The organism is Novosphingobium aeonii (assembly GCF_052279045.1).
In the GTDB taxonomy this organism is placed as follows: domain Bacteria; phylum Pseudomonadota; class Alphaproteobacteria; order Sphingomonadales; family Sphingomonadaceae; genus Novosphingobium.
Genome location: NZ_CP176833.1, coordinates 1399052 through 1456722 on the forward strand (window position 1 = coordinate 1399052; position 57671 = coordinate 1456722).

42 protein-coding genes (1 of these 42 cut by a window edge) are annotated in these 57671 nt (G+C 64.6%); 17 read left to right on the forward strand and 25 right to left on the reverse strand.

All coding sequences use genetic code 11. The annotated features are described in order from the left end of the window. Positions 1-376: 376 nt before the first annotated feature. Entirely contained in the window at positions 377-1381 is a 1005-nt protein-coding gene (locus ACLIMP_RS21475) for a FecR family protein (RefSeq protein WP_443478301.1), read from the reverse strand. After that, a complete protein-coding gene (locus tag ACLIMP_RS21480; RefSeq protein WP_185999908.1) occupies positions 1362-1970 on the reverse strand; it encodes an RNA polymerase sigma factor in 609 nt (202 codons plus the stop codon). The genes ACLIMP_RS21475 and ACLIMP_RS21480 overlap by 20 nt, the downstream gene beginning before the upstream one ends. Before the next feature lie 245 nt (positions 1971-2215). Between ACLIMP_RS21480 and ACLIMP_RS21485 the strand changes: the two genes are divergently transcribed. From ACLIMP_RS21485 to ACLIMP_RS21505, 5 genes are all read left to right on the forward strand, one after another. Further along, positions 2216-2740 (forward strand): RNA polymerase sigma factor, encoded by a 525-nt coding sequence (locus ACLIMP_RS21485; RefSeq protein ID WP_231635673.1) that lies wholly within the window; start codon positions 2216-2218, stop codon positions 2738-2740. Then, positions 2734-3744 carry a FecR family protein gene (locus ACLIMP_RS21490; RefSeq protein WP_443478302.1) on the forward strand — a complete coding sequence of 337 codons (1011 nt, stop codon included), beginning with the start codon at positions 2734-2736 and terminating at the stop codon, positions 3742-3744. The genes ACLIMP_RS21485 and ACLIMP_RS21490 overlap by 7 nt, the downstream gene beginning before the upstream one ends. Positions 3745-3836: 92 nt before the next feature. Beyond that, positions 3837-6878, forward strand: coding sequence for a TonB-dependent receptor (locus ACLIMP_RS21495; protein ID WP_185999910.1), 3042 nt, complete (start codon positions 3837-3839; stop codon positions 6876-6878). An 85-nt stretch (positions 6879-6963) separates the two neighbouring features. After that, positions 6964-7923: an alpha/beta hydrolase gene (locus ACLIMP_RS21500; protein WP_185999911.1), complete on the forward strand. Its 960-nt coding sequence runs from the start codon at positions 6964-6966 to the stop codon at positions 7921-7923. Further along, positions 7920-9032, forward strand: a complete 1113-nt coding sequence (locus ACLIMP_RS21505) for a pectinesterase family protein (protein WP_185999912.1) — start codon at positions 7920-7922, stop codon at positions 9030-9032. The genes ACLIMP_RS21500 and ACLIMP_RS21505 overlap by 4 nt, the downstream gene beginning before the upstream one ends. A 22-nt stretch (positions 9033-9054) precedes the next feature. Here the strand turns inward: ACLIMP_RS21505 and ACLIMP_RS21510 are convergent, their stop codons facing one another. The 7 genes from ACLIMP_RS21510 to ACLIMP_RS21540 all read right to left on the reverse strand — a co-directional run bounded on the left by ACLIMP_RS21510 (position 9055) and on the right by ACLIMP_RS21540 (position 18294). Continuing rightward, a complete protein-coding gene (locus tag ACLIMP_RS21510) occupies positions 9055-10380 on the reverse strand; it encodes an MFS transporter (RefSeq protein WP_185999913.1) in 1326 nt (441 codons plus the stop codon). Between the two features lie 83 nt (positions 10381-10463). Next, entirely contained in the window at positions 10464-11258 is a 795-nt protein-coding gene (locus ACLIMP_RS21515) for a hypothetical protein (RefSeq protein ID WP_185999914.1), read from the reverse strand. A gap of 25 nt (positions 11259-11283) precedes the next feature. Beyond that, positions 11284-12534 (reverse strand): Ca2+-dependent phosphoinositide-specific phospholipase C, encoded by a 1251-nt coding sequence (locus ACLIMP_RS21520; RefSeq protein WP_185999915.1) that lies wholly within the window; start codon positions 12532-12534, stop codon positions 11284-11286. 25 nt (positions 12535-12559) lie between these two features. Beyond that, a complete protein-coding gene (locus ACLIMP_RS21525) occupies positions 12560-14845 on the reverse strand; it encodes a TonB-dependent receptor (RefSeq protein ID WP_132469191.1) in 2286 nt (761 codons plus the stop codon). A gap of 87 nt (positions 14846-14932) precedes the next feature. Continuing rightward, on the reverse strand, positions 14933-16120 hold the full coding sequence (locus tag ACLIMP_RS21530; RefSeq protein ID WP_443478303.1) for a TetR family transcriptional regulator: 1188 nt from the start codon (positions 16118-16120) through the stop codon (positions 14933-14935). A gap of 72 nt (positions 16121-16192) precedes the next feature. Then, complete coding sequence (locus tag ACLIMP_RS21535; RefSeq protein ID WP_186000165.1) at positions 16193-17863, reverse strand: cation acetate symporter; 1671 nt, start codon at positions 17861-17863, stop codon at positions 16193-16195. A gap of 50 nt (positions 17864-17913) precedes the next feature. After that, positions 17914-18294 carry a DUF485 domain-containing protein gene (locus ACLIMP_RS21540; RefSeq protein ID WP_443478304.1) on the reverse strand — a complete coding sequence of 127 codons (381 nt, stop codon included), beginning with the start codon at positions 18292-18294 and terminating at the stop codon, positions 17914-17916. A 120-nt stretch (positions 18295-18414) separates the two neighbouring features. Here ACLIMP_RS21540 and ACLIMP_RS21545 point away from each other — a divergent pair, with 120 nt between their 5' ends. Beyond that, positions 18415-19536 (forward strand): zinc-binding dehydrogenase, encoded by a 1122-nt coding sequence (locus tag ACLIMP_RS21545; protein WP_185999918.1) that lies wholly within the window; start codon positions 18415-18417, stop codon positions 19534-19536. Positions 19537-19919: 383 nt separating this feature from the next. Here ACLIMP_RS21545 and ACLIMP_RS21550 read toward each other — a convergent pair whose 3' ends face one another. After that, on the reverse strand, positions 19920-21785 hold the full coding sequence (locus tag ACLIMP_RS21550) for a methyl-accepting chemotaxis protein (protein ID WP_292636580.1): 1866 nt from the start codon (positions 21783-21785) through the stop codon (positions 19920-19922). Between the two features lie 391 nt (positions 21786-22176). Here ACLIMP_RS21550 and ACLIMP_RS21555 point away from each other — a divergent pair, with 391 nt between their 5' ends. The 3 genes from ACLIMP_RS21555 to rpoD all read left to right on the forward strand — a co-directional run bounded on the left by ACLIMP_RS21555 (position 22177) and on the right by rpoD (position 25749). Further along, entirely contained in the window at positions 22177-22569 is a 393-nt protein-coding gene (locus ACLIMP_RS21555) for a hypothetical protein (protein ID WP_185999919.1), read from the forward strand. 158 nt (positions 22570-22727) lie between these two features. Further along, a complete protein-coding gene (locus ACLIMP_RS21560; RefSeq protein ID WP_054435959.1) occupies positions 22728-23420 on the forward strand; it encodes a cold-shock protein in 693 nt (230 codons plus the stop codon). A 307-nt stretch (positions 23421-23727) separates the two neighbouring features. Continuing rightward, a complete protein-coding gene (gene rpoD, locus ACLIMP_RS21565) occupies positions 23728-25749 on the forward strand; it encodes an RNA polymerase sigma factor RpoD (protein ID WP_132469189.1) in 2022 nt (673 codons plus the stop codon). Positions 25750-25896: 147 nt separating this feature from the next. Here rpoD and ACLIMP_RS21570 read toward each other — a convergent pair whose 3' ends face one another. The 3 genes from ACLIMP_RS21570 to ACLIMP_RS21580 all read right to left on the reverse strand — a co-directional run bounded on the left by ACLIMP_RS21570 (position 25897) and on the right by ACLIMP_RS21580 (position 30339). Then, complete coding sequence (locus ACLIMP_RS21570; protein ID WP_443478305.1) at positions 25897-27789, reverse strand: tannase/feruloyl esterase family alpha/beta hydrolase; 1893 nt, start codon at positions 27787-27789, stop codon at positions 25897-25899. A 302-nt stretch (positions 27790-28091) separates the two neighbouring features. Beyond that, positions 28092-29453 carry a glycoside hydrolase family 1 protein gene (locus tag ACLIMP_RS21575; protein WP_221937322.1) on the reverse strand — a complete coding sequence of 454 codons (1362 nt, stop codon included), beginning with the start codon at positions 29451-29453 and terminating at the stop codon, positions 28092-28094. 130 nt (positions 29454-29583) lie between these two features. Next, positions 29584-30339, reverse strand: a complete 756-nt coding sequence (locus ACLIMP_RS21580; RefSeq protein WP_185999921.1) for a FadR/GntR family transcriptional regulator — start codon at positions 30337-30339, stop codon at positions 29584-29586. Positions 30340-30431: 92 nt separating this feature from the next. On the opposite strand from ACLIMP_RS21580, the gene manD reads away from it, so the two are divergent. After that, complete coding sequence (gene manD / locus ACLIMP_RS21585; RefSeq protein WP_185999922.1) at positions 30432-31640, forward strand: D-mannonate dehydratase ManD; 1209 nt, start codon at positions 30432-30434, stop codon at positions 31638-31640. A 33-nt stretch (positions 31641-31673) separates the two neighbouring features. On the opposite strand, the gene ACLIMP_RS21590 is transcribed toward manD, so the two are convergent. Both ACLIMP_RS21590 and ACLIMP_RS21595 read right to left on the reverse strand, forming a co-directional pair. Next, positions 31674-34352, reverse strand: a complete 2679-nt coding sequence (locus ACLIMP_RS21590; RefSeq protein WP_324699773.1) for a glycoside hydrolase family 2 TIM barrel-domain containing protein — start codon at positions 34350-34352, stop codon at positions 31674-31676. A gap of 153 nt (positions 34353-34505) precedes the next feature. After that, the gene (locus ACLIMP_RS21595) at positions 34506-35258 is read right to left on the reverse strand and encodes a GntR family transcriptional regulator (protein ID WP_324699774.1); all 753 of its coding nucleotides are present in this window, start codon (positions 35256-35258) and stop codon (positions 34506-34508) included. An 81-nt stretch (positions 35259-35339) separates the two neighbouring features. On the opposite strand from ACLIMP_RS21595, the gene ACLIMP_RS21600 reads away from it, so the two are divergent. Continuing rightward, entirely contained in the window at positions 35340-36086 is a 747-nt protein-coding gene (locus ACLIMP_RS21600; protein ID WP_185999923.1) for an SDR family NAD(P)-dependent oxidoreductase, read from the forward strand. Between the two features lie 77 nt (positions 36087-36163). Here the strand turns inward: ACLIMP_RS21600 and ACLIMP_RS21605 are convergent, their stop codons facing one another. Beyond that, positions 36164-36481: a hypothetical protein gene (locus tag ACLIMP_RS21605; RefSeq protein ID WP_324699775.1), complete on the reverse strand. Its 318-nt coding sequence runs from the start codon at positions 36479-36481 to the stop codon at positions 36164-36166. Positions 36482-36799: 318 nt separating this feature from the next. Next, on the reverse strand, positions 36800-37594 hold the full coding sequence (locus ACLIMP_RS21610) for a sugar phosphate isomerase/epimerase family protein (protein WP_185999924.1): 795 nt from the start codon (positions 37592-37594) through the stop codon (positions 36800-36802). A gap of 394 nt (positions 37595-37988) precedes the next feature. Between ACLIMP_RS21610 and ACLIMP_RS21615 the strand changes: the two genes are divergently transcribed. From ACLIMP_RS21615 to ACLIMP_RS21625, 3 genes are all read left to right on the forward strand, one after another. After that, on the forward strand, positions 37989-38861 hold the full coding sequence (locus tag ACLIMP_RS21615) for an SDR family NAD(P)-dependent oxidoreductase (RefSeq protein ID WP_186000171.1): 873 nt from the start codon (positions 37989-37991) through the stop codon (positions 38859-38861). Positions 38862-39253: 392 nt separating this feature from the next. Next, the gene (locus ACLIMP_RS21620; RefSeq protein ID WP_324699776.1) at positions 39254-40540 is read left to right on the forward strand and encodes a cytochrome P450; all 1287 of its coding nucleotides are present in this window, start codon (positions 39254-39256) and stop codon (positions 40538-40540) included. A 28-nt stretch (positions 40541-40568) separates the two neighbouring features. Then, positions 40569-41312, forward strand: coding sequence for an SDR family oxidoreductase (locus tag ACLIMP_RS21625; RefSeq protein ID WP_185999925.1), 744 nt, complete (start codon positions 40569-40571; stop codon positions 41310-41312). A gap of 45 nt (positions 41313-41357) precedes the next feature. On the opposite strand, the gene ACLIMP_RS21630 is transcribed toward ACLIMP_RS21625, so the two are convergent. The 5 genes from ACLIMP_RS21630 to ACLIMP_RS21650 form a co-directional block, all read right to left on the reverse strand. Continuing rightward, on the reverse strand, positions 41358-42248 hold the full coding sequence (locus tag ACLIMP_RS21630; protein ID WP_185999926.1) for a DUF1838 family protein: 891 nt from the start codon (positions 42246-42248) through the stop codon (positions 41358-41360). A gap of 109 nt (positions 42249-42357) precedes the next feature. Beyond that, entirely contained in the window at positions 42358-43608 is a 1251-nt protein-coding gene (locus ACLIMP_RS21635; RefSeq protein WP_443478306.1) for a TolC family outer membrane protein, read from the reverse strand. 4 nt (positions 43609-43612) lie between these two features. Beyond that, the gene (locus ACLIMP_RS21640; RefSeq protein WP_185999928.1) at positions 43613-46033 is read right to left on the reverse strand and encodes an ABC transporter permease; all 2421 of its coding nucleotides are present in this window, start codon (positions 46031-46033) and stop codon (positions 43613-43615) included. A 10-nt stretch (positions 46034-46043) separates the two neighbouring features. Beyond that, positions 46044-46721 (reverse strand): ABC transporter ATP-binding protein, encoded by a 678-nt coding sequence (locus ACLIMP_RS21645; protein WP_185999929.1) that lies wholly within the window; start codon positions 46719-46721, stop codon positions 46044-46046. A gap of 15 nt (positions 46722-46736) precedes the next feature. Beyond that, positions 46737-48038, reverse strand: a complete 1302-nt coding sequence (locus tag ACLIMP_RS21650; RefSeq protein ID WP_324699778.1) for an efflux RND transporter periplasmic adaptor subunit — start codon at positions 48036-48038, stop codon at positions 46737-46739. A gap of 108 nt (positions 48039-48146) precedes the next feature. On the opposite strand from ACLIMP_RS21650, the gene ACLIMP_RS21655 reads away from it, so the two are divergent. The 3 genes from ACLIMP_RS21655 to ACLIMP_RS21665 all read left to right on the forward strand — a co-directional run bounded on the left by ACLIMP_RS21655 (position 48147) and on the right by ACLIMP_RS21665 (position 53363). Further along, entirely contained in the window at positions 48147-49361 is a 1215-nt protein-coding gene (locus tag ACLIMP_RS21655; protein ID WP_185999930.1) for a sigma-54-dependent transcriptional regulator, read from the forward strand. Continuing rightward, the gene (locus tag ACLIMP_RS21660; protein WP_185999931.1) at positions 49351-50481 is read left to right on the forward strand and encodes a sensor histidine kinase; all 1131 of its coding nucleotides are present in this window, start codon (positions 49351-49353) and stop codon (positions 50479-50481) included. The genes ACLIMP_RS21655 and ACLIMP_RS21660 overlap by 11 nt, the downstream gene beginning before the upstream one ends. 194 nt (positions 50482-50675) lie before the next feature. Beyond that, positions 50676-53363, forward strand: coding sequence for a TonB-dependent receptor domain-containing protein (locus tag ACLIMP_RS21665; RefSeq protein ID WP_185999932.1), 2688 nt, complete (start codon positions 50676-50678; stop codon positions 53361-53363). A 75-nt stretch (positions 53364-53438) separates the two neighbouring features. Here ACLIMP_RS21665 and ACLIMP_RS21670 read toward each other — a convergent pair whose 3' ends face one another. The 3 genes from ACLIMP_RS21670 to ACLIMP_RS21680 all read right to left on the reverse strand — a co-directional run. Further along, positions 53439-54035 (reverse strand): FMN-binding negative transcriptional regulator, encoded by a 597-nt coding sequence (locus ACLIMP_RS21670; protein ID WP_185999933.1) that lies wholly within the window; start codon positions 54033-54035, stop codon positions 53439-53441. Positions 54036-54191: 156 nt separating this feature from the next. Next, entirely contained in the window at positions 54192-57485 is a 3294-nt protein-coding gene (locus ACLIMP_RS21675) for an amidohydrolase family protein (protein ID WP_324699780.1), read from the reverse strand. A 117-nt stretch (positions 57486-57602) separates the two neighbouring features. Next, on the reverse strand, positions 57603-57671 hold the 3' end of the coding sequence (locus ACLIMP_RS21680; RefSeq protein WP_443478307.1) for an Lrp/AsnC family transcriptional regulator. The gene runs 366 nt beyond the window's last position; only the last 69 of its 435 coding nucleotides appear in the window; the start codon falls outside the window, past its right edge; its stop codon occupies positions 57603-57605.

Here is a 57671-nt window from a genome sequence, read left to right on the forward strand (position 1 = left end):
CCCCTTCATTCACCCGGCAATCGCTATTGCGACGCATATTCACAAATGAAGACGAAGGCGGCGCGCGATAGGAAACCTCGAACGTTCAAAAAAATTCGCGGCCTGCAGGATTAGGTCGTAAACTCATAAACGGCACCATCGAGGTTTGAGGCAAAATGGCTCAGCGCAAGAAGGTAAGGCGATGGAATATGTCGATATTTCAAGCCTTCCCGACGCAGCGATGGGCCATTTTGGTCAAATCCCGAAGGGACGTCCAAATGGCTTCCATCTCGGGCCGAAGCTGCCTTGGACGGGCAACCAGCCCGCCCGGCGGCACCTTCGGCCCGAGCTGTTCGCCATTTGGGCGCCTCGATGGTGCCGTTTATGAGTTTACGACCTAGTCGTGCAGGATGGTCACCATCCCGCCGATGCGGGTGCTGCGGATGCCCAGCGACCGGCCAATCGCATCGATCGAACGATCGGGATCGTCGAGCCGGAACACCCCGTTGACCCGCCGCTGCGAAAGGCCGTCCCCCAGCACGAGGATGTAGCCGCTGCGATAGCGGCCAATCTCGCGCACGACATCTGCTAGCGGGCGGTTCACCACGCGGATCACGCCGCGAGTCCAGCCGTCGGTATCGTGGACCGACTGGCCCGCGAGGGGCGAGATCCGGTCCCGGCCATATCCCGCCTCCTCGCCCTCGCGGACGAGACGCGAGACGGCGTTCAGGTCGATGCGCACGCTGTGCTCTGTCACGGCCACGCGGGTCTCATCGCCGTCCAGCCTGACGAGGAAGCGCGTACCCAGCGCCGTGACGGTACCCCGGCCTGCTTCGACCACGAAGGGGCGCGCCGGATCCGGCGCCACCGTGAAGGCCGCCTCGCCGCGAAGCAGACGGATGTGGCGGCCATCGGCGAAGTCCACGGCGACGGCACTGTCGGTATTGAGCAGGGCAATCGAACCATCGGGCAGCGCAAAGCTGCGCCGCTCCCCGGTGTTCGTGATGGCATCGGCACGCAGGCGCAGTGCAATGTCCGCCGATTGCGTGGCGATCAGCAGCAGGACGCTGGCGGCAACGAGCCCCCGCGCCCATCCCGATGCCTTGTGCACCGGCGCGGAAACGCCGTGCTGCGTCCCGGCCGGGCGCCAGCGTGCGAAGCGCCTGCTCCACGGCGCCGTGCCGCGCACCGGGGCCGGCGGCATCGTCGTTTCGTCGATCGCCCGCCATGTCCGCTCCACGGCGGCGAAGGCGCGGGCATGGCGCGGGTCCTCGGCCAGCCACTGCGCCAGACGCGCCTCGTCGGCTGCGGACATGACACCCGCGACATGGTCACCGAAAAGGCGGGCGGCTTCCTGCCGCATTTCCGGCGTGATCGTCGTTTCAGGCACGTTCGTCATCATCCGGTTCCAGAGCATCCTGCCCGCGGCGCATCCCTACACCGTCCGACGTCTGCGGCAGCACTTCCGAAACCCGCCCCTTCCAGTTTTCATCGTCCAGCCGCTCGCAGCAATGGGCCATGCCCTGCGCGATGTAGCGCCCGACCATCTGGCGGCTGATCCCCAGCCTTGCCGCAATGTCCGTGATCGACACACCGTCTATCCGGTTCATCCTGATGATCTGCTGGCAGCGCGGCGAAAGTTCGGCCAGCGCCGCGGTCAGCCGGACCAGCGCCTCGCGGTCGAGCATGGCGGTTTCCGCAGAGGGCACGGGCGCCGCGATGTCTCCGGGCAGTTCATCGCCGCTGGTGATGTGTCTGCTGCGCCGCTTGTCCGAGCGCACCATGTCGATCGCGACATTGCGGGCCATGCGGTAAAGGAACGCCTTCTTGTTGGCGATCGGCGGATGATCGTGGACGGCGTGGATCTTCAGCCAGAGCGCCTGCGCCACATCTTCTGCGCCCTCGTGTCCGACCAGTCCCTGCAAATGGCGCAGTAACGACGGACGTTCGCGCAGCAGCAGCCGGAAAAGGGACAGGGCGTTGGTCGTCACCCGCGCCCCCTAGCTTTATTGCGATCAATTCGCAACTGCACGCAAAGCGGTCGCCCTGCCTGCCCGTCACCAGAATTATTTTCCGTGGCCGGAAGGAATATCACGCGCCGTGTCTCTTACGTGGCAGAACGGGAATCCAATCTCGGCAAATTCGATATTCGGTTGGGGAGGGCGTTACGCCAGGGGAGGCTGAAAAGGAGTTCGCGCGCAGGCGCCGCATCGCGGTCTGGGTCGCGCGCGAAATCGTGCCCCACGAGGCGCGGGTCCGGCGCTGGCTGGCCCGTTCGCGCCTCTCGCCAGAGGATGTCGACGAGGTGATGCAGGAAGCCTATTGCCGCATAGCCATGCTCCCTTCGGTCGATCACATCGACCGGCCGCTGTCCTACATGTTCGCGATCACCCGCAATCTCATGCTGCGCCGGATGAAGCGCCAGCAGGTGGTCGTTCTGGAAGCCTTCAGCGATGTCGAAAGCTGGTATGACGATGAAGCCCCCTCTCCCGAGGATCAGGCGTCCAGCCGCATGAACTACGCCCGCGTGCTGCAGATCATCGCCCGCCTGCCCGAGCGTTGCCGCCGCGTGGTGGAACTGCGCAAGATCGAAGGCTGGTCGCAGAAGGAAATCGCCGCGCATCTCGGGATGACCGAGAAGGCCGTGGAAAAGCAGGTCTGGTCGGGCGTTCGCGCGATCCGCGCCGCCTGGGACGCGGCAGAGGCGGAGAACGAGCAACGCCTCACGGGTGCGGAGCGCCGGGAGGCCCGCCCATGGTGAGCACGCACGATCCCCGATCCCGCGAGCGGGAGGCGGCGCGCGATGCCGCCGCCGCCTTCGTGGCGCGCATGGACGGCGATGCGTGGAGCGAAGCGGACGAGGCGCAGCTTCAGGCCTGGCTGGCCGAAGACCCGCTTCGCCAGGGACTGCTGCTGCAGGTGCAGTCCCAGTGGTATGCCCTCACGCCCGCCGCCGTGCCGGAAGAAGAATCTGCTCCGCCCGCACAGGACGGCGAGGAAGCCGCGCCTGCCCGCCCTGCGCTGCTGGCGCGGCGCGGGCTGCTGGCGGGCATCGCCGCCTCGGCCGCGGTTGCCGTGACCGGCGTGCGCTGGAGCAGCGCGCCTGCCGTCTACGAAACGAAGCTCGGCGAAATCCGCCGCCTGCCGCTGGCCGATGGTTCGGTCATGACGATGAATTCGGGCAGCGAGCTGGTCGTCGACATGGCCGGGCGCAGCCGGGACATAGAACTTGCGCAAGGGGAGGCCTGGTTCGAGGTCGCCAAGGACGCCAAACGGCCCTTCGTGGTGGCGGCGGGCGACGTGCGCGTGCGCGCGGTCGGCACCGCCTTCTCGGTACGGCGGCGCGAAACCGGTGTGGAAGTGCTCGTCACCGAGGGCGTGGTCGAAATTTGGAGCGCGGCCCCGGCGGGCGGGCCCGATCTGCACATGCGCCTTGAAGCGGGCGACCGCGCCACGCTCAGCGCCCATGCCGTGATCGACTATGAAGCGGGCATTCCCACCTCGGTCGACCGTTCGCTGGCCTGGCGCAGCGGCATGATCGATCTTGACGGGCGCTCGCTTTACGAAGCCGCGAACGAATTCAACCGTTACAACGCCCGCCAGATCGTGATCGCCGACCCGCGCATCGCCCGCGAACAGTTCGACGGCCTGTTCCGCATCAACGACCCGGAAGGCTTCGCCGATGCCGTGAAGGCCAGCCTTGGGATAACGCTGGATACCAGCAATCCCGACCTCATCAGAATTTCTCTCAATTCTTCGGATTAAAAACAAATTCAGGGGAAGGATTTTTCGGAGGAATGACTCTCTGACAATACGGGTTCGAAGAAACCCGCAATATATATTTGGGGTGGATAATAATGCACAAAAACAAAGCGCGTAATGCGCTGTTCGCGACTACGGCCATCGTCTGCACGATCGCATCCCCGGCGCAGGCCGCGGCGCAGACCAGAGAGTTCGTCATTGAAGCCCAGCCTGCCGAAACCGCCATTACCCAGCTTGGCCGGCAGGGAGACATCCAGATCATCGCCGCCCGCCGGCTGACCCACGAAATCCGCACCAATGCCGTGCGCGGCGAGATGACCGTAGACCAGGCGCTTGCTCGGCTGCTCGCGGGAACGGGGCTTTCGGCACGGCGCACTGGCCCGGCGTCCTACGCCATCGTTGCCGGCAGCCGAATGCCTGCCGGCAATCCCGCCCGCATGACCGTGGCGACCGTTCCAGTGGCTCTTGCACCCGCGCTTTCGGCCGAGCCGCCTGTCGCGCTCTCCGCCAGCACGGATGCCGCCCCCGCCGCCGAAGCCATGCCGACCGCCGAGGAAATCATCGTCACCGGCTTTCGCGGCAGCCTCCAGCGGGCCCAGGACGTCAAGCGCCAGGCGATCAACGTGACCGAGAGCATCATGGCCGAGGACATGGCCAAGATGCCCGACCTCAACCTCTCGGAATCGATCCAGCGCCTGCCTGGCGTGACCATCTCGCGCGAGGGCGGCGAAGGGCGCAACATCACCCTGCGCGGCTTCTCGCCGGACTTCACGCGCACCACGCTCAACGGCATGGAAGTGCCCGCCAGCAGCGACGGGCTCGATTCCGGCGGCTTCACGATCAACGCAGGCCGCGCGTTCGACTTCCACGTCTTCGCCTCCGAACTGTTCAACCGCATCGACGTGCAGAAGACCCAGCGCGCCTCGATCGAGGAAGGCGGCATCGCCGGCACGGTCGATCTCTATTCGGCAAAGCCGTTCGATTCCCCCGGCTTCCACGTCGTCGCCTCGGGCCAGGCCGGCTACAACACGGTCTCGCGGAAGGTCGATCCCCGCGCCACGGTCATGATCTCCGACACGTTCGCGGACGACACCATCGGCGTGCTGCTTTCTGCGAGCTATTCCAAGCGCACCGTCTATCAGGAGGGCTTTTCCAGCGTCCGCTGGACCTCGCCCTTCGTCAACGGCGATAGCTGGGCTGATACCGATCCCGAAGTCTCGGGCACCCCCGAGAACTGCGGCGCGGCGGATTCGCTCGACTGCCTCTGGGCCCCGCGCCTGCCTCGCGCCGACTTCTTCGGCAACGACCAGAAGCGGCTCGGCCTTGGCGGCTCGATCCAGGCCCGCCCGCTCGACGGGCTGAAGCTCACGTTCGACGCGCTCTATTCGCAGCTCGACAACGATCGCTACAGCTACAACTCGATGGAATGGCTGCTCACGCACGGGTCTGCGGGCAACTATGTCGGGCAGACCCCGCTTTCGTTCACGATTGCCCCCGATGGCAAGCAACTGGTCGCCGCCGCGTTCGATGACGTCACCTCATGGTACGAGAGCCGCCACCAGACCTCGACCTCGAAGTTCACCCAGTTCGTCTTCTCGGGCGAATACGAGGCGAGCGACAACCTCACCTTCGACGGCATGATCGGCAAGGCCCGCGACAGTGCCGACCGCAACGAACTGCGCTTCTACGCGCGTTCGATCCCGCACTACTATTCCTATGACTATACCGGCAGCCGCGACGTGGCGGTGGTGGACTATGGCGACTACGACCCCAACGATCCGGAAAACTACATCAACGCGCTGACCGCGGCCAACCGGCTGAACAAGGTGGTGAAGGACAATTTCACGACCAAGGCCAACGCGAAATTCCAGCAGGGCCGCTTCACCGCGCTGGCCGGCGTCGCCTACAGCCGCCGCATGGTGCGCTATTCCGAAGCGCAGGGCGCGCTGCCGAGCTTCGAGCCCCAGGCCTACATGACCGATTTCCCGATCGGCCACTTCGGCGACGGCGTGGTCTCGGGCGGGCTGCCCACCTTCGCCGTGGTCGATTTCGACGCCATCGCCGGCTCGGGCCTGTTCAACGACGGCTACACCGCCAATGTCGCGGCGGGCTGGAAGGTCGTGGAAAAGACCACGGGCGGTTATGGCGAGGTGATGGGCGATTTCGACATCGGTTCGATGACCCTGCGCCTCGATGCCGGGCTTCGCTATGTCCGCACCGACGTGGAATCCAGCGCGGTCATCGCCGGTTCGCCGGTGGAGGTGAAGCGCCATTACGACAACCTGCTGCCTTCGTTCAACGCCGCGCTCAACCTGACGCCCGAGCTCGTCGCCCGCTTCGCCTATGCCCGCTCTATGACCCGGCCCGGCCTTGCCTCACTCAACATCGCCAGCCCGGTGTTCGAATATACCACGCGCACGGTGAGCAACCTCGGCAGCCCCGACCTCAAGCCCTACCTGTCGGACGACTTCGACCTCGGCCTCGAATGGTACTTCAGCAAAAGCGGCCTGTTCGCGGTAGGGCTGTTCCAGAAGAACATCATCCGCTCTCTCAAGACCTCGGTGATCGAACAGATGGTGCCGCAGGAATACTGGGCAGCGATCTATGCCGACCCGCGCTACGATCCTTCCTACAACGCCGATCCCGCCCAGGTGCCCTACACTTTCTACACAGCGGTCAATTCCTCCGACGGGGACAAGGTGAAGGGCGTGGAAGTGACGCTGAACCTGCCGTTCACGTTCCTGCCGGGAGTCTTCTCCAACTTCGGCATCGCGTCGAACTACACCCATGTCACGGCGCACGATTCCACCGGGCTTTCGCCCAATTCCTACAACTTCACCGGCTATTTCGACACCGGCAAGCTGGGCCTGCGCGTCTCGGTCAACAAGCGCGACGACTATCTGCTGAGCGAACCGGGCGGCAACGGCCATGTGCAGGAGCGCAAGTACGGCCCGACGCAAGTCGATCTCTCGGCCTACTACAACCTGACCGAGCGGCTCAGCCTCAACGTGCAGGGTATCAACATCACCAACGAGCGCGAGCGGATCTACGGCACCGGAGACGGCACGCAGTATCTCACGCGCGAATTCTCCCGCACCGGCGCGCAGTGGTTCGTGGGCGCCAGATACCAGTTCTGACGCTGCAAAAGTTGCTCCCTGGGCCGCCGTCCTCCCCCGGACGGCGGCCCCCTTTTTCCAAATTCGAGAAGCTGAAGGATGCGCGATGCCCAAGCTGTTCCGATCCGGCCTGACGTTCGCGATGGCGCTGATCGCCCTGCCGGGCTCGGCGCGCGAGGTGGACGAGAGCTATACCGTGGACCAGCGTTTCGCACAGTATCGCGACATCTACCCCGGCATCGCATGGCCCGCCGTGACATGGCGCGAAGGGCAATCGGTGCTGTTCGATCGCCCTTACAAGACCCTGGCAGCGCGGACGCTCCATCTTGACATCTTCGGGCCGGCGACAGCCAACGGACAGGGCATCGTGCTGGTCCATGGCGGCGCATGGCGTTCTGGCGCGAAGACGCATTTCTACGCGCTTGCCAACCTGCTCGCGCAGCGGGGCTATACCGTGTTCCTGCCCGAGTTCCGCCTCTCGGTCGAAGCGCCCTACCCCGCCGGGATGGAGGACGTGGCGGACGCACTGGCATGGGCAAAGAGCCATGCCGGCGAATTCGGCATCAGCGCCGATCGCATCGCACTGGGCGGTGCCTCTTCGGGCGGACAGATGGCCGCGCTGCTTGCCTATGCGGGGCCGGGCGGCCTTTACGGAGAGACGCGCAAGACAAGGCCCAACGCCCTCATCGACCTCGACGGCGTGCTCGACATGGCCGACCCCGAAGCCCTGCGCTTCGAGAATGCGGCAGGCCCCGATTCTCCCTTCGCCCGCTTGCTGGGCGGCAGCTTCGAGGCGATGCCGCAGCGCTGGCGCGAGGCCAGCGCCGCCAGCCATGTGGGGCCGCAATCGCCGCCCACCCTGATCGTCGGCAGCGGCATTGCCCGCTTCACGGTGGGCAAGGACCGGGTGATCGCCGCGCTTGACCGGAACCACGTGGCGCACCGCGAATTCGCCTTCGCCGGCGCTCCGCACGACTTCTGGCTGTTCGATCCCTGGCTCTCCCGCACCGCCGGGGAGATCGACACCTTCCTCCGCCCCCTCGCCGCTGCCGGGAGCCCGAAATGACACGCCTCCGCTTTCTCGCGCTGCCGCTCCTCGCGGCGATCGCACATCCCGCAGCGGCGGAGGCCCCCGCCACCGAACTGGCGGTGCGCCGCGATTGCACGGGAAGCGCCGCGCCCTGCTACACCTCCATCGGCATGGCGCTCGGTGCCGCAGCGCGCGATACGAGCGGGCGCTGGATCACGATCCGCGTCAGCGCGGGCGACTATGCGGAAAAGCCCGTCATCGCCCGCGACCGCATCCGCCTCGTGGGCAGCGGGCGCGAGAACACCCGCATCCATTTCGGCGCCGTCGCGCAGACCGCCAAGGCCTATCACCGCAACGGCTGGGGCACGCCGGGATCGGCCACGCTCACCATCAATGCGCGGGAGATCGCCGTCCGCGACCTCACCATCGAGAACACTTACGACTACCTCGCCAACGACCGCCTGCCTGATGGCGCCGAGAGCAAGATCGGAAACCCGCAAGCCGCCGCCCTGCTGCTCGACATCGCGAGCGACCGCGTGCGCCTCGACCGGGTAGCTCTGCTCGGCTATCAGGACACGCTGTTCGCCAATGGCGGCCGCGCGCTGATCCGCAAGAGCCTGATCGCCGGCAATGTCGATTTCATCTTCGGCAACGGACAATTGCTGATCGAGGATAGCGAAATCCGCACCCGCACGCGTGCAGCACCCTATACCCCCGGCGAATTCCAGTCCTTTGTGGCCGCGCCATCAACGCCGCTGTCGCAGGCCCACGGCATCGTCTTCCACCGCTGCCGCCTGACGCGCGAGGCGGGCGTGCCCGACCATGCCGTGGCGCTGGCCCGCCCGTGGCACCCCACCACCCGCTTCGCCGACGGCCGCTATGCCGATCCGCAAGCGGTCGGGCAGGCGCTGTTCGTCGATTGCTTCATGGATCGCCACATCCATCCCGACCACTGGACCGAAATGAACGGCACCGCCCGCGACGGCACGATGACGCAAGTGTTCCGGGCGCAGGATTCGCGTTTCGCCGAGCTGTCCTCCAGCGGCCCCGGCGCACCGGCCCGCGACATCGGCATGCGCTGGAAAAGCCCCATGGGGATCGCGGCGATCCGCCGAGAGATCATGGCCGAAATGCCGCAGGACTGACCGGAAGCCGCCGCTGCGGCCCTTATGCCGGTCGGCCCGGGGACCGGCCAAGGCAGTGGACGAGCAACAGGCAGGCAGAGCCGATAGCGGGAAGGCCGATAGAGGCCGCCAGCACCGGGTTCCCTGCGCCCGCACCCGCTGCCGCGCCCTCGCACGCGGAAAGGACGGCCGCCAGCAGCATGGTGCCGATGCCGGAGGCGACTTTGAGCGTGGCGAGAAACAGCCCCACCGGCAGCGCTTCTCCTCCGGCGCCCGAAAACCGGCCGGACTGCACATGGGAGGCCAGAAGCGCCCAGACCGCCATGCTCATGCCCGCCAGGCTCGCGCCAAGCAGGAACAGGCACGCCGTGGCGGCGGGCTGCCGGAAAGCGAGGGCGAACCCGGCCATGGCCGCGATGAAGCCGAGATGTGCCAGCGCGAGGATGTCCCGCGATGAGCGCCACCGCGCGGCGCTCATCCAGAGCGGAAGCGAGACGCCGTGGCCAAGCGTGATCGCGAACAAGGCCCATCCCGGCCATGCGGGCTCGCTCATGGTGGCGCGCCCCAGGAACGGCAATGCGCGCATGAAGAACGGCACCAGCGCGCCCTGAACGGCGACGATACCCAGTATCTGCCGATAGCCGCTGTCTGCAAGCAGGCTGCGTACCATCCGTACCGCGCCGCCTCGTGAGGGTTCGCGCCCGGTAGCTGGGAGATGCCGCGTCACCCCGCGGGCGATGAGCAGAGTTGAAAGATAGATCGTTCCCCCCGCCACGCCGAACGCAACGAAAGCGCGGCGCTGGTCCGAAGGATCGTGGATCGCCAGCACTTGCGCCAATGCCAGCCCGGTGCATCCCGCGCCGAGGGCACTGAATATCAGGCGCAGCGCCGAAATTCCGGAACTGTCCCGTTCGCTCGCCGCCATGCGGACCATCAGCGTGTTGTGGCCGACATCGCAAAGCGTATAGCCGATCCTGCTGCCGATCACGGCTGCCACCACGATGGCCGTTCGCGAAAACGCCGTGCCGCCCAGCACCGGCGCGGCGAAAATCAGCGCGAAGCAGGCGCCGCAAAGCGGTGCCCCGATGCCGATCAGCCGTGCCAGTCCGTCCTGCCTCCCGGTCCGGTCGGTACGGTAGGCTATGGCGAGATCGGCCAGCCCGTCCCACACCATGAGCAAGGTCAGCAACACACCGGCATGAGTGACGGGAACCCCGCCATGCAGCACCAGGAAATAGAGCAGCACGCTTTCGAAGCTGCTCCAGACAAGGCTCTTGCCCATGTTGCCGCTGCTGTAACCAAGCCTCATCGCCGTGGCCGCGCCGGGCCGCGCTGGCGGCGGGATGGAGGATTCGAACGCGGTGGCCATGCAGGTTGCCCTAGCCGCAATTGGCTTCGCTTTTTTGACGCCGTGGAAACAGCGGCCCAGCCGCATGAGCGGTGTCCGCGTGCTCAGCCCGGCAGGTCGGACAATATCCGCGCCCGCGCCATCGTGAGCTGGGCGATCACATCGCTGAGCAGGTAGGCGTCACGCCGCCGGGTCCAGGGCTGGGCGGAGCGAGGGTCGTAATCCACCGGAAGCGGCACCTCGCGGGCGGCGGCGGCCGCCATGCCGTTGGCGCGAGAGACCAGGATGCAGCGCTTCACATGATCGCGGTGCCCGACGACGGCGACCTTGCCCAGTGCCTGCGCCGTGCCGGCATGAGCGATCACGCCGCGCGCGACCCCATCGGTGCTGAGGTAGGTCTTGCGGCCATCCTCGCCCTTGGCGGGGTAGATCGGCACGACATCCTTCATGCCGTGCCTGTCGGCGAGGACTTGCGCGATTTCCCATTGCGCGTAGACCCGCACCTTGCGCAACCGCCGAATGGCCTGCACGGCATCGGCCAGCATCGCATTGATCGGCCCCGGTTCAGGCGCTTCCTCGCCGTCGGTAAGGCCGGTATCGGGATTCACCTTCCCCGTCGCCGAACGATAGCCGAAACTGTAGGCCACGACGCTGTCCGCCGCGCGAACCGGAAACATCGGATAGCCCCAGCGGAAACCGGCATCGGCGACATGAGCGGCAAGCTCATGGGCCAGGGCCTCGTCGCCCAGCTCGCCCTTCAGCGTCTGCGCCATGAGCCGTTCGAGCGCGGACAGGTCGCCGCCCGAAACACCGGCTTCGCCGAGCGCCTGCGCGAAAGCGGACGGAGCGGCCAGCAAGGTCGTCGGAGCACCGACAAGAAGCGCCCTGCGCGTGGTCATGATGTTCTCCAATGAATCCGGATATTCAGGGGCGGGGACAACCGGTCACGACCGGATTGCATCGCCAGCCGCGCGCCGACGGGGCAAGGTGATAGCCATTGCCGTAAATGTTGGGCGCCGTGAGATAATCGGTCGACACGATCTGCGCGCCACTGGCCAGTGCCGCATCCCGGCGGCCGGCGTCGTCGCGGCGGGCATCGCCGGTGTCGATATCGGCACGGGTGCGGACGAGATAGCCCTTGCGCACGGCATCTCGGATTTCGGCGCCATGCGTCAGCGCGTTATCGTAAAGCATGAACGCGGCATGGGCCATGCCCGGCTTGCCCTGCACGAAGGCCATTCGTCCTTCCAGCGAGGGCCGACCATCGAGATAGGGCCTGAACGCCGCCAGGTTCATCGCGGGCACCAGGAACAGGAAGACGAACTTGCCCCGCGCCTCGCCCAGCGTTGGCCAGCGCCCGGCGAGCACGGCGTCTTCCAGCCGCGGCATCGCGCCGCGCACGTCGTCGGGCGCGATCACCCGTTCCCGGCCGAGAACCTCGCGGATCGCCGCGTCCACTTCCTCGAACTGCGCCTTGTCGAACGGCGGTACCCGGGTGGCGCCCGGAATGACGCGGTCCAGTCCGGAAAGCTTGGGTTCAAGCAGGACGAAGACAGGGCTGTGGTTCGGTTCCGCGTCCGACCACTGGCGCAGCAGCGTCAGGCAGGACCGGAAGGTGGGGCACTGGCTGCGGAAGTCGAGGTCCGCCAGATGCAGCACTTTCAGGCCGGGCCGGGCCAGTTCGTCACGGTAGATCGGCGCAAGATCGGTCACGCCCCGGGCCCGCAGTTCGCGATAGGGCAGCGGATCGGCATAGGCCCCGCCCTGCGGATCGGGCTGGAGATCGATCTCCACGCTGCGCACGCCGCTGCGAAGCTGGGCCTGAAGCGGCATCTGCACATAGTCGAGCGCCTGCGCCATCCCGCCGAGGCCGCCGGGATGCTCGTCCTCCATGGCGGCGCGCTGCTCGGCGCTCATGCCGCCGGTCATCGCCTGCATGAGCGCACTGAGGCGCGGGGCCATTACCGCCATCGCGCGCGGGTCGGCCGGAAGCGCATAGCTGTTGTGCGTGCCCACCACCTGCAGCGCGTTGATCGGCAGCCTTTCCCCTTCGGCGGCCGGTGCGTTTACCGGCGGCGTGCCGAGCGGGCCGGCTTCGTCCGCGCTGACCATGGCCGCGCTGGCCCAGAGCGCGGCCATGGCGGCGATCGCCATGGCCGGTTTCATCCGTTTCATGCGTGCTCCCTCGGGTTCGCGCGGGTCAGAAGCTGACGTTGACGAAGCCGCCGACCGTGCGGCGCGCATTGGGCGACGTGTAGTGCAACAGGCCCAGCACGCCGTACTGCTGCCAGCCGGTGGAGAAGTACTTGTCGAACAGGTTGCGGGCGTAGACGCCGATCTCCACCGGGCGATCGGGCAGCTTCACGCTCACCCGGCCGTTGACCAGTCCGTAGCCCGGCACATGCGAATAGGCAGGCTGGCCCACCACGGTCCAGTATTCGCTGCGATAGGCATAGTCGGCATGGGCGCGCAGGCCGAGGCCGGAGCCGAACTCGTGATCGTAGTCGACCGCTGCCGTGCCGGACCATTCGGGCGAATTCGTCAGGCGCGAGCCGGTGTAGTTGGTGGTCGCATTGTAGACGTAGTCCGTGAACTTGGCATCGGTGTAAGTCACCGCGCCGGACAATTGCAGGCCGCGCATCGGCTGGACCACAAGGTTCCCTTCCACGCCCTGCGTGCGCAGGCCGCCGGCATTGCCGATGACCGTGGCGTTGATCGTGCCGCCCGATCCATCGGGTATCTGCGTCAGGATCGTGGCCTGGAAGTCCTTGAAGTCCGAACGGAACACGTCGAGGTTGAAGCGCAGGCGGCGTCCGAACCATTCGGACTTGATGCCGGCTTCCCATGCCTTGACCGTCTCGTCCTCGTAAGGCGCGTACTTGTTGCCGACGAAGGCGATCCCGGCCGGCTTGTAGCCGGTGGAATATGTCGCGTAGACCATGACATTGTCGGCAAGCTGATAGGTCGGCGCGATGCGGAAGGAGAAGTTGTCTCCCTTCACGCGGCCGAAATCATAAGCCGGAGCCGCGCTGGAAGCCACGAAGTTCGGCGTGTACCCGGCAATCGCCTGCGGGTTTACATAGACGTAATCGATGCTCTGCGAATTATTGTCGTGCGTGTAACGGCCGCCCAGGGTCAGGCTGAGGCGCGGGGTGAAATTGAACTTGAGCTGGCCGAACGCGGCCACGGTTTCGTTCACGGAATCGAACAGAGAGGCGTTTCCATCCTTGCCGATCGCCCCCGTCAGCGCGATCAGCGTGGGCAGCGGCGTGCCGGCGGCATCGTAGAGCGGCTGCCCGCCGGTCGACCACTGAAGCTGTGTCTGGCGAGCATGAAGCCGGTTGTAGAACGCGCCGACCAGATATTCCACGAAGCCGCCGGTCGGCGAGGCCAGGTGGATTTCCTGGCTGAACTTGTCGGTATCGAGCTGGCCGAGATTGAACGGGATGTAGGCGTAGCGATCGTAGGGCGTGAGGCTGGCGGGCGTCCAGTTGTCATAGCGGGTCGCGCGGTAGGCGGTGATGGAGGTCAGCTCGTGGTCACCCAGCTTCGCATTGGCACGCAGCGAGGTGCCGTATTCCTCGGTGATGATCTGGCCGAACGAGGAATCCGCGGTATCGGCGCTCTTCGGTCCGGGAACGACGCCCAATTCCTTGAGGATCGCGGTCACTTCCGCCGACTGGCCGGAAACCGGCGTGCGCACGCTGCTGTCCCAGTGGTAGGCATAGTCGCCCGAAAGCGTCAGGTTGAAGCTGTCCGACGGTTCCAGATAGAGCCGAGCACGGCCGCCGTACTCGTGCTGCGATCCCACCTTGCGGTTCAGCGTCACGTTGCGGCCGAACCCGTCGAAGGCCTGGTCGAACCCGGAGACGCGCAGCGCTGCGATGGGGCCGAGCGGCACGTTCACGGTGGCGTTCAGGATGCGCTCGTCATGCTCGCCAAAGCTGGCGCTGCCGCGCAGCGACCATTCGCCGATCTTCGGCTTTGTGGTGGTCACCGCAATCACGCCCGAGGTGGCGTTCTTGCCGAACAGCGTACCCTGCGGCCCCATCAGCACGTCCACCCGGTCGATATCGACCAGCCCGGTAAGGCCGTTGGCACGCTGGCCGTCCATGACCACGTCGTCCACGACCACGCTGACCGACTTGGCGTTCGAGAAGTCGAAAGAGGTGCTGCCGACGCCGCGGATCTGGAACGCGGCGCCCTGGGTCGGGTCGAACTGCACCCCCGGCATCGTGTACTGCAGATCGGTGACCGAAGTGTAGCCGGTCTTGGCCAGCGTCTCGCCGTCGATGGACTGGATCGCCAGCGGCACCTTCTGGCTGCTTTCCGCGCGGCGCTCGGCCGTGACGGTGATTTCGGGCAGCGCGTCATCGCTGACGGGGGCTTCGGCGGCCTGCGCCGTCATCGCCCAGCACGGCGCGATCGCACCTGCCAGAATGGTCGAGAGAAGGTGGATACTGCGATTGCGCTTGAAGGCAGACATAGGGGCTCCGTCCTGTTGACCACGGGTCTTCAGGACGCGCCTCTAAGCGCGCTTCATGACTCTTTCAGGACAATCGTATTGGTTATTTCACTTCATTTTTCGTTCAATTAAAACACTCGTACCGCCTCCAGTGAAAGCGTGAACGAGATCCGGCGCGGCCTGCCATTCCGCCTCGGTCGCCAGGCTGCGCAGGCCGTTTCCGATGGAAGCCATGACGATCGCCTGGATGCGCGCCCGGTCGCTGTCCGAGGGAATTCCGAGCCATTGCGCATATTGGCCATGGACATTTTCCGCCCGCCTGCGCCGCATGTCGATCGCGAAAGGCCGGAATGCCGGATCGCCCAGCGCCGCCAGCGCGCATTCGTGCGTAAGACGGATGATGTCGCTGCTGCCCAGCTTCGCACCGCTGGCATGGATGCGGCTGCGCAGGCGGCGATAGACGGCCTCCACCCCTGCGAACAGGATATCGCGGTGCGTCGGAAAGTGGTGAGCGGCGCTGGAGGTCGCTACGCCCGCCGCCTGCGCCACGGTGCGGTGGGACAAGGCACCCACCCCCTGCTCCACGATGATATCGGCAATATTCTCCGCAATGGCACCCTTGGCGCCCTGCGGCGGAACCGCGGTTTCGTCATAAGCGGCCGAGGCCGGCACCGCGAGCCGTTCCACCAGCGCCATGTGCCACCGCGAACCGGTGGGATCGCCGGACGCCCCGCTGCCGCGCAGCATCGCACGCACGGTCGAATGGCGCAGCAGCCGGTAATCGGTCTCATCGGCCAGGAGAATGGAGAAGACCTGTTCGTCCAGACAGTAGCTGGCGATGAAATGGGCCAGTCGCCCGCCCAGCGGGGTGGGGGGCAGCACGTCTCGCCAGAGCCCCTGCCCCTCATCCAGCAGCGCGTCGATCGCGCGAAGCGATTGCGGCTCGCGGCTGGCCAGCAAGGCCAGCTCGCACGTGACGATCGCGGACGTGCGCCGGGAATGCGCGCCCTGGTCCAGCCATTCGCAGATGAGATCGGCCAGGCTCCCGGCGCCGAAAGGGTCGTGATCCCCCACCCGCTCACGCCATTCACGGCGCGCTTCGGCCATGAGTTCGACTTCGCGATCGAGAACGGCGGCGATCAGCGCCGCGCGGTCACCGATACGATAGCTGATCGAGCCGACCGAAATCTGCGCTTCCTCTGCGACGGTGCGCAGGCTCATGCCCGAGATGCCCCTGGCCGCAATCACCGTCCGGGCAGCATCGAGGAGGCCTGTGATATCGCTTCGAGATTTCATTCCGGCACTTCATATCGTCGTCCCCGGCCCAGTCCAGACGACGCTTCCGGTTTTCCGAAGGAGCCGGGGAGATCAGTGCGCGCTTGCCCCGGCGGCACCGATCCCGGTCTCGGAACGGACACGCTGCGCAAGATAGCCTGCACGATCCACCGCCGCGCGGCCGCTCCTGTCAAGCCGGGAAACGATCCAGATCGTGAAGAACGCCAGTGGCATCGAAAACAGCGTCGGCGAAGTGAAGGGGAACACCGGGTCGGCATGGCCAAGCACCGAGACCCAGACCGCGGGTGACAGGATCGTCAGGACAAGCGCCAGCGCAAGGCCGATCGACCCGCCCCACACAATCCCGCGCGTGGTGCAGCCTTTCCACAGCACGGACAGCAGCAGCACCGGAAAATTGCCCGAGGCGGCCAGCGCGAAAGCCAGACTGACCATGAACGCGACGTTCTGGTTCTCGAACAGGATGCCCAGCAGAATCGCGACGAGCGCGAGGACCACCACCGTTCGCCGCGATACGCGCAGTTCATCCTCGGAACTCGCCTCTCCCTTGCGCAGCACCGACGCATAGAGATCATGGCTGACGGCCGACGCACCGGCCAGGGTCAGCCCGGCAACGACCGCAAGGATCGTGGCGAAGGCGACCGCGCAGACGAAGCCGAGGAACAGGTTGCCACCAACCGCATCAGCCAGGTGAAGCGCGGCCATGTTACCGCCGCCTCGCAAGGCGCCCGTCGCCGGATCGAGGAAGGCCGGCTCGGTCGCGACCATCACGATCGCGCCGAAGCCGATGATGAAAGTCAGGATGTAGAAATAGCCGATCCAGCCGGTGGCCCAGAGTACGGACTTGCGCGCGGCCCGGGCGTCGGGAACGGTGAAGAAGCGCATCAGGATATGCGGCAGGCCCGCTGTCCCGAACATGAGCGCCATGCCGAAGGAAATCGCGGAAACCGGGTCCTTGATGAAATTGCCCGGCCCCATGATCGACCGCCCCTTGGCCGCCGCCGTCGCCGGGTCGGCGCCGGCATCGAGTGCCAGCGCCGCCTTCACTTCTACCGCGCGCGCGAAGAGGGCATCGGGCGAGAAGCCGAAGCTGGCAAGCACGGCGAAAGCCATGAGCGTGGCGCAGCCCAGGAGCAGTACCGCCTTGATGATCTGGACCCATGTGGTCGCGATCATGCCCCCGAACAGGACATAGAACGTCATCAGCACGCCCACGATCACCACGGCATAGGAATAGGGCAGCCCGAACAGCAGCTTGATCAACTGCCCCGCGCCGACCATCTGGGCGATGAGGTAGAACAGCACGACGGCGAGCGTGCTGGAAGCGGCAAAGAGACGGACCGGGGTCTGGGCGAAACGGAAGGATGCCACGTCCGCGAACGTGTAGCGGCCGAGATTGCGAAGGCGTTCCGCAAGCAGGAAGAGAATGATCGGCCAGCCCACCAGAAAGCCCGTCGAGTAGATCAGCCCATCGTAGCCGTCGGCGAAAATCTGGGCGGAGATCCCCAGGAACGATGCCGCCGACATGTAATCGCCGGCAATCGCCAATCCGTTCTGGAATCCCGTGATACCGCCTCCCGCCGTGTAGAAATCCGCCGTCGTACGGGTCTTTCGTGCCGCCCAGCGGGTAATCCCGAGAGTTGCCAGCACGAACACCCCGAACATGAGGATCGCAGGCCAGTTCGTCGGCTGCTGCTGCGTCTGCCCGGTCAGGGCGTCGGCGAATGCCGGCACGGGAACAGCCATGCCAAGCACAGCCAGAACCGATCCGGAGCGCACTGCGGCAAGGCGGCCGCTCACTTCGCGGCATCCTTGCGAATGGCTTCGAGCAGCGGATCGAAATCGCGATTTGCGCGGAAGACGTAAAAGCCGGTGAGCGCGATCCCTACGAGGATCACCCCGAGACCCACCGGGATGCCCCAAGTCGTGGTCGCCTGGCCGATCGGTTCCGCCAGCAGGTCCTTGCGAAAGGCTATCACGAGAATGAAGCCGAAGAAGACCGCCAGCATTATTCCCGCCAATTGCCAGCCAAGGCGAGACCGGCTTGCCAACAACTTGCGGTAACGCGGATCGGAGGCAATCGCGGACAACGACGTGGTCGTATCGGCTTCGTTCTGCACGTCCTCTACCCTTCCCATCTTCTCGTTGGCGCCAACTATGACCTCGGCAAACTGCAAGGCAATGTTATTGTTGGAAGCAGGCCGTTTTCTTGCCCGATCCTTGCGCGGGCCGGCGCGCTGCCTATGTTCCGCCGACTGGCGGCAATTTCGGCCGCGGCCAAACAAGCGGAGAAGGTCATGGGCTTCACAGGACGCGAACTGCGATCCACGATCGATGACGGCAAGCTGACACTGTCGCTGGAACAGGTGCGGATCGACGATCCCGCGGACGACGAGATCGTCGTCCGCGTGGAAGCCGCGCCGATCAACCCGAGCGACCTGGGACTGCTGCTCGGCCCTGCCGATATCGCGACACTCGAACGGCGCGATGGCGGAGACGGAAGCCTGACTTTCGATATTCCGCCGGCCCGTCTGGCCGGTGTCGCGGCGCGGCTTGGCCAGTCGATGCCCGTGGGCAACGAAGGCGCCGGAACCGTCGTCGCAGCCGGACGGAACGCCGCCGCGCTGGAAGGCAGGCGGGTCGGGATGATCGGCGGAGGGATGTATGCCGACTATCGCCGTATCAAGGCGAGCGAGGTGATCCCGCTGCCCGAAGGCGCGACGGCGGCAAGCGGCGCTTCGATGTTCGTCAACCCGCTCACCGCGCTCGGCTTCGTCGAAACTGCGCGGCGCGAGGGGCACAAGGCGATCATCCATACCGCCGCCGCATCGAACCTCGGGCAGATGCTGCAGAAGGTATGCCTGCGGGACGGCATACCGCTGGTCAACATCGTCCGTTCTACGCAGCAGGCCGACATTCTGAACGAGATCGGCGCCGCGCACGTGATCAACAGCAAGGACGACGACTTCGCCGCCCGGCTTGCGGAAGCCGTGGAGCAAACCGGCGCAACCCTAGCCTTCGACGCCATCGGCGGCGGGACGCTGGGCAGCGACATCATGCAGGCCATGGAACAGGCGCAGGTCCGCGCGATGCCCGAATACAACCGCTACGGCTCACCCGTGTTCAAACAGCTCTACATCTACGGCGCACTGGACACTTCGCCGACGATCCTCAATCGGCTGGCTTTCGGCTTCCAGTGGGGCGTGTCGGGCTGGCTGCTGTTCCCGTTCCTCCAGAAAGCCGGCCCCGAAGTCGTAGCCCGCCTGCGCCGCCGCGTGATCGACGAACTGACAACGACATTCGCCAGCAAATACACCCGCGTGATCGGATTGGCGGAAGCCCTGGAGCCGGACGTCCTGCAAGCATACGAGCGCAAGGCCACAGGCGAGAAGTTCCTGATCGACCCTTCCGCAGGTTAGCCCGCGATAGCAGATTCTGGCGCAGCGAGGCGGGTCCCCTTAGCACTCATTGCAGCCTCAGGACCCATTGATTGGCAGGCCGCTCATGCTCAGTCTCCTTGCGGAGCCTGAATCACATCGACCTCCGTCAATCAATGGGTCCTGAGCCTAGTCTCTCCCTTTGAATAACCGCGCACTATCTTGCGCTGTTTCCTCGGGATTGCGGCATTGCACCTCATATCAAAAATCAATAGATATGATGATTTTTCATTCACATAATTGATTATCGGCTATCGCACAAATCCGGGAGAACCTGCGACAGGCACAAGTTTGATGGAGGTTACCGCCCGTCCAAAGAACGGCAACCCTCCGATCCGCGCCTTCTTCGCGCCCTCACATCCCGGTCAGAAATCCATCCAGTCATCGTCCTGCCCGGTTGCCAACGCGGCCACCTTGGGGCTTCGAACTGAGATGGAAGGGATCGCCGCCCCTGCGCCGCGCGGCGTAGCGGCAGGAAACGAGCGCGGGGAATGGGACACGCCACCATTTCCGGTGCGGAACATTGCAGCGCGGTCCGAAAGAGCGGTGACTTCGCTGTTGAGAGTGCGCGCCGCTGCCGAGGTTTGCTCCACCATCGCCGCGTTCTGCTGCGTCGCCTGGTCCATCGTGCCGATCGCTGCGCTGATCTGCGTGATCGTCGATGACTGCACCTGATTGTCAGCCGCGATGTCGCTCAGCAGTGTATGCACCTCGGTCACGTCGCCCGAGATGTTCTGGAGCGCGCCGTCCACGCGCTGCACCGCTCCGACAGCAGTACCGATATCGGTCTGCGTCGCCGTCAATTGCTCCCGGGCTCGCTTGGCTTCCTCTTCCGAGCGCATGGCGAGCGCGGAGACGAGATCGGCCACCACCGCGAAACCGCGCCCTGCATCGCCTGCGCGGCCTGCCTCTACGGCAGCGTTCATGGCAAGAACCCGGGTCTGGAAGGCGATCTTGTCGAGCCCCTCGATCACCGAATCGATACCCTTGGCGCTCTCGCTGACGCGGCCCATAGCCTGCACGGCCTCATCGGCGATCGAGCGGCCGGTCTGAACCACACCCATGGCCCCATCGGCCCGCTGTACGGTGCGACCGGCGGATTCGGCGGTGGCGCGAAGGCGCTGATCCATCTGGGTGATGGCCGCCGAGGTTTCTTCGAGGCTTGCCGCATTGCTTTCGGTGCGGCGGGCCAGGTCCTCGGATGCCTGGGCGATCTCGCTGGAGCCGGTGCGGATCGTAACGGCGCTTTCAGCGACCGCACCGATGAGATCGCGCAGCGCTCCCACAGCCGAATTGAAGTTGTTCTTGAGTTCGCCATAGGCCGGCGGAAAATCGGCGTTGATCGACCGCGTCAGGTCGCCTTCGCTGATGGCCTGAAGGCTGGCTCGCAGCGTCGAGGTGACGACTTCCTGCTCCTTGGCGTGGCGCGCATCGATCTCGGCACGGGCTTCGGAGGCGACACGGAACTGCTCGACGGCTTGCGCTATCTCGCCGATTTCATCACGACGCTCACGATAGGGCACCGCCTGGTGGCCGCCTTCGGCAAGCGAGGTGGTGACCTCGGTGATCCGGCTCATCGGCGCGGCGACGGTGCGCACGAGCACGCGCCAGATGAGCAGAATCCCAGCGATACCGATCACGGCAAGGCCGGCGGAGAGCCAGGTCGTCAGTTCGGCAGTGGCTTGCCCCTGCTCGGCTCGGCGGCTCGAAAGCTCGCGAACCTTGTCCACCAGAGCATCCGTGCGCGTCGTCACATCGCGCGAGGCAGCGCGACCATCGGTGTTCATCAACGCCAGCGCGCCCTCGAGATCGCCCGCGCTTCGCAGGTTCAGCGTGCGCTCGTTCACTGCATAGAGGCTATCGATCCCGCTCTTGAGCCGGGTAAGGTCGCCTGCCAGACTGACATCGGCTACCTGGCTGTATTCTTCCACCGCCTTGTTGAGATCGGCCCGCGCGGTGTCATAGCGCTGCTTGAGATCGCGCGCTTCGCCGGCGTCTTTCGCGATGTAGCTGGCATAGACCAGCGAGCGAAGCGCCTGCGCATTGCTGATCACCGCTTCCAGCGCCGACATGCTGGCGATGCCGTGATCGACGTGGCTTTGGGCGATAGAGTTCATGGTCCTTGTCGAAACAAGGCCATTGATACCCACTACGCTCAGAAGCGCGATGAGCAGGCTGAAGGCTGCCAGCAGCTTTTTAGAAAGCCGCCAATTGTTCAGAAAATCGAGCAAGGTAAATTCCTCGGGCCGGGGGGAGAACGAGCGCTTCACCGAACGCCTATATATCCCGCCGTTATAGACACTTGGACTTGCCCGTTCGGCCGCCCCTCCTTCACCGTACACGGGAATCATCGGAATTCAGGATCCGCGGCATTCATTCTCCTGCCGGGAAAACCGCGGAAATCCGCCCATTCACCGGTGGCGATTGGAAATCCTGCATAGCCATTCAATATGGGTTCGCATCACAGGCATCCCCCGACGTGCCCTGCCGCATGGCAAGGCCTGACCATCGATCCGATCGATCAAAGTCCGCCGAGCCACGCCTTGCCCGTCCTTTTCTCATTCTCAAGACAGAATCCGGGCGGCTGCGATTCCCTTCGCCCCGCAAGCGCAAGCTGGCACCATGGCTCGCCACACCAAGATTTTCACCGCGATGCGAAGCGACGGAGTGTTGCAGGTATCGTATTTCCTGCCCCGCCGAGCCCGATTCAGCCGGATTTTTCAAGGATTCCCGGTAAACTGCCGCGCCGATCTCGGAAAACCTCACTGTACGAGGCTCTCGGATGGTCTGATAGGAAATTCGGTGCTATGGGGCAGCGATGCAGCGAGACAAGTCCAAAAAAGGCGCGCCAATCATGATGCACGCGCCGTGATGACCGTTAAAGGAATCAAGACATCGATCGCCGCGCCCCACAATATGCACCTGCAATTGCAGGAAATATTTTCGAACCCAAAGGCAAAATTGCCCGGGATTTTGGCAAATGCAGCATTTACGTGCCAAAATATTTCGAAATAGATATACATCATTAAATTTTTATCTGACAATCAGCCACAGGGTATCACAGCCCTGTCAGAACACTTCGTATTGTAAGCTGATTGTTATTACGCCCGGCGCGCCGCGTTCAAGCGCATGGGCCATTTTTTCACCGAGCGCAACGAAGGTACGTTTTAGTCATGTCTTTTGACAGAGGAAATCGCGGTAACGGCCGTGACAGGTTCGGTGGTGGCAACGACCGTTTCGGCGGCGGCAATGACCGTTTCGGCGGCGGTAACGACCGCTTCGGCGGCGGCAACGACCGTTTCGGTGGCGGGCAGCGCGGCGGCTTTGGCGGTGCGCGTAGCGGCGGTTTCGGCGGCGGCGGCCCTCGCGGCGGCGCTCCTGCTCAGGTCATCGGCGAGGGCAGCGGCGTGGTCAAGTTCTTCAACGCGGATAAGGGCTTCGGCTTCATCCAGCGCGAAGATGGCGGCGACGATGCCTTCGTTCACATCAGCGCCGTTCAGGACGCCGGCCTCACGACGCTTGCCGAAGGTCAGCAGCTTGAGTTCCAGCTGGTCGACCGTGGCGGCAAGGTCTCCGCAACGAATCTCTCGATCGTCGGCGAAGTCATCACCGCCACTCGGCGGGAATCCGCGCCGGCACAGCGCCAGTCCACGGGCGAACGCGCCAGCGGCACGGTCAAGTTCTTCAATGCGTCCAAGGGCTTTGGCTTCGTCAATCGCGATGACGGCCAGCCCGATGCCTTCGTGCACATCAGTGCCGTAGAGCGCTCGGGCCTGTCCGGCCTGCATGAAGGCGATCAGATCGAGTTCGAAATCGAGATCGATCGCCGCGGCAAGTCCTCGGCGGTCAATCTGGTCCTTCGCTGAGGTCCGCGGGCCTTGGCCGGTTTCCACCGGCCAAGGCCATGCTCTGGCGGCTGATCGGAATCACGAACTACAGCCTTCTTTATGCCCCGAGACATGAAAACGCATGGGCGTCATTGCCTGCGGCCTGCTTGATACCCATGATAGAGACGGGAAAGCTGTCGGCGTTCAAAATGGCCCTTGCCGGTTTGCCGTGTGACAGATCGCTGGCGCTTTGCCGCTGTGTCAGGCAATGCACTTTCAGACCGACGTCTTTGTCCTGGCGGAGCAACGCCGCCGAAGGCGCACAATGGATAAAAAGCGAACAAGAATGAGCAACGAAGATTATGGCGCGGAGAACGACGCACCGCTGATCGATTCCGGCCGGGGCTCGGTCGAGCGATTGATCGCGCGGGCCAAGCGCCTCGGTGTCATATCCGTCAGCGAATTGAACGCTGCGCTGCCGCAGGACCAGATGTCTTCCGAACAGATCGAGGACATCATGGCCGCGATCTCGGAAATGGGCGTCAAAATCGTCGAAAATGAAGACGATGACGATGCGGCCGATGCCGAGCCGGAACTGGACGCGGACGAGGATCGCGACGGAGACAGCGGTTTCGCCGAAAGCGGCGAAGGCACCCGACGCCGCGCGGCCGACAGCAAGAGTGCGGAAGCCCTCGGCCGGAGCGACGATCCGGTTCGCCTGTACCTGCGCGAAATGGGCGCGGCGGAGATGCTCAGCCGAGAGGGCGAAGCCGCCATCTCCAAGCGAATCGAAGCCGGTCGCGACATGATGATCCTGGGCCTGTGCGAGAGCCCGATCACCTTCCACGCCATCATCCAGTGGTCGGAAGCGCTCAACAACGGCGAGATGCAGCTTCGCGAGATCCTCGATCTCGACGCGATGCTTTCGAAAGAGCCCGCGCCTGAAAGCCTGACGGAAGACGGCGACGACGACGGCGAGATCAGCGAAAAGACCGCCGGTCCCTCCTTCAAGGACGAGGACGACGTCGAGGAGGAAACCTCCGAGGTCGACGAGGACGGCAATCCGATCCCCAAGCGGCAGGCCGAGGAAGAGGAAGAAGACAACACCCTCAGCCTCGCGCAGATGGAAGCGGCCCTCAAGCCCGAAGCGCTTGAGAAGTTCATCCTCATCACCGAGCTGTTCCAGGCCTTCGAACGCCTCCAGTCCGAGCGCCTCGACGCGCTGGCGCTGGGCATCGATTTCCCGGCCGCCAAGGAAGACCAGTACCAGCAGCTTCGCGAAGACCTCACCGCGCAGGTCGAATCGGTGAAGTTCCACGCGTCGAAGATCGAGTATCTCGTCGACAACCTCTATGCCTTCAACCGGCGCCTCACCACGCTGGGCGGCCAGATGCTGCGCCTTGCCGAGCGTCACAAGGTCAAGCGCGCAGACTTCCTCGAAACCTACATGGGCCGAGAGCTGGACGACACCTGGCTCGCCGACATGGCGAAGAAGGACAAGAAGTGGGCCGCCTTCGCCGAGGCCGAGGCCGATCCTGTCGAACGCATCCGCTCGGAAGTCTCGGACATCGCCGCCACCACCGGCATGGCGCTTCCCGAGTTCCGCCGCATCGTCAACATGGTCCAGAAGGGCGAGCGCGAGGCGCGCATCGCCAAGAAGGAAATGGTCGAGGCGAACCTGCGTCTGGTGATCTCGATCGCCAAGAAGTACACCAACCGCGGCCTGCAGTTCCTGGACCTCATCCAGGAAGGCAACATCGGCCTGATGAAGGCGGTCGACAAGTTCGAGTACCGCCGCGGCTACAAGTTCTCGACATATGCCACCTGGTGGATCAGGCAGGCGATCACGCGCTCGATCGCGGATCAGGCCCGCACGATCCGCATCCCGGTGCACATGATCGAGACGATCAACAAGCTGGTCCGCACCAGCCGCCAGTTCCTTCACGAGCAGGGCCGCGAACCCACGCCGGAAGAAATGGCCGAGCGCCTGTCCATGCCGCTCGAAAAGGTGAAGCGGGTTCTGAAGATCGCCAAGGAGCCGATCTCGCTCGAAACGCCGATCGGCGACGAGGAAGATTCGCATCTCGGCGATTTCATTCAGGACGCGAACGCGGTTATCCCGGTGGACGCCGCGATCCAGGCGAACCTCAAGGAAATGATCACCCGCACGCTTTCCTCGCTCACCCCGCGTGAAGAACGCGTGCTGCGCATGCGCTTCGGCATCGGCATGAACACCGACCATACGCTTGAGGAAGTCGGCCAGCAGTTCTCGGTTACCCGCGAACGTATCCGCCAGATCGAAGCCAAGGCCCTGCGCAAGCTCAAGCACCCGAGCCGGTCCCGCATCATGCGCGCTTTCCTGGATTAAGCCAGACAAGGGGGGCCGCAGGCATCCAGTCTGCCGCCCCCTCCTGGGCATTCCCCTTTCAGCGAACCGGGCCGCCCGCGCAGGCTTTCACAGCAACAGTCAAGCGCAGTCGAGGGGGAATTCCAGAGCCCCCCCTTCCCCGGCCGGTCAGATTTTCGGGCCGATGACTCCTGCCTGCCTTCCGCTCTCGCCGATTTCCAGCATTCTGCGATCGTTGGCGGGGCATTCCCAGTTTGCGCCGGCGTCGACATCGCCAGCGCCTTTGTACCGCGCCATTGCCGGATACTTGCAGAGCGGCATGGTCCGTCCCGGTGCCTTCGAGAAATCCTTCACGCCAAATCCGTTGACCGGATAGAGCGTCGCCATCAGCGCGTCGGGAGCCCGGCCGTTTTCAACCCACTTCTCCATTGCTCCGATGGCATCGAACGTGTTCGGGCCAATGCCGCCCATACTGCAGTGCGGCGTTCCGGGCAGCCCGAACAGACGTACGCTCTGCTGCACCTTCGCATAACCGCCATGGCGCGATGCAAGCTGGTTGTAGAGGTTCGTCGAAGCGTAAGGGGTGAGTACGTTGTCGGAAAGATTGTGCCAGATCAGCAGACGCGTCCTGGACTTGAGCAGATTGTCGAACCCCTCCGGCCGGTGCCCAATGCCCGAAAAGGCCTTGCGCCGCAGGAGCGCAACTTCCGAACCGGGCACGACGATGTGGAAGTTCGAGACCTGACCGGTCCCTCCACTGGCGAAGCTGACGACCGAACGCGTATGGAAATTGCGATCGTTGTCATGGACGAAGACCTTGAGCATGGCATCGGCAAGGGGCCAATATCCGTTGTTCGCGACATCGCCATTGTCCGAGCCCGGAAAAGGTTCCGCGGCCGAAAGGTCTGCAGGACGCTTGGGCGTAATGAACGACGTTCCCTGCAATTCACTGACGGCAAGGCCCGGCTGCACGACCGCGCCGCGTTCATCGGTGACTGCACTGATGAGCGTGCTCACAGTCTCGACCTGTTCTTTGGTAAAGCAGGTGCCCGATGCTTGCCCCGGTTTGCAGATCGGCAGATCGCGTTCCGGTCGGAAATTACAGGCGGCCGGGTTCTGGATCAGCCCATCCTGAACGCCGTCGAGCTTGTCGCATTGCGCCATGACGATGGGCTGGATCAGGGAAACGAGAGCAGGCGTCACTTGCGCCGCCGGTGATCGCAAGGACGCGATCGGGACACCGGCGAATTGGAACGCCCCACCTGACGTGTTGTAGGGCGATCCCGCTATGATGCCGTCGAATGCTTCAGGAAACAGGCTTGCGGCGACAAGCGCATCGCGTCCGCCGCCGGAACAGCCGTTGAAATAGGAATAGGCGATCGATTGCGGCCGGTTTCGCAGCGAACCGTAGAACGCTTTCGTGAAGTCCTTCCCCATTTTCGAGAGCACTTTGTCTGCCCGGTAGTAGAAGTCCTCTATCGCGTCTTCATCCACTTCGCCCGACGGCTTCACCGCCCAGGTTCCGCCGGCCATTCCGGTGTGCCCCTCGTCAGTCGCGAAGATCGCGTATCCCTTTGTGATCGCGTCCATCGGTTTGCCCTGGCTCGTAATGACGATCGTCGGCATGGCCGGATCGCTTACGAAGAACTGGCCGCAGTGCCCCGAACAGCCGACCTGCATGTACTTCCCGTTCCAGTTGGCCGGAAAAGTCGCCATGAAATTCGCGGTCTTGCCGGTTGCAGGGTTGGTCACGAAGCTGCCGACTGCCTGACAGAATGCAGGCGTCGTGGCGGTCGAAGCGTAGAACCTTGCGCCTCCAGGCACCGTTGCGCCATTGGGAATGGCCTTTACCGTAACACCCTGGCCCAGCACGGATGCGACGTTTTGCAGTGCTGCGGCGCTGCAGGCGGCAGCCAAAGTCTCGTCATTGATCGAAGAGGGCTCCGGCCCTGAGGCAGCAACCGGCAGCGGGGCGTCGCTTGTACTGCAACCCGACAAGGCAATCGCCAGTACGCTGCAGGCCACATACCGTGCGCGCGTGAAATCGCGATATCCGATCATTTCGTTCTCCCTCCCGATCCGCCGCCCTTGCAGGCAGCTTCGGCATTATTTTTACCGACTAATCGGTAGATAATTTAGACCGAGGGGAGTTACAACGAATTTATTGCCGGGCCAGAAATAGTCCGCGGCCTCGGACAATGCGGTTTCCAACGCCAAATTCGGGATCGGCACGTGCCGGAGAGAAACCGCTTGTTCGTTTCTCAAAGGAAGGAGGTTCTGGCCTGAATACCAAGCGCCGCGATACCGCAGCGCCAGGCGTTGCAGTATCGCGGTAAATTCGCGTGGTTCCGCGGGCCGCGCCCTCAGACCGCGTTGGCGCGGATGATTTGCCGGTAGACGGCAGCGCTTGGCTTGAGCTTACGCGCGTAGGTCTGCCGGTCGACGGCGGCCAGCCCGAACTGGGGCTTATAACCTTGAAGCCACTCGAAGTTATCGATCAGCGACCAGTGCATGTAGCCCATAACGGGTACGCCCGCATCCATCGCATCGTGAAGCTGGGACAGGACCTGCGGAATGTACCAGGCGCGCCTGCGATCATCGGGTGTTTCGAGGCCGTTTTCCGTTACGAAGATCGGCTTTCCGGTCTGCTGGTGAACATATTCGACCGTATTGCGCAGCGCCTGCGGCTGCTTGATCATCTCTTCGAGATGCGCGCGATCAACGTAAGGCATGTCCGGGAGATCGGGAAGCTTGGCACCCTCGCCCGGAATCCGAACCTGCCGATAGGTCTGCACCCCCACGAAGTCTCCAGAGCGCTTGGCAACCTCCAGCCAGTCTCCATAAGCGGCCTTGCGCAGTTCCTGGTGCTTCGCGCCTTCGTTCGCGGGCTGGAAATCGACGAGGTTCAGCGTGACGCCGGTCGGAAGATCGCCCCGCGCCGCCTTGATCGCCTGCACCGATTTTTCATGGGCGGCCATGAGTTGCGGCGTCATGCCCTTGATATCGGGATGGTTCATCGTGACGAAGCGCGCGCTACCCGTCACGCGCGCAGCCTCCCGGTGTGCGGCCTCCTGCGCCTCGTCCAGCTTTCCGAAGTAGGCCTGTGACTGGGGCATGGTCCGATAGGTGAGGCCGACCTGCGGCTCGTTGATCGTGCAGGCAACGCCGATGATCGACGCAAGCTGACGCGCGGCCCGGTCACAATAATTGGCGAACAGGTCCGGCGAATCCGGATTGAGCCAGCCTCCTGCCTCAGCGAACCAACGAGGCGCCGCGACATGATAGAAGGTCATGACGGGCTCGATCCCCGCTTCGCGCAGAGCTTCTGCAAAGCGGCGATAATAGTCGATCTCGGCTTGAGAAAACTGACCTCTCGTCGGCTCGATGCGGGACCATTCGATGGAAAAGCGATAGGAATTGAGCCCGATCGCCTTCATCACCGCAATGTCTTCCCGCCAACGGTGATAGCTGTCGTCGGCATCGCCGGAAAACTCCGCGAACGTCTGCGGCTTGACGTGCTCCATCAGCCACAGATCCGCGTTCACGTTATTGCCTTCGATCTGGTAACCCGCCGTCGAAGCGCCCCAGCGAAAGCCTTTGGGAAACCGGCGCGAAGCCGGTGCGGCCAGTGCGGCGGATGCGCCGATGCCAGCAGCGCCCGCGACCATTGCAGCAGTCGCAGCCATTGCCTTGCGGCGGTCGAAACGAACCTGTCGATCCTCCATAATCTCTCTCCCATTCGATCTATGTTCTTTGTCGCGACCCTGCTTTGCGCGGTATCGCCGTATGCCTGTGGGCGACCCATCGGCATATGATTTGGCGCGGAAGCGGAAAATTGCTGCCGCGCCGAAGTCTTCAGTTCGTGCGAATGTACCTTGCGCGCTTCGCCTCGGTTGCGCGCCGCGCTTCCTCCACGGCCATTTCCTCCGTCGCGAACAACAGGCTGTCTAGCACCGATGCCAGATGGCCGCGCATGGCCGCCCTTGCCGCCGCCGCATCGCCCGCCTCGATCGCGGCAAGTACTGCCGTATGCTCGTCCACCACGGGCTTCACATTGGCCGTTCTGGCCTTGTCGTGCAGGAGGGCGCTTTCGGGCGAAGCCTCGCGAAGGTCCCACAAACGCTCGACAAGATCGATCATCGCGCGATTGCGCGTCGCCCTTGCGATTGCCAGATGGAAAGCCCGGTCCGCGCGTTCCTTGCCAAGCGGATCGCAATTCTCGCTGGCAATCTGGTCAACGAGCGATGAAATTTCCCGCAGATCCTCGGCAGTCGCCTGGGTTGCCGCAAGAGCCGCCACTTCCCCTTCGACCATGAGACGCGCCTCGGTCAGTTCGAACGCGGTCATATCGAAGCCGGGCACATCGTTATGGCCGGGCAGGCGCACGACATAGGCACCCGATCCAATCCGCGTCTCCACGAAGCCCTGCACTTCGAGCGCGATGATCGCCTCGCGCACGATCGGCCGGCTGACGCCGTAGATGGTACACATGTCCCTTTCCGCGGGCAGGCGCGACCCCACGACGTAACGGCCCGCCACCAGTTCCTCCATCAGCTTGCGGGCAAGCTCCTGATAGAGCCGCCCTCCGGAGGCATTTTCACGTTCAGACATATTGCTCTCTTTTGGCCTGACCAATATACGAGAAGTTGTACAGAACGACACCGCGCCGTCAAGGCGGGCGGAACAGGGAGCCGGAACGCCAGATGTTTATCCATAGCGCCAGGGTCATCGTGACCTGCCCGGGCCGCAACTTCGTGACTCTCAAGATCGAGACAGATCAGGGCGTCTACGGAATCGGCGACGCTACGCTCAACGGGCGCGAGAAGGCCGTCGTATCCTATCTGGAGGATCACGTTATCCCCTGCCTGATCGGCATGGATCCGCGCCGCATCGAGGACATCTGGCAATATCTCTATCGCGGAGCCTATTGGCGGCGCGGCCCCGTAACGATGCGCGCGATCGCCGCGGTCGACATGGCGCTGTGGGATATCAAGGGCAAGATGGCCGGAATGCCGGTCTACGATCTTCTGGGCGGGCGCAGCCGCGATCGCGTCATGGTCTACGGCCATGCCAATGGCGGCGATATCGCCGAAACGGTCGATGCCGTGGGCCAGTACATCGACATGGGGTACAAGGCCATCCGCGCCCAGACCGGAATTCCCGGCATCAAGGACGCCTATGGCGTGGGCCGGGGCAAGCTGTTCTACGAGCCTGCCGACGCCGCGCTTCCTTCGGTAACGGGCTGGGATACGCGCAAGGCGCTCAACCACGTGCCCCGCCTTTTCGAAAAGCTGCGAGAGACTTACGGCTTCGGCCACCACCTGCTGCATGACGGCCATCACCGCTACACGCCGCAGGAGGCCGCCAACCTCGGCAAGATGCTGGAACCGTTCCAGCTGTTCTGGCTGGAGGACTGCACGCCTGCCGAAAATCAGGAGGCCTTCCGCCTCGTGCGCCAGCATACCACCACGCCGCTGGCGGTGGGCGAGATATTCAACACGATCTGGGATGCCAAGGACCTGATCCAGAACCAGCTCATCGACTATATCCGCTGCACGGTCGTCGGCGCGGGCGGCCTCACGCACTTGCGCCGCATCGCCGATCTGGCCGCCCTCTACCAGATCCGCACCGGCTGCCACGGCGCGACGGACCTTTCCCCGGTGACGATGGGCTGCGCCCTGCATTTCGACACCTGGGTCCCCAATTTCGGCATCCAGGAATACATGCGCCACAGCGAGGAAACCGATGCGGTGTTCCCGCACGATTACCGCTTCGAAGATGGCCATCTCATCTGCGGCGAAACGCCCGGACACGGCGTCGACATCGACGAGGAGCTGGCGGCAAAGTATCCCTACAAGCCGGCCTATCTTCCCGTCGCCCGCCTCGAAGACGGCACGATGTGGAACTGGTGATCGAAGGGCGCCCCCTGGGGCGCCCTTTTCACATCATTTGTCGAGCGTGATCGCGGCGACGACCGCCTTGCCGCCCTTGCCGGCGAAGTCGAGCTTCAGCACGCCGCCCCTGACATCTACAGCAAAGGTGATCGACTTTGCCTTCAGCGCGCCGCCGGCCGATGCGGCAATATTGAAGGCCGGCACTGCGAGAGCGCCGTTCGCCGATATTGCCATCATCGCGCTGCCCGGTGCCGCCGGGCTCGGCTGGAAGGTGAGCACCGTCACCTTCCAGCGGCCGTCCGGAGCCGGTATCGCATAGGAGAACGCCTCGCCTTCGCGCCAGAACTCGAAGAGCTCCGGAGACCCGGCTTCGACCCGGCGCGGATTGGCCGCCTTGCGGCCGAAGCCCTCCATGTTGAGGATCATGGGCGCGCCGCCGGTCACGAAATTGTCCGAGCCGAACCGGCGCCCCGCCACGACCCGCCCCGCCAGATCGCCGGCATCGATCGCAATGCCGGAAAGGGCCGGATTCGGACCGGTCCACACGGTGGCATCGCTCACCTTCGCGCCGCCGACCTCGGCATCGACCACCGCGCGGTTTTCCCCGGGAGCAAGCCTGACATCCGGCCAGATGCATATGCGGTCGGGGCAGTCGGTCTCGCCAATCATCTGGCCATTGACGGTAAGCCGGGCCTTCGCGGCGTTGGAATAGGCCCTGACCTCCATGACCGCATAGGCCCTGTCGACGTAGCGCTTGCCCGTCAGATGGATCATCGGCTCCGGATTCCACTGCGCCTTGTAGTAGTAGAAGGCGTCCTTCCGGGTCTTGCGATCGAAGCTCACCAACCCCTTCGTATTGAGGTCGATCGCATCGCCCTCCTGCCGCAAGTCGCTGGGGAAATCGAACATGTTCCACGCCCAGCTGGCGAACACATAATCCCGCTCGCGAATGACCGGCCAGTTCTCTTCATGAACGAAGGATTCGAATTCTTCCGGCTGGGGGCGTCCCGCCATGTTCACGAAGCCGGCACGCACATTGTCGCTGTGCTGGGTGAGCGATCCTCCGCCGCCGTATTCCGAAACCGAAATCGGCAAGGTGGGATGATCCGCATGAAGCTTGTCCAGCGCTTCGCCGAACTGCCTGCGCGCATCGGTCGGGTTGGGCATGTACCAGCCGTAGTAACGGTTGTAGCCGATAAGATCGGCGGCCCCGGCCAGCCCTTCGCCGGCCGTCTTGAACATCGTCAGCCCTTCGCAGCAATCAGCAAAAGTGGTCGGGCGTGACGGGTCTTCCTGCTTGGCGATCTGGTTGAGATGCCTGAGCAGCGCAAGCGGCTGTGGCGGCTCTCCCTGGACGCCGAAACCCTTGGCGGAATCGACCTCGTTGCCCACCGACCACATCATGATCGAGGGATGGTTGTAGTTCTGCCGGATCTGCTCGCGAAGCTGCTGCTCCGCATTCGCCCATAGCCGGTCGCTGCCCTTCCCGCCCGACAGCGAAGGCGTCGTGACATAGGGCAGCTCCGCCCAGACCACCATGCCGGAGCGATCTGCCTCGTCCGACCATGCATCGGCGTGCTGATAGTGGGCCTGCCTCACGGTATTGGCCCCCAGTTCCTCGATCATGCGCATGTCGCGGGCATGGTCTTCATCCGAAAGCGCCCATCCCTTGCCCATGACGTCCTGATGGCGGGAAACCCCCTGCAGCTTCACATGCTTGCCATTCAGGAAGAAGCCGGCATTGGCATCGAACGAGAACGATCGCACGCCCAGCGGCACGGTGACAGTCTGCCTTGCCGCCCCCGGCTCCCTTGTCTCGACCGCAATGGAGTACATGTAGGGGTCGGCCCGGCCGTTCCACAGGTGCGGGCGGGGAAGCGACAGGCTCACCTGCCGGGAATCCTGCCCCGGCGCCAGGCTCAACGTCTGCGACTGTGTTGCCACCGTTCGCCCCCCGGCATCGCGAAGGGTTGTGGTCATCACCATTTTTCGGGGTGATGCGCCCTGATTGCGCAGGCGAACCAGCACGTCCACGCTTGCGCTTTCCGGCGTGACCGAAGTGGCCTTCGCGTAAACGCCGGGCCCGCCGAAATCGAGCAGATCGACACCGGCATCCGGCGCCGTCAGCAGGGTCACGCCCCGGTAGATTCCGCCATTGACGAAGAAATCGCCCGAAAGCGGTATGACCTGCCCGCTTTCGTTGTCCGCGGTAGGCTTCGAATTGTCCGCCCGCACGACGACCAGATTGTCCAGGCCCGGCTTCCAGACGGCTGTAACATCGATCCTGAAGCGCGCGAACGCTCCTTCGTGCCGCCCCACATGCGTGCCGTTCACCCATATGTCGGCAATCTTGCCCACGCCCGCGAAGTCAAGGAACTGTCGCTCGCGCGCGGCTGCCCGGGGCGCCTTGACGTGGAGTCGATACCAGCCCGCCCCCTGGTAGTTGTTGGCGGACGAGGATCGCTCCTTCACATACTCCCCAAGCCGGTTCCAGGTGTGCGGAACGGAAACCGTCTGCCAGGCCGCATCGTCGAAACCTTGCCGGCTGGCCTCCTCCGGCTGATCGCCGACCTGGAACCGCCAGCCTTGCGATAGATCGAGCACGGACCTGCCCTGCGCCGCGGGCTGCTGGGCGCTTGCCGCCTGGGCGACGGAAGGAGCGAAAGCAGAACAGCAGCAGCCAAGCAGTGCCGCAAACAGGGCGCGCTTGCCCTTCGCATATCTTGTCACCGGAGCATCCCCATTGCAACTTTTTGGACTGACCATCATGGACCAATCGGTCCAACTCTGTCAGTCCAAATGAGGTTGGTCAATGGCGAGCGGAAATGCCAATGGCGCGCAGGCGGCGTTCCGGCACGCCCGCACCCTGTATCCACTTCGAAATCAGCGGGAAGAATTGCCCCTTGCGCCTGCCGGCGTTTCGCTTCCCAGCAAATCCGCCCGATCCGCGTAACGCAGCAGCGCCTTGTGAGTACGCCTCACCTGAATGGCCCAGATCCGCTGCGCCAAGTCCACTTCCCGGTGAGAAATGGCATCGAAGAGCAATTCGCGCTCCACCCGCATCGCCCGCAGACGTTCCTCATCCGCGACGGACATGCGCGCAAAGGCGGCGCGGTAACTATAAGTGGTATCCCATAGCCATTCTATGATGTGAGACAGCAGCGGCGCCCGATGCCCGCTGAAACAGAGCACATGGAATTCGCGAGTAAGCGCGAGATATTCCTCATACCCCAAATCATCGGCAAGGCGATCTTTGAGCTGGCGAAGCGCGTCGATCGCCTCCTCGTCAAGATGGGGAATGCTTTCGGCCAGCAGCATCGGTTCGAGAACCTCGCGGATGCGATAGGAAACATCCATGTCCTCCACGGTCCGGCTGACCACCTTCGCGCTCGCATTGGCGCGCAGCGAAACCATTCCCCGCTTTTCGAGTATCCTCAACGCATCGCGCACCGGGATCCGGCTCGTTCCCAACTCCACCGCAAGCTCGTCCTGCTTGATCGGCTCGCCGGCGGCAAGATGCCCCGTCATGATCCGCTCAGCGATGATCCTGGCAACTCGGTCGCCCGCCAGATCGGATTCATCGCCCATTCCATTGCCCTTCAAGATCGTTAGCCCCGCATCGTAGACTTCCTGCATTTCCGGGGCAAGGCGCCTCCCGATTTGCAAACACCATGGAACCATGCGACAGGTATTGTATACAATCTGAAAAATGGGAGAATGACTTTGTCGCTTGAAGGCAAGACAGCCGTCGTCACCGGCGGAGCACGCGGACTGGGCCGCGCCATCGCTCTTCGGCTCGCGGCCGACGGTGCTTCAGTAGCCGTCTGGGACCTGAACGAGGCCGGAGCCCGCGAGACCGCTCAATTGATCGCCGAACGCGGCGGGCAGGCCATAGGTCTGGCGGCGGACAGTTCCCTCGCGGGCCAGATCAGCGATGCGGCGGTCAGGAGCCGCGAAGCGCTAGGCCCGATTTCGATACTGGTGAACAATGCCGCGCTCTCTCCATTCGCGAAGTTCGAGGAACTCGACGAGGAGACATGGGACAAGCTGATGGCCATCAATCTCAAGGGCCCGTTCCTCTGCGTCAAGGAAATCGTCCCTGACATGCTGGCACTCCGCTGGGGGCGGATCATCAATATCGCATCGTCGTCGGCACAGGCAGGGACGCCCAATCAGGCGCACTACGCTGCGTCAAAGGGTGGGGTTCTGGGTTTCACGAAGGCGCTCGCCATGGAATTCGCGCAGCGCGGCATCACCGTCAATGCCGTTCCGCCGGGGTTCGTGAACACCGAAGGGCTGCAGGAATCTCCCGTCGATGTAGCGGCATATGCACCGATGACACCGATGGGACGCGCGGGACGGCCCGAAAACATCGCAGCCGCGGTGGCATTTCTGGCATCGGAAGACGCCGACTACATCACGGGCCATACGCTGAGCGTGAATGGCGGCCGCTATCTCAACTGATGAAAGCTTGAGGATCGCATGAAAGAAAAAGGGGCAGCCTTCGCCGCCCCTTTTTTATACCGGGTGCCGGAAAGGCCCTACTTTGCGGCAGGAACCTTGGCCAGATCCGCATCGATCTGCTTCAGCTTCTCGTCAGTCAGCGCATCGCCGGCATAGGACTGGAGCTGCTGCAGCGTCATGGAACGCGCCATATCGATCTGCGGATTGCTGATCATCTCGTGAATATACTTGTCGAGGACGGCCTTGGTCTGCGGGTTGTCCAGCAACGTGCCGAGATCGGTATTGATTGAATAGACCGGCGCCGCAGGCGCTTCGGCAGCAATCGCGGGCGAAAGCGCCACGGGCACGGCAAGCGCGGCTGCACCTGCAAGCATCAGGTTGCGAAACATTCCCATTTCAGTTCCTTTCAGGTTGATCTCTCCGAGCCGGCACATTGCCACCGGCACTCCATCCCTTGTCCCTGCCTCATGTACCCTGATCCGGACCGCATCCCGCCTTGCACCGGGAGCGACTCCTCCAGAGCCTTCGGCAGCCAGACTGATATACCAACCGTTCGGTTCCTCAACGCAAATCGCCATGGCCGGACAGTGTTGCGAGAATCGCCGGACTGGAAAGCGATAACCAAGGACAGCCGATTGTGGATTCGCGCAGCTTTGCGGCAACCCCGACCCGTCGATATCGGCACAGCGATGGACTTTCGGCCGCGTCCTGCATCAGGTTTCCTGCAAAATCCGCTTTATTGCCGCCATCGCTTCCCTGGCCTGCACGGAGGCCGTTTGCCCTGCCCGCACACGCGCAAGACTGGGGCACTCGATCCCGATCGTCACATCCGATGGCGCAGCGCGCAGGATCTCCAGCAACGGGAATTCTCCTTCGCCGGGATAAAGACGATGCCCGATCGCCTCGCTCGCGGCAATTTCCGGCGGCACCTGCAAAGGCCCGTCGCAGAGCTGGACGTAACGGATCATTCCTTCGGGAAGTGCCGCAATATCGGCCACCGATCCCCCGGATCTGATCAGATGGAACGGATCGAGGACGACACCGGCATCCGCGCCGGACGCGGCGATGAGTTCGGCGGCCTGCTGCAGCGAGCTGGTCTTCCCTCCCGCAACCGGTTCCAGATTGGCGCCGATGCCGTATTCCGCCGCGATCTCTGCAAATTTGCCGAGCAGTTCGGCGGATTGCCCGCGGTCGGGATTGGAGTAGTTGAGCACAAGGGCCGTTTTCCCACCAAGCCGGGCGCCGCGCTCAAGCGCGGGCCTATAGGCTTCGAGCGCTTCGAAGGAATGAAGATCGAAAACCTCCAGCGTCTCTATCGCGATGCCCGTGTCCCGGATGCGGCGCGCACAATCCGCTTCCTTTTCCGCCGTGCAGGCAGACGATGGATAGAGCGCCGGCGGCTGAACCCACAGGCTGATCGTTCCGAAGCCCGCCTCTGCGGCCGCTTCGATCAGTTCCATCGGTTCGGTGTCGGTAAGCGTAAGACTGTCCAGCGAGAATTTCGGCATGACTCTCTCCCTTGTGCCGCCCGTTCAGGGCGCGCTGTGCGGTCAAGCTAGCTCCCGAACGTACCGAGCCGCGACATCTCCCCGGCGAACTTCGATTCGCGGCGAGCGCCACAGCACCTTACCGACCAGTTGGTTTTCATGGCAAGGTCAGCCGTCACTGCCCCGTCGATCCCAAACCCGATATTGTATTCAATGCTATTCCAGCACCCATTGAACACGCCAATTTACCTTTGGGCGCCCACGATATACGCGATGATCGTATACAGGATGAATCGGCCCGCCTATTCGCCTCCGCAATTTTTGCTGGTAGGCAGGCCACTCCGGCAGACAGGGATCGCGCGGTCACCCGCGATTCCGCGCGAAGTCAGAACCATCGGGAATTGGGAGAATGCAAATGGCCGTAAACAGCACCGTCGCATTGGTCACGGGCGCCAGCCGCGGCGCGGGCAGAGGGATTGCGCGGGCTCTCGGCGCTCATGGCTGCACCGTCTACGTCACTGGCCGCACGCTCAATCCCGGAGACGCGGAAGTGCCTGGAACCATCCATGCAACCGCTCTTGAAGTGACCGAAGCCGGCGGAAACGGCATCGCGGTTCAGTGCGACCATGGCGACGATCAACAGGTCAAGGCTCTGATTGACAGGATCATCGAAGAGCAAGGGCGCCTGGACATACTCATCAACAATGCCTGCTATCAAAGCCATGCGATTTCGGCGCCGGGCCAATTCTGGGAAAAGCCCCTCGAGATTGCCGAGATGATGAATGTGGGCCTGCGCAGCGGCTTTGTCGCAAGCTGGTACGCCGCACCGCACATGGTGAAGCAGGACAAGGGCCTTGTGCTGTTCACCTCCTCACCCGGCGCAAACCACTACTGCTTCGGCCCCTGCTATGGCGCGCAAAAGGCTGGCGTGGACAAGATGGCGCATGACATGGGCATCGATTTTGCCGATTCCGGATCGCATGTTGCCGCAGCTTCGATCTGGATGGGCCCACTGACGACCGAACGGCTTCTCGAGATGATGGAGGCTGCGCCGGAAAAGTTCGGCCACCTTGAAGGCAAACTCGAATCCACCGAATATACGGGCCATGTCGCCTGGGCGATGTTCAACGATCCGCGCATGATGGAGCGCTGGAACGGAAAGGTCGTCATCGGCGCCGAAGTCGGCCGGGAGTATGAGATAAAGGATCGCGGTGGCAACTACCCGCTTTCGGTCCGCAGGACGACCGACACGCCCACCCCGGAATTCGCGGCCTACAAGGTGAAGTAAGCACGGCGTTCCTCGGCGCCTCTCTCGGCAGATGAGCCGGCGCCGATAAACTGCTCCTCTCCACCGGCGGGCTCATCAGCAGCCCGCAGGACAGCACCGCGCACATGCGGGCAATCGCCTGCACGTTATTCGCCGCACATTGTCCGGCTAAAATGTGCCGCTTTCCGGCTCATTCCCTTACGCGCGGATCAATCTCCGGCCTGGCGCGCGCAGCAGTGGCACGATTTCGGTTGCACGATATACCAACTGGTTGGTAGCTTTGTTTTCAGTCGAGAGACCGGGGATCTTTACGTCAGGATTCTCGCGTGACGAAAATCATGCGCACAACGCAGCCGGGCCAGCGTCCGCGGCGAGGTGAGCAGCCCGAAAACGATAAAGTCCTGGAGAGAATTGTGACCGAGGAACTGGCCCTGAAGGACCGCGACTACCTTACGGACCCTACGCTCCTGAAGGACCCCTACGAATATTTCAGGGCCCTGCGTGCGCAAGGCCCGGTCTACCAGCCCAAGACCCGGGATCTGCTGATCGTTACCGGATTTTACGAGACGCTCGAAGTCCTGAACAATCCCCGGGACTTCTCCTCCTCCATCGCCCCCGGCGGCCCGGCGCTCCCCCTGCCCTTCACACCCGAGGGCAACGACATCACCGCGCAGATCGAGGCGCATCGCGACCAGATCGTTGCCGGCGATCTTCTGGTCGCGCTTGACGACGTCCATCATTCCAATGCACGCGCCGTGCTCAACCGCCTGTTCGTTCCCTCCCGCCTCAAGGCGAACGAGGAATACATTCAGCATCTTGCCGACCGGATCGTCCGCGATGTGGTTCGCACGGGTCGATGCGAACTGATCAAGGAGATCTCGGTTCCGTTCGTCACCCTCGTGATCGCGGATTTGCTCGGTGTTCCGTCCGAGGACCGCGAAGTGTTCAGCAATATCCTCGATCAGGGTCCGCCTCCGGGCAGCATCGCGGCGGAAGGGGCGACGACGGATGTCGGTCCGCTGGAATTCATGGCCGGTTACTTCGTCCGCTACCTCATGGAGCGCAGGGCCGCTCCAAACGGTGACGTTCTCAGCGACCTGGCGACGGCCACCTATCCCGACGGATCGCTTCCGGACATCATCGATCTCGTCAAGATGAGCACTTTCCTGTTCGGAGCCGGTGCGGATACGAGCGCCAAGCTGCTCGGCAATGCCATGCTCTATCTGGCCCGCATGCCGGATTTGCAGCAGAAACTGCGCGAAGATCGCAGCCTGATTCCGGCCTTCATCGAGGAAATCCTTCGCCTGGAGGGCTCTAGCAAGGTGACATTCCGTCTGGCGCGCCGACCGACGAAGATCGGCGAGATGGAAATTGCGCCGGGAACCAAGGTGATGCTCGCACTGGCGGCCGCCAATCGGGATCCCGCCCGCTGGGACAATCCCGATCAGTTCGAGCTGAACCGCCCAAAACTGCGCGAGCAGGTCGCATTCGGTCGTGGTGGCCACGTCTGCTCGGGGGCCCCGCTCGCGAGAGTGGAAATCCGCATCATCATCGAGCGGTTTCTGGAACATACCAGCCACATCGCCCTTGACGAAGCCCGGCACGGTTCCGCGTCCGCACCCGATCTCAGCTACGAACCGAGCTTCATCATCCGCGGGCTGGAAGAGCTCCATCTGAAATTCACGCCGGCCGCGGCCTGATCCCCCATCCTTTTTGCGAGGAAATTACATGACCAGGAAAACAGTCATCGTCACCGGCGCAGCCGGTGGCATCGGGCTCGGTATTGCCCAGCGCTTTGCCCGCGACGGCCATCCGACCGCGATGCTCGACATGAACGCAGACCTGCTGGAAAACGAAGCGGAAGCTTTGCGGGCAGAGGGACATCAGGTCCTCACCCATGCGCTCGACATTACCGATCGCGAAGCCATCGATGCCGCCTATGCCCGGGTCCGGGCAGAATTCGGCCCGATCGGCATTGTCATCGCCAACGCCGGCATTTCCGAATTCGTACCCTTCGCCGACCTCAGCCAGGCCTTGTGGGATCGCATGCTGGCGGTCAATCTGACCGGCGTATTCCACACGGTGCAGGCCGCCCTGCCGGACATGATCGACCAGTCCTGGGGCAGGATCGTCACGATTTCATCGCAGGCCGCACAGTCCGGCGGGCCGCAGCAGGTCCACTATTCGGCATCGAAGGGCGGCGTCATCGGCATGACCAAGGCACTCGCGCGCGAATTCGCGCCGCACGGCATCACGGTGAACACCATCCCGCCCTCGCTCGTCGAGACGCCGACCATGCACCGCCACGCGGAGAGCAGCGGCTTTCCGCTGGAGGCCATCGTCCAGATGATCCCGATCTCCCGCCCCGGCACGCCCGCAGACATCGCTGGAGCATGCGCCTACCTCGCATCCGAGGATGCGAGGTATGTCACCGGCCAGGTTCTCGGCGTGAACGGCGGCATGTACATGTAGTGCACCCCTTGGCCTGAACGCCTGTGCGCCGGTCCCTCGTCAGGCTCACCAGGTCGCAGCTTCCACCTTGACCTTGCCATCCAGTACCGCGATCGGATCCGCGGCAATCTGCGGATAGTACCGCTTCAGCATGGCATGCCAATCGTCGGGCAGGTCGGCAAAGCGGCTGACCTTGCCCCCGTTCGCGAACAGCGCCAGCGATCCGGGCCGGTCGTCCATCTTCAGCCATGCCGGCCAGCTGCGAACATCGTTCGACTGGACGCGGGCGTTGACGGTCGTGGTTCGGGGGTCGAGCACGATTTCGCGCGGACCGGCGATCGTGCTGACTTCGTTGAGGAAGGATACCGAGCCGTCCGGCGCGGTGACGCGCGCGTGCGAGCGGTCGCGAAGGGCCAGTTCGGTACGGCCGAGCGGGAAGAAGCTGACCGGCATATGTTCATGCTCGTATTTCGGCTGGCCGGGCACTTCCGGGATGACGAACTCGTTGTCGGCCGACACTTTCAGGTGAGTGGGAACAGGCCCGCGCCCGCCGACCGTCACCGTCTCTCCGGTGACGGGGTTGCGCAAGGTTTTCAACCGCTCGCCGGTCTGTACATCGACGCGGAAACTGATCTCCAGATCGATGAGCTCGAAGCTGCCGTCGGCATTTTGCGTCACACGCTGGATGGCCCCGAGGTTCAGGGCGTACATGGGAACGAGGTCACCGCCCGTCGATGCCATGTATGGCCCCTTGATCCAGGAAAACAGCAATCCGTCATCCGTGCGGTAGCGCAGCTTGCGATAGATCAGCCGGGCATCGGCAGGGTCGGCAGGATCAAGCTGACGCGCCGCCGCTCCTGCCGTTACCGATGGCAGCGCGGTAGACGCGGCCATCCCCAGCCCCAGTTTCAAGGCGTCTCGCCGCCCCGGCCGGGCAATATCGAACATGCTGGACATCACACACCCCGCGTCATGGAAGCTCTATTCTTGCCCATGACCGAAGAACCGGCACAGCTCTTGCGCGATTATCCGCCGTTCGGGGAATTGAGAGCGAAGCGCCGCCGCTCTACTCATATGCCGTCCTGTCAAGCCTGCCGGTTGCGCGCAACAAGGCGGCCTCGGCCACCAGCACGTCGGACCGGGCCAGGGCGACAGCAAGCTGTGCGGCGCGGAAGCTCTGATCCGCAACGAGAATGTCGATCGTAGAACGCAGGCCGAAGCCATATTCCGCGCGGGCGCCCTTGAGCGCGAGATCGGCGGCGGAGAGCCCTTCGCCATTGGCGCGAAGCCTGCCCTGTGCCGCCTTCAACATGGCCCAGGCCGTGTCCGCGCGGCGCACGGCTTCGCGCTCAGCCGCATCGGCCTGAAACCGCTCTGCCCGATTGTTTGCCTCGGCCTGCCGCACGCGCGAGGAGACGAGACCGCCCGTGAGCAAGGGCACCCGCAGTGTCATCCCGACAGAGGCGGCGCCTTCGAAATCGCGCAGGTTCCCGCCGGCCAGCCTTCCGCCGCGCCCGTAAGCCCCGCCAAGATCGACGGAAGGCGCGCCTTCCGCCCGCGCCCGATCAATTCGCGCGGTCGAGGCTTCCACCGCAAGGCGCTGCTGGAGCAGCAGGGGATTGGCCGCTTCCGCCGCCCGGCGCGCATCGTCGTTGCTGGCGGGCAGCGCGGCCGGCGATGGGACATCGGCCGTCAGCACGCCCGCGTCACGTCCCACGGCCGCGCGATAGGTCGCCGCCGCCGTGGCAAGCGCGCCTTCGGCATCGGCAAGGTTGGCGATGACGGTGGAACGCTGTGCTTCGAGCTGCGCGACGTCGGTGCGCGTCGCCTGCCCGAGATCGTAGCGAGCGCGGGTTTCGGCGACCTGGGTATCCAGCCGCTCGATGCCGACGCGGGCCACTTCCACCGCCTGCTGGTTGTAGAGCAGCGCGGCATAAGCAGCGACGACGCCTTGCAGGATCGCCGCTGCAGTGTCGCGCAGTCCTTCCTCCCCGGCGGCGACATCCCCGTTCGCCGCGCGCACCGCCGAAGAAACCCGGCCACCGGTCCAGACCGGCAGGGCCAGGTTCGCGGTCAGCGATCCTGCCCTGCCATAGCCCTGCCGGTCGTAGCCGGCATCGCCATCGACCGACACCGTGGGCCGGGCGAGTGCGCGCTCCTGTTCAGGCGTTTCGGCAAGGGCTTCCTGCCGGGCGCGGGCGGCGGCAAGCTGCGGGTTGGTCTCGTAAGCGGCGGCTATCGCCTCGCCGAGGGTTTCGGCCGAAGCCGGAGAGGCGAGCAGCAAGGCGGACACGGCCCACGCCGATCCTCTTTGCATGGCCCTATTCATGGCGCAGCGCCCACGCCGGAGCCGCACGGCTGGCCCGCAGCGATTGGCCCAGTACCGTCAGGATCGCGATCACCGTTGCCAGCAGGCTGCCACCGATGAAGAAGAGCGGCGAAAGCGCGATGCGGTCGTCGAAGCCGGCCAGCCATGTCCGCATCGCCACGAAGGCAAGCGGCCATGCCAGCAGGTTGGCCAGCAGCACGGGGCGCAGGAACTGGCCGACCAGCAGCCTGGCGATATCGCCGGAGGATGCCCCAAGGGTCTTGCGGATGCCGATTTCCTTGATCCGCATCTGGGTGTTGTAGGACGCCAGCCCCCATAGCCCGACGCAGCCGATCAGCACGGCAAGGCCCGCGCCAATGGCGAAGAGCCGCGTCGCGCGGTCGTCCGCCTCATAGAACTTGCCAAGCTGAGTGTCGGCGGTTTCCGCCTCGAACGGCACTTGCGGCACGGTGCGTTGCCAGATCGCGCGCACGGCATCCATCGTCACGCGCGGATCGCCGGCGAAGCGGATCGAGGCGACTGTCGTGTAGGCCTTTTCCGGCTCGCTGTAATAGACGTAGTAGCTGGCGCTGTTGGGTTCGCGCGGCGAGAAGAAGCGCATGTCCTCGACCACGCCGATGATCGTGCGTGGGCGATTGCCACCGACAGTCTTGCCAATGGCATCCTCTGGCGAGCGGAAGCCGAGCGTCGATACCGCGCGGCGGTTGATGACGATGTTGCGTTGCTGCCCGTCGGTGCGGGAAAGCGCATCGTCGTCGCGGTGGCTCTCGTCGAACACCCGGCCGGCAAGGATTCGGGTGCCGTGAACCTTGAAGAAATCGAGCCCGACGATCATCCAGCGCAGCGAAGGCCCGTCTCCGGCGCGCCCCGGCAGGGGCACGTTATCGGCGTTGTTCTCGCCGCTGCCGCCCACCGCATTGTTGCCGAGCGCGGCGGCACGAACCGAAGGCAGTTCGCGGATCGCCGCCACGACCGCGCGCGTTTGTGCGGTGGCGACAAGGCTGTCGCGGGTGGAGAGCACCACCATCAGCCCCTCTCGCTGGAAGCCGAGATCGGATTGCCGGACATGGCGGGTCTGCGCGACCAGCACGCCGGTGCCGACCATGAAGGCGATGGCAAGGCCGAACTGGAGCACGACCAGCCCCTCCCGAACGCGGGTTCCCACGCGGCCGCCGCCGGGCGAACGGGCAGAAGCCAGCACACTCGCAGCCGGGTATCCGGAAAGCAGCAGCGCCGGATAGAAGCCCGCCAGCAGGCCGACGACGAGCGTCAGCACCACCAGCGCGGGAACGACCAGCGCATAGGGGATCGACAGCGTCAGGCCGCCGGCGGCATTGACCAGCGGCAGGCTCAGTTCGGCCAGAATGAGCCCCAGCAGGGCCGCGACGCCGACCGTCAGCATGGCTTCGGACAGGAACTGCCGCACCAGCGCAAGCCGGTCCGCGCCGAGCACCTTGCGCATGGCGACTTCACGGGCACGCAGATTGGCGCGTGCCGTTGCCAGATTGACGTAGTTCACGGTGGCCACCAGCAGCGTCAGAAGTCCTACGATCGCAAGCGTGACGACGGTGATCTTCTGGCTGGCGCTGGCCTGCCCTTCCGGTTCCAGATGCATGCGGGCAAGCGGCAGCAGCGAGATTTGCTGCGTCTTCCAGGCATCCTTGCCCAGATCGGCAAGGCCCCGCCGGTTCACGAAAGGCGGCAGCTTCTGTTCGAAAGCGCGCGCGGCCTCCGGCGTGTCGAACCGCAGGAACGTCTGGAGCGAGGAACTGCCCCAATGAAACCACTGCGGCACAGGCGGCGTGGTGGGCATCGGCACCAGCAGCGACAGCTTGAAATCGGTATTCCTGGGCAGATCACGGAAAACCCCGGCGACGCGGTAATTGATGGTCTTGTCCATCGCTATCGTCAGGGTCTGGCCGATCGGATCGCTTGTCCCGAAATACCGGCGGGCCAGGGTTTCGCTGATCAGCACGCTGGTGGGCTGGCGCAGCGCCGTGCCGCTGCCGCGCACCATCGGCAGGTCGAACACGTCGAAAAACGCGGGATCGACTTGCGCGACATCGACCGACGCGGCAACGCCGCCACGAATGACGACGCCGCCGTTCCTGCCGCCCCGGATGCGGGTGCCGACAAGGCCGGGAAAGTCCTCGCGCATCTGTTCGAGCAGGCCGCTCATCGTATAGGGATAGGCACCGTTGAACGGGCTTTCCGGCAGGTTCCACACGGTCTGCACCACATAGATGCCCTCATGCCGGGGCAGCCACTTCTCGTAGCTGGTTTCGAACCGGGCGTAGAGCCCCAGGACGAGGAACACCGCGATCCCCACCGCCAGCCCGCCGACATTGAGCGCGGCATAGAGCTTGTGGCGGGTGAGCGAGCGGTAGAGCGAAAGCAAGGCGAAGCGGTTCATCCCCGGCCCCTCAGATCGAGCGCATGGCCGAGGCGACGATGCGCCCGTCGAGCATGTCGATGCGGCGTCTGGCCATGTCGGCATGGCTGGGCGAGTGCGTGACCATGACGATGGTCGCGCCTTCGTCGTTCAGCGCCTGGAGGATGTTCATCACCTGCTCGCCATTGGCGGTATCGAGGTTGCCGGTCGGTTCGTCCGCAAGGATCAGCCGGGGATCGCCAACGATGGCGCGGGCGATCGCCGCGCGCTGCTGCTGGCCGCCCGAAAGCTGGTGCGGAAAGTGACGCGCGCGGTGCGCGATGCCGACCTTGTCCATCGCCGCCGAAACCCGCGCGCGGCGATCCCCGCCGTTGCTGCGGTAGGCAAGGCCGAGGGCCACGTTCTCCTCGATGGTCAGTTCATCGATCAAATTGAAGCTCTGAAACACGAAGCCGAGCGTGGAGCCGCGAAACTTCGCCAGGTCCTTCTCGCCCATCGCCGCCAGATCCCGATCGCCGAACAGGTAGCGCCCGCCCGTGGGCCGGTCGACCGTGCCGAGCGTGTTGAGCAGGGTGGACTTGCCGCAGCCCGATGGCCCCATGATGGCAAGGAATTCCCCGGCGGCCACCTCAAGGTCGATATCGCGAAGGGCCGTCGTTTCCACTTCGTCGGAAACGTAGCGGCGCTGGATCTTTTCCAGTCGGATCATGAGAATGGCTCCCTGTTAGCGGATATTGAGGATGTCGCCGGTGACCGACGAGGTGTTGGAGGTGACGATGCGCTCGCCCGGCTGGAGGCCGGAGAGGATCTCCACCTGTTCGGGATTGCGGCGGCCGGTCTTCACGGCGCGGCGGCGGGCATGGGCGCCATCGGCGTCGAGCACGAAGACCGAGGAACCGCCGCCCGCTTCCAGCCAGCCGCCGACAGGGGCGACCAGCGCAGGCGCGGTGCTGCCAAGCGTGATGCGGATGTCGAGCGTCTGCCCGCGATTGAGCCCGGCGGGCGGCGCGCCCGCAAAATCCAGTTCGGTGCGGAAACGCCCATCCTTCACGGCGGGCAGGACTTTCGAAACAGTCAGGCGGGCGCCATCGGCAATGGCCGTCTGCCCCACGGCGACGCGGCGCAGGTAATATTCGTCGACATCGGCGGTCAGCTTCCACGAACCTTCGCTGTCGACCTGCCCGGCCGGATCGCCCGGTTTGAGCGCCTGTCCGGGCTGGATCGTGAAATTGGTGAGGCGGCCGCCCATCGGCGCGCGGATCGTCAGCGCATCGAGGCTGGCGCGCACGGCCGCAAGATTGCTTTCGAGACGGCTGCGGGTGTCACCAAGCCGCGCGCCTTGCGTGGCGGTGATGCCCGCCTCGCGCGCGCTGCCCGATTGCAACTGGGCCAGCCGCTTCTGCTGGTAGGCGGCCTCTTCGGCATAGCTGCGCACACCGGCATCGGAGAGATAGCCCTGATCGTAAAGCTGCTGGCGGATAGCCAGTTCGCGGCGGGCCTTGATGAGATCGTAATTGGCCTGCGCAACCTGCCCGGCGCGGTCGATGCGGTTGCGCTCGATGCCGAGGTTCTCCCCCGCAACGCCGCCAAGCTGGCTGGCGATCTGCGCCTCGCGGGTCAGCACGTCGAGCCGCAGTTCGGGATTGGCGAGCGAGGCCAGCGGCTGGCCTTCGGAAACCATGGCGCCGTCCTGCACCAGCAGCTTCTCGACCTGCCCGCCCGAAAGCACGCCGACCAGCGTGGTGACTTTCGGCGCAACCGCCGCGCGCACCGGCAGATAGTCGGCGAAAGGCGCGCGGCTTACTATGCCGGTCTCGATCTGGGCAGCGGCGATATCGGTCGATCCGCTGGCCGGCAGCAGCCGCCAGAGCAGCACGGCGGCCACCGCGACGCCGGCAATCGCCAGAACGGCGGGCCGCCGCCATAGCGGCGCGCGGCGGCGCTCGACTTTGCGATCCATCTCCGCGCCGGGGGAAACGGTTGCATGTACGGGCTGTTCGGTCATCATGGGAACAGTGTCACCCATGTCCGCCGGAAAGCCTAAACCTCAATGAATGCTGGAGTTTTTGAAGATGCCGGTCCCAGTGACCGTCCGGCCGCGGACACACTGTCCGCAAATGGACAGTCAGGCGCCTTGTCAAGCGACGGTACGATTCTCCTGATCGACGACAACCCTGCCGTGGCGGGGGCCATGGAAATCGCATTTCGCCTGGCCGGGCGGCGGCTCGATACGGCCAGCGGCCCGGAAGAGGCATTGTCGCGCCTTGCCAGCCGGCGGTTCGATGCCATCCTGCTCGACATGAATTTCACGCCCGGCCAGTCCAACGGGGAGGAAGGACTGGCCTTGCTCTCGCGGATCATGGCGGACGATCCGGCGGCCTGCGTCGTCGTCATCACGGCGCACAGCGGCATCCGGATCGCGGTGGCGGCCATGCAGGCCGGAGCGCGGGACTTTGCGATGAAGCCATGGCGAAACAGCGAACTGGTGGCCAAAGTGGAGGCCGCTATCGCGCGGGACGCCCCTGCCGCCCCGGTTCCGACCTCGATGCCGCCCGAAGCGGAGCCTGTCCGGCTGCTCGGCGAAAGCGCGGCGATGCAGGCCCTGCGCGAACTGGTTCGCCGCGTGGCCCCCACCCCAGCCGGGGTGACGGTGACCGGGGCATCCGGCAGCGGGCGCACGCTCACGGCGCTGGCCGTCCATGCGGCGTCCGGGCGGGGCGAGGAGGAGCCCCCCAGGATCGACCTGCGCGACGACGGCGCATGGGTTCGCCTTCAGGACAGCACCGGCACGGTAATCCTGCGTCACCCCGACAAGCTGGGCGAAGTGGCGCAGGCTCGCCTGTTGGATCGTCTGCCGTCAGCCGTGCGCTGCATCGCGATCGCCGACGATCTCGCCACCCTGTCACCGGCGCTGCGGCGCCGCATCGCCACCGTCGAAATCGCGGTGCCGCCACTCGTCCGGCGGGAAGGCGACGGCATCCTGCTGGCGCGGCACTTTGCGCGCCGGGCCGCGGAGCGCTTTGGCCGTCCCCCGCCCCGGCTGACGGCGGCGGCCGAAGAGGCAGTCCGCTCGACCGTGTGGGACGATGAAGTGCGCGGACTGGCGCTGGCCATCGAACGCGCGGTGCTGCTGGCGGAGGACGGAACGGTCGATGCGGCGGCACTGGCATTACCGATGGCGCCGGTTGCCGCCGGTTCCCCGGATGCCAGCTTCGACCTTACCGACGCCGAGAAAGCGATGATCGAGGCGGCTTTGCGCGAACATCGGCACAATGTGACTCATGCCGCCGCCGCGCTGGGCCTCAGCCGGGGCGCGCTCTATCGTCGCATGGCGCGCTATGGGCTTTAGGCTGGGCGCCATCCCTTCCGGGATCGGGCTCGCCCTGAGCGGTGCGGTGGCGACCGAGGCCTGGCATCGGGGCATGTGGGGCACGCTGACCGGCGCCGCCCTGCTCGCGGTCTGGATCGTCCTGATCCGCGCCTGGCGCTCGGGAACGGAACGGGTGCCCGCTGCACAAGCCGTTCTGCCCGCGCCGCCGGAAATCGGCTCGCATCGTATGCTGCTCGATGCCGCGCCCACCCCGATGCTCGCGATACAGGGGAACAATGCACATGCCCTCAACCGTGCGGCGCGCAAGCTCTTCGCGACGGACGACAGGGTTCTGCCCGTGCCGCCCGCGCTGGCCGATGGCCAGGCCAGCCATTTCCGCCATCAGGGACGCAGCTGGCGGATAGACAGGGTTCTGCTGGCAGCCGAAAGCCGCACCGTGGTCACGCTGATCGACATCGAGCAGGAAGAACGCGCGGCGGAAGCGCGGGCGACCGCCGAAATGATACAGGTGCTCGGCCACGAACTGCTGAACGGCCTGGCGCCGATCGTCTCGCTGGCGGACAGCGGCCTTGCCGCGATCGACAGCCCCGCGCCCGACACGCAGCTGCTTCGCGAGATCCTCGGCACATTGACCCGGCAGGCGGAAGGCCTTCAACGTTTCGTCGAAGCCTACCGCATTCTGGCGCGCCTGCCTGCTCCGCAACTCCGCTCCATCCCGGTTGAGCAGCTCATCGAAGACCTTACGCGCCTTTGCGCCGGGCGCTGGCCGCAGGTCGCGATTTCTGTGGACGTCAAGGAAGGCCCTTCCCGGCTGATGGACCGCGACCAGATCAGCCAGGCCCTGTGGGCGCTGATCCAGAACGCAGCGGAGGCCGCAACCGCCGATCGCGGCGCGGACGCCCGGATCGAACTGGTCGTGCGCCATCGGGATCAGGGGCTGGCCTTCGAAGTCCGCGACAACGGCAACGGCATCCCGCCCGAACACGAGGCGCTGGTGTTCCGGGCATTCCACACGACCAAGCCCGAAGGCACCGGAATCGGCCTCAGCCTCGCTCGCCAGATCGCGCATGCCCATGGCGGGACACTCTCGACCTGGCGTAGCGATCAGACGATATTCTGCCTGATCTTGCCGGACTAGAACCGCCCTCGCAGCGTACATCGGCCCGGCGCCGGATTCCGGCCGGGCGATAGCCCGGTCCGAGCTTGGTCCCCTCCATTTCCCTGAAGTGGATGTTCCGCTGGACCGGCCACCTGCTTCATCCCCCCGCCGGGCCACAGAGCCTTGTCAGATCGCTCACCATGACGAGGGCGACCGTGAATCAGGGATTTAAAATGACGGAACAGCTTCTTCGCGCGCGCCGCCGGCCTTTCCTGGCCGGCACCGCGCTTCTTGCCCTGTGCACAGCGGCCACGCCGGCCCTTGCCCAGACGGGCGCGCAAACTTCTTCGGCCGATGCGGACAAGACCGGCGACATCGTCGTCACCGGATCGCGCATCGACCGCCCGGGCTACGAATCGCCCACCCCGCTGCTCCACATGACCCAGGCCGACCTCGACGTGGTCAGCCGTACCAACGTCGGCGCCGCGCTGGCCGATCTCCCGCAGTTCAAGGCCTCGCAGTCGCCCCAGACCTCGGGCACCAATGCGCAGGCCGGCCGCTTCCCGATCAACATCCGCGGCCTCGGCGAGACACGCTCGCTCGTTCTCGTCGACGGACGCCGGCTGGTCAGCGACAACGATCTGAACACCGTGCCTTCGATCATGGTCAAGAGCGTGGACATCGTCACCGGCGGCGCTTCAGCGGCCTGGGGTTCCGATGCCGTCGCCGGCGTCGTGAACATGATCATCGACAGCGATTACGAAGGCGTGCGCCTCGGCGCCGAGGGCGGCTTGTCCTCACGCGGGGACGCGGGCCAGGTGAAGTTCGAGGGCAAGTACGGCACCGCCTTCGCGGGGGGCCGTGGCCATCTGGTGATCGGCGGCGAATACCTCGACAACAAGGGCATCCTCAAGAAGACCGACCGCAAGAACACCGGCCGTTTCGCCACCATCAGCAACACGCTGACCCCCGATGTCGGCCTGGCCACCCGCCTGATCGGCGGCTACATCACCTCGGGCGTGCTCAAGGGCTATGGCTTCAACCCTGACGGCAGCCTGCGCACGCCCGATATCGGCACCGTAGTCGGCACCAACATGGTCGGCGGCGAAGGCCCGTCTGATGACGAACGCAGCCCGCTCATCACGCCGCAGCAGCGCTACACCCTGATGGCCAAGACATCGTTCGAGCTGACCGACACGCTCAAGCTCAGCGCGGACCTGCGCTATTCGCGCTACTACAACAGCTACACCTGGTTCGGCGACCACACCGGCAGCGTTACCATCAAGTCCGACAACGCCTTCCTGAACGACGACATCAGGCAGATGCTGGCGGATGCGGATCAGGGCAGCTTCACCATGGCCCGCTACAACGCGGACCTGTCGTACAGCACCATCAACCTCGACCGCCGCAGCATCCAGGGCACGCTCGCGCTCGACGGCAGCTTCGGTGACGGGCGGTGGCGCTACGGGGCCTATTACAGCCACGGCCAGTACCGCAACAAGATCAACACCCCGGGCTTCCTGATCACCCAGAACTTCAACAATGCGGTGGACGCGGTGATCGACCCGGCCACCGGCGAGGCGGTCTGCCGTTCCGGCGCGGCGGGCTGCGTGCCGATCGACCTGTTCGGCGAAGGCGCGCCCTCGCAGGAAGCGATCGACTACGTGACCGGCACGCCGCGCCTGAACAGCCTCAACAAGATCGACACTTACGGCGTCTCGCTGCGCGGCGAGCCGTTCGACCTTCCGGCCGGGCCGGTCTCGATCGCGATCGGCGCCGAAGGGCGCAACCTGTCCACCGTGTCGAAGGTCGGCGAACTCGATGCCGCCAAGGCCTTCACCTCGTTCTGGTTCAACTCGCTGCGCGGCAAGTACGACGTCAAGGAAGCCTTCGCCGAAGTGGTGGTGCCGGTGATCCGCGACGTGCCCGTACTGCGCAAGCTGGAACTGAACGGCGCCGTGCGCGCATCGGACTACAGCACCAGCGGCACGGTATGGTCGTGGAAACTGGGCGCCACCAACGAATTCCTGCCCGGCGTGATCGGCCGCGTCACCCGCTCGCGAGACATCCGCGCACCCAACGTCAGCGAACTCTACACGAACCAGACGGTCAGCAACGTCAACATCGTCGATCCGCGCTACACCGATGACGGCAGCCGCAGCGTGGTCGTCTATGGCGGCGGCAACCCTTCGCTGAAGCCCGAAAAGTCGGACACCTGGACGGCCGGCATCACCACCGCCCCGCTGCACGGCCTGACTGCCTCGATCGACTATTTCAACATCGCGATCAGGGATGTCATCACCAGCATCAGCGCGCAAGTGCTGATCGATCGCTGCGATGGCGGCAACACCAGCCTGTGCGACTATATCACCCGTGACAGTACCGACCGCATCACCAGCGTCGCGTCGTCCTCGGTCAACCTGTCCGAGTTCAAGAGCGACGGCGTGGACGCCGAAGTGGCCTATACGCTGCCGGTCAACAACGATGCCAACGGCCGCTTCAACTTCCGGCTGGTGGGCACCTGGGTGAACCACTTCACCACCGACGATGGCGTAACCAAGGTCGAATACGTGAAATCGCAAGGCTATGCCTTCGTCAACGGCGTGCCGCGCATCCGCGCCAATGCCTCGGTCGGCTATGCCAGCGACGGCTTCAGCGGCATGGTGCGCGCACGCTACATCTCGGCCGGCTACTGGAACCGCACCAGCACCGCGCTGACCAACAACCGCATCCCCGCCTATGCCTATGTCGACCTGCAACTGAGCCAGAAGGTTCCCTTCGGCGACGGCGGCAAGCATTTCGAGATCTACGGCAACGTGTCGAACCTGTTCGACAAGGACCCGCCGCTCTACTCGACCTTCTCGCCGTATTACGACGTGATCGGACGATACATGACGGTCGGCGCGCGTCTGGAGTTCTGAAGAACGCCCGGCGGCAAAAAGGAAAGGCGGCGGGTTTCACACCCGCCGCCTTTTTTTGGCCTGTAGCATCGAAAGTCAGGGATTGAAGCGGCGCATCCATTCCACCAGCACCGGGTCATGGTGCGAGGCAATTATATGCGAGAGAACCTCGGGCCGTTCGTCCTGCCCCAGCTTGAAAATGCCCGTGCACGAACGGATTTCCGCGCGAAAGCCGATGATCGCATCTGCCAGTCGGGAATAGCGCCCGCCCAGTTCCTCCTTGCTCCACGGCTCCGGGCGGCATCGTTCCATCTCGTCTATCAGGATCTCCAGCGCAGGCCCGGTCAGTGCATCGTCGAAGCGCAGGTCTGCGGTAATCTTCAGTTGCACATAGTTCCAGGTGGGCGCCCAGTCGCGAAGGCCCGCGTGCTCGGGCGAAACGTAGCCCTGCGGCCCGGTGAACAGCACATGGGCGGCAGAACGCGCGCGCAAGGCGCGGTGGAGCGGATTGTGCCGGGCCATGTGCCCGATCAGTGCAGTCAGCTGCCCCTGTTCATCATATTCGCCCACGAGCGGCAGCAGCGATGCCTGAACCTCATTCCCACCGGCCCATGACTGCACCCAGGCGAGCGGGTACCGTTCGATCAGGAAACGGACGTCCTGCGGGCCATAGGCCGCGAATGATTCATTCAAAGCGCTGCTCCTCGTGCACGCGGCGATAGATACCGCGCCGATCCGTGCAGTGGGTCAGGCACTGGTCCATCTCAAGGTCCAGTATCGTCAAAAAGCGGGGTCCAGAATGGCGGATGGTCCCAGGCCCCTCCGGGGCCTTCCGCCCAGGCAAAAGGCTCAGTACTCGAACGAGGCGGCGTTGCCCTGTGCTTCCTCGAAGGCGGCCGCCGTCTTCATGGCCAGCGCGACCTCGCTTCCGGACATGCCGGCGAACCACGGCGCGGCCTTCGGCTTGCGGCGCGGCCATTGTTCGTCCAGCGTGGCGGCGTCGTAGAGACGGCCGTTCTGCATCACCAGCTCCAGCGAACGCGTGTTGCGAATGTCGGCCAGCGGGTCCTTGTCCAGCACCAACAGGTCGGCCAGCTTGCCCGGCTCGATCGAACCGAGATCGAGCGCCCGCCCGATCACCTGGGCCGAGCCGATCGTCGCCGCCTGAAGGATCTGCGCAGGACTGGCCCCGCCCGATGCCATCGCCTCCAGTTCCCAGTGATAGCTCAGCCCCTGGACAATGCCATGAGCGCCGACGCCCAGCAGACCGCCCGCGCTGCCGATGTCGCTCGCCTGCCGGGCGAACAGGGCGAACCCCTGCCCGTCCGCGCGATTCCACTGCGCGGAATCCCGTTTTGCCGCGAACGCGAACTCGGGCACGAAGCGGGCAAGCTTGCTGTCGAAGTCGTCCTGATGCCCGGCCACCATCGCGCCCAGCGGCCCCGGCGCACCGTAGAGCACCAGCATCGTGGGCACCGTGGCGATCCGCGAACGCACCAGCATCTGGATCATGTCGTCATGGATCGGCGCGATCGGCAGGCTGTGCTCGTTGCCGGCATAACCGTCGAGCATCTGCGTCAGATCAAGGCGATAGTCGCTCGCGCCTTCCGTCGTCGGCATCAGGCCCAGCGCCTGCGCCCCCTCGATCAGATGCCGCCGCTCGGCCCGGTCGCCGACCATGTACTCCTTGATGTTCGGCGTGCGGTAATAATCCGAATAGCGCCGCAGCGTGGCGATGGCCTCTTCGCGATCGCCCATCGGGCTGGTGCGGAACACGCCCTCTCCGGTCGAGAAGGCGCGCTGCCCGATCATGAGCCCGGCGTCGATCATGTCCGCATAGCCGAACACGTCGGGGTCGAAGGTCTGCACGTCGAGACCGGCGGTCACGCCGTAGGCGAGGTTGGCGGCGAAATCCCAGTGCCCGATGTCGAGGATACGGCGGCGTGTCTCGAACCAGTGGGCGTGAGCGTCGATGAAGCCGGGCACGATGAACTTGCCCGTCACATCGCGCACCTCGGTGCCGTTAGGTACCTTCAAGGTGCCTTTAGGTCCTATGCCGGCGATGCGATTATCGACGATAAGCAGGTCGGCATCGTCGATGACCTCCGCCCCCTTCATCGTGGCGACCCGCGCGCCGCGCAACAGCAGCCTGCCCCTCGGAACGTCGCGCGGCAGTTGCACGTCCATCAGCGCACTGCGCGCCCGCGCCTCGACGGCAGCCGGTTTCCCGCTTTCGGCGGCGCCCAGAGCCAGTTGCCGCACCGTCGAGCCCACCGACCATACCAGCGAGCGCATGTCCGGCGCCCAGTCCATATAGTCCGCCCCGATCGCCGTAATCCGCCGCGCACCGGACGCCGGATCGCTCACCGTGACGGTCGGCGCCTCGCCCTGCTTCGCCTCCGGCACCGGGACGAGGTACAGCTGCGAGGCATAACGGACCAGCGCGGTTCGGCCATCCGCGCTGAGCTGCGCGTTCTTCAGCGGCGCGGGCGCGTCGAAATACTGGCTGTCGGGCCGCGCGACCAGCTTGACCAGATGGCGGGCCGCGTCCCCAGCCGATGCTGCGCCGTCAACCGGGTGCGAGGAAATCCAGCCATCGGCATAGTAGCGCACCCGCCCCGGATCAGCATCGCGCCGCAGGTCCATCGCCGCCCCGACACTGCCGAGCGAGGTCATCACGCCCCCGTCGGCCGGCACGCGCACCAGCGAGGAAGGCATCGGCCCAAGGCTCTCGGCGGAGCGGTAGAGCCGGTCGTGCTGGCTGGCGCTGAAGGCCACCACGTCCCGGTTGCCCGCCAGAAACAGCGGTTCCGAGTAATAGGCCGCCTGCGACGTGATGCGGCGCGGCGCGGTCCTGCCATCGGCCGCCGCGACCCAGATATGGCCTGCGTCCTTCGCGGTCCAGGTAACGTAAGTGACAAAACGGCCATCGTCCGACCAGCTCGGCTGCCATGCGGAACCGGGCACCTCAAGGCGCCGGGGCTTGGCGCCCTTGCGGTTCTCGGCAATGTAGAGACGGCCCAGGGCGCCGAACACCACGCGCTTGCCGTCCGGCGAAAGACGCGGCGTCTGGATCACGCGGACATGGACGGGGCCCTGATCGATGCGGTGCTGGCGCCGCAGGTCCGGCCCCATCTCGTGCCGGACGTGCGCCTCGAAGGGGATGTCCGCCAGCGACCCGCTCGCGATGTCGAGCCGCTTCAGACCGCCGCCCTGCCCAAGGTATATGCTGCGATCGTCGGCGGAAAACACCATGCGGGGCAGCAGGTCCACATAGTATCCGCCGGACTGGCCGTCCGGGTCCAGCGGACCATGAACCACGCGGTCCGAGCCGTCCTCAAGGTCTCGTAGATGCAGGACGGTCTGCTGGCCCTCATGCGTGGCATAGGCCAGCAAACGGCCGTCATGCGACAGTGCCGGGCGCATGGCACCGCCGGGCGTGGTCATGAAAGCCTGCTGCTGGCGGGTCGCCAGATCGAAGCGCACGATCGTCCAGTGCGGCAGCGCCCCGCTGGTCCATGTGGTTCCCGCCTTGGTGGCGTAGTACAGGCTCCTGCCGTCGGGCGAGGCGACCACGCCCATCGCATTGCGCCGCTCCGGGTGAGGATCATCGCCGTTCGGCTGCGCCTTGACCAGCACTTCGCGAGCACCGCTCGCCACGTCGAACGACAGCAGCTCGAACGCCAGCACACCCCAGATCATGCGCGACACGTAAAGCGTCCTTCCATCTGGCGACCATGCCGGCGAGCCGTAGTGCGGCGCCCCGCTCTCGTCTTTCGACACGCGGCGAGCGTTGCTGCCGTCGGCATCCGCGATCCACAGGTTGTCACGCCCGTCACGATCGCTGACGAAGGCGATATGGCGGCCGTCCGGCGAAAACACCGGCTGGGTGTCGAAGGCGGCGCCGGTCATCATCGGCCGGGCCCTCCCCCCTTGCACGGGGAGGGCATAGATATCGCCGAGCAAGTCGAACAGGATGGTGTTGCCATCCGGCGCGACATCAAGCGCGGGCCAGGTGACTTGCCGGGTATCGTATTCGATCACCCGCCCGGTCAACGGCGGTAACGTATCCGCCCAAGCCGCCGGGCTTGCAAGCAGCGCCGCGGCCGTCACGATCGCCGAATTCGCCAACCACCTGTTCACCGCATCACCTTTCACGTCATAAATCGGGGCACATTCCATTGCGGTCCGGGCACCGCCCGCAAAACATCCAGTTTGCATCCGGCGAGGGGACCATTGCCGGCGTGCCGGATCGGCCGGTCAGACCGTGCTGAGGAGCAGGCTGGTCTCGCTGTTGAGCACCCCGTCGATCATGCGCACCTGCCGCAG

Excerpts from the sequence above, each read along its gene's own strand:
- ACLIMP_RS21475 (WP_443478301.1), bottom strand. The coding sequence starts at position 1,381 with ATGATGACGAACGTGCCTGAAACGACGATCACGCCGGAAATGCGGCAG.
- ACLIMP_RS21490 (WP_443478302.1), top strand. The coding sequence starts at position 2,734 with ATGGTGAGCACGCACGATCCCCGATCCCGCGAGCGGGAGGCGGCGCGC.
- ACLIMP_RS21495 (WP_185999910.1), top strand. The coding sequence starts at position 3,837 with ATGCACAAAAACAAAGCGCGTAATGCGCTGTTCGCGACTACGGCCATC.
- ACLIMP_RS21500 (WP_185999911.1), top strand. The coding sequence starts at position 6,964 with ATGCCCAAGCTGTTCCGATCCGGCCTGACGTTCGCGATGGCGCTGATC.
- ACLIMP_RS21505 (WP_185999912.1), top strand. The coding sequence starts at position 7,920 with ATGACACGCCTCCGCTTTCTCGCGCTGCCGCTCCTCGCGGCGATCGCA.
- ACLIMP_RS21510 (WP_185999913.1), bottom strand. The coding sequence starts at position 10,380 with ATGGCCACCGCGTTCGAATCCTCCATCCCGCCGCCAGCGCGGCCCGGC.
- ACLIMP_RS21515 (WP_185999914.1), bottom strand. The coding sequence starts at position 11,258 with ATGACCACGCGCAGGGCGCTTCTTGTCGGTGCTCCGACGACCTTGCTG.
- ACLIMP_RS21520 (WP_185999915.1), bottom strand. The coding sequence starts at position 12,534 with ATGAAACGGATGAAACCGGCCATGGCGATCGCCGCCATGGCCGCGCTC.
- ACLIMP_RS21525 (WP_132469191.1), bottom strand. The coding sequence starts at position 14,845 with ATGTCTGCCTTCAAGCGCAATCGCAGTATCCACCTTCTCTCGACCATT.
- ACLIMP_RS21530 (WP_443478303.1), bottom strand. The coding sequence starts at position 16,120 with ATGAAATCTCGAAGCGATATCACAGGCCTCCTCGATGCTGCCCGGACG.
- ACLIMP_RS21535 (WP_186000165.1), bottom strand. The coding sequence starts at position 17,863 with ATGGCTGTTCCCGTGCCGGCATTCGCCGACGCCCTGACCGGGCAGACG.
- ACLIMP_RS21545 (WP_185999918.1), top strand. The coding sequence starts at position 18,415 with ATGGGCTTCACAGGACGCGAACTGCGATCCACGATCGATGACGGCAAG.
- ACLIMP_RS21555 (WP_185999919.1), top strand. The coding sequence starts at position 22,177 with ATGGCTCGCCACACCAAGATTTTCACCGCGATGCGAAGCGACGGAGTG.
- ACLIMP_RS21560 (WP_054435959.1), top strand. The coding sequence starts at position 22,728 with ATGTCTTTTGACAGAGGAAATCGCGGTAACGGCCGTGACAGGTTCGGT.
- rpoD (WP_132469189.1), top strand. The coding sequence starts at position 23,728 with ATGAGCAACGAAGATTATGGCGCGGAGAACGACGCACCGCTGATCGAT.
- ACLIMP_RS21570 (WP_443478305.1), bottom strand. The coding sequence starts at position 27,789 with ATGATCGGATATCGCGATTTCACGCGCGCACGGTATGTGGCCTGCAGC.
- ACLIMP_RS21575 (WP_221937322.1), bottom strand. The coding sequence starts at position 29,453 with ATGGAGGATCGACAGGTTCGTTTCGACCGCCGCAAGGCAATGGCTGCG.
- ACLIMP_RS21580 (WP_185999921.1), bottom strand. The coding sequence starts at position 30,339 with ATGTCTGAACGTGAAAATGCCTCCGGAGGGCGGCTCTATCAGGAGCTT.
- manD (WP_185999922.1), top strand. The coding sequence starts at position 30,432 with ATGTTTATCCATAGCGCCAGGGTCATCGTGACCTGCCCGGGCCGCAAC.
- ACLIMP_RS21595 (WP_324699774.1), bottom strand. The coding sequence starts at position 35,258 with ATGCAGGAAGTCTACGATGCGGGGCTAACGATCTTGAAGGGCAATGGA.
- ACLIMP_RS21600 (WP_185999923.1), top strand. The coding sequence starts at position 35,340 with ATGACTTTGTCGCTTGAAGGCAAGACAGCCGTCGTCACCGGCGGAGCA.
- ACLIMP_RS21605 (WP_324699775.1), bottom strand. The coding sequence starts at position 36,481 with ATGGGAATGTTTCGCAACCTGATGCTTGCAGGTGCAGCCGCGCTTGCC.
- ACLIMP_RS21610 (WP_185999924.1), bottom strand. The coding sequence starts at position 37,594 with ATGCCGAAATTCTCGCTGGACAGTCTTACGCTTACCGACACCGAACCG.
- ACLIMP_RS21615 (WP_186000171.1), top strand. The coding sequence starts at position 37,989 with ATGGCCGTAAACAGCACCGTCGCATTGGTCACGGGCGCCAGCCGCGGC.
- ACLIMP_RS21625 (WP_185999925.1), top strand. The coding sequence starts at position 40,569 with ATGACCAGGAAAACAGTCATCGTCACCGGCGCAGCCGGTGGCATCGGG.
- ACLIMP_RS21630 (WP_185999926.1), bottom strand. The coding sequence starts at position 42,248 with ATGTCCAGCATGTTCGATATTGCCCGGCCGGGGCGGCGAGACGCCTTG.
- ACLIMP_RS21635 (WP_443478306.1), bottom strand. The coding sequence starts at position 43,608 with ATGCAAAGAGGATCGGCGTGGGCCGTGTCCGCCTTGCTGCTCGCCTCT.
- ACLIMP_RS21640 (WP_185999928.1), bottom strand. The coding sequence starts at position 46,033 with ATGAACCGCTTCGCCTTGCTTTCGCTCTACCGCTCGCTCACCCGCCAC.
- ACLIMP_RS21645 (WP_185999929.1), bottom strand. The coding sequence starts at position 46,721 with ATGATCCGACTGGAAAAGATCCAGCGCCGCTACGTTTCCGACGAAGTG.
- ACLIMP_RS21650 (WP_324699778.1), bottom strand. The coding sequence starts at position 48,038 with ATGGGTGACACTGTTCCCATGATGACCGAACAGCCCGTACATGCAACC.
- ACLIMP_RS21660 (WP_185999931.1), top strand. The coding sequence starts at position 49,351 with ATGGGCTTTAGGCTGGGCGCCATCCCTTCCGGGATCGGGCTCGCCCTG.
- ACLIMP_RS21665 (WP_185999932.1), top strand. The coding sequence starts at position 50,676 with ATGACGGAACAGCTTCTTCGCGCGCGCCGCCGGCCTTTCCTGGCCGGC.